The sequence below is a fragment of the Acetobacter sp. DsW_54 genome (assembly GCF_002153575.1).
Classification (GTDB): Bacteria; Pseudomonadota; Alphaproteobacteria; order Acetobacterales; family Acetobacteraceae; genus Acetobacter; species Acetobacter fabarum.
Genome location: NZ_JOPD01000009.1, coordinates 1 through 57,054, shown reverse-complemented (window position 1 = coordinate 57,054; position 57,054 = coordinate 1). Strand labels below are relative to the sequence as shown.

The 57,054-nt window shown below is 60.0% G+C and carries 54 protein-coding genes and 1 tRNA gene (1 of these 55 only partly in view); 41 read left to right on the top strand and 14 right to left on the bottom strand.

Annotation, left to right across the window (positions count from 1 at the left end):
- Together HK20_RS05680 and HK20_RS05675 are read right to left on the bottom strand one after the other, a co-directional pair.
- A protein-coding gene (locus tag HK20_RS05680) for a DEAD/DEAH box helicase (protein WP_086646117.1) crosses the window boundary here: on the bottom strand, positions 1–1,288 show its 5' portion. The gene continues 476 nt to the left of window position 1, outside the view; 1,288 of the gene's 1,764 nt are visible here — the first part of the coding sequence; the start codon lies at positions 1,286–1,288; its stop codon lies off the left edge, out of view.
- Positions 1,289–1,414: 126 nt separating this feature from the next.
- Entirely contained in the window at positions 1,415–3,280 is a 1,866-nt protein-coding gene (locus HK20_RS05675; RefSeq protein ID WP_233129094.1) for a hypothetical protein, read from the bottom strand.
- Positions 3,281–3,500: 220 nt separating this feature from the next.
- Between HK20_RS05675 and HK20_RS05670 the strand changes: the two genes are divergently transcribed.
- The 11 genes from HK20_RS05670 (at position 3,501) to HK20_RS05620 (ending at position 12,176) form a co-directional block, all read left to right on the top strand.
- Entirely contained in the window at positions 3,501–3,902 is a 402-nt protein-coding gene (locus HK20_RS05670) for a VOC family protein (RefSeq protein ID WP_086646116.1), read from the top strand.
- 127 nt (positions 3,903–4,029) lie between these two features.
- A complete protein-coding gene (dapF, locus tag HK20_RS05665; protein WP_086646115.1) occupies positions 4,030–4,845 on the top strand; it encodes a diaminopimelate epimerase in 816 nt (271 codons plus the stop codon).
- Positions 4,842–6,089: a tRNA (N(6)-L-threonylcarbamoyladenosine(37)-C(2))-methylthiotransferase MtaB gene (gene mtaB / locus HK20_RS05660; RefSeq protein ID WP_086646114.1), complete on the top strand. Its 1,248-nt coding sequence runs from the start codon at positions 4,842–4,844 to the stop codon at positions 6,087–6,089. The genes dapF and mtaB overlap by 4 nt, the downstream gene beginning before the upstream one ends.
- A gap of 1 nt (position 6,090) precedes the next feature.
- The gene (gene ftsY, locus HK20_RS05655; protein ID WP_086646113.1) at positions 6,091–7,020 is read left to right on the top strand and encodes a signal recognition particle-docking protein FtsY; all 930 of its coding nucleotides are present in this window, start codon (positions 6,091–6,093) and stop codon (positions 7,018–7,020) included.
- Between the two features lie 120 nt (positions 7,021–7,140).
- Positions 7,141–7,446, top strand: a complete 306-nt coding sequence (locus tag HK20_RS05650) for an AtpZ/AtpI family protein (protein ID WP_086646112.1) — start codon at positions 7,141–7,143, stop codon at positions 7,444–7,446.
- A 50-nt stretch (positions 7,447–7,496) separates the two neighbouring features.
- On the top strand, positions 7,497–8,246 hold the full coding sequence (locus HK20_RS05645; RefSeq protein WP_086646111.1) for a F0F1 ATP synthase subunit A: 750 nt from the start codon (positions 7,497–7,499) through the stop codon (positions 8,244–8,246).
- A 52-nt stretch (positions 8,247–8,298) separates the two neighbouring features.
- Positions 8,299–8,523 carry an ATP synthase subunit C family protein gene (locus tag HK20_RS05640; protein ID WP_025828682.1) on the top strand — a complete coding sequence of 75 codons (225 nt, stop codon included), beginning with the start codon at positions 8,299–8,301 and terminating at the stop codon, positions 8,521–8,523.
- A gap of 28 nt (positions 8,524–8,551) precedes the next feature.
- On the top strand, positions 8,552–9,154 hold the full coding sequence (locus HK20_RS05635; RefSeq protein WP_086646110.1) for a hypothetical protein: 603 nt from the start codon (positions 8,552–8,554) through the stop codon (positions 9,152–9,154).
- A gap of 35 nt (positions 9,155–9,189) precedes the next feature.
- A complete protein-coding gene (gene atpF, locus HK20_RS05630; protein WP_369823033.1) occupies positions 9,190–9,684 on the top strand; it encodes a F0F1 ATP synthase subunit B in 495 nt (164 codons plus the stop codon).
- 27 nt (positions 9,685–9,711) lie between these two features.
- Positions 9,712–10,479: a glycosyltransferase gene (locus HK20_RS05625; protein WP_086646108.1), complete on the top strand. Its 768-nt coding sequence runs from the start codon at positions 9,712–9,714 to the stop codon at positions 10,477–10,479.
- A complete protein-coding gene (locus tag HK20_RS05620; protein ID WP_086646107.1) occupies positions 10,473–12,176 on the top strand; it encodes a glycosyltransferase family 39 protein in 1,704 nt (567 codons plus the stop codon). The genes HK20_RS05625 and HK20_RS05620 overlap by 7 nt, the downstream gene beginning before the upstream one ends.
- On the opposite strand, the gene HK20_RS13295 is transcribed toward HK20_RS05620, so the two are convergent.
- Together HK20_RS13295 and HK20_RS05610 are read right to left on the bottom strand one after the other, a co-directional pair.
- Positions 12,173–12,307, bottom strand: coding sequence for a hypothetical protein (locus tag HK20_RS13295; protein WP_255375216.1), 135 nt, complete (start codon positions 12,305–12,307; stop codon positions 12,173–12,175). The genes HK20_RS05620 and HK20_RS13295 overlap by 4 nt on opposite strands.
- A gap of 74 nt (positions 12,308–12,381) precedes the next feature.
- Positions 12,382–12,457 (bottom strand) — tRNA-Thr (locus HK20_RS05610).
- Between the two features lie 227 nt (positions 12,458–12,684).
- Here HK20_RS05610 and HK20_RS05605 point away from each other — a divergent pair.
- The 4 genes from HK20_RS05605 to HK20_RS05590 all read left to right on the top strand — a co-directional run bounded on the left by HK20_RS05605 (position 12,685) and on the right by HK20_RS05590 (position 17,505).
- The gene (locus HK20_RS05605) at positions 12,685–14,163 is read left to right on the top strand and encodes a paraquat-inducible protein A (RefSeq protein ID WP_086646105.1); all 1,479 of its coding nucleotides are present in this window, start codon (positions 12,685–12,687) and stop codon (positions 14,161–14,163) included.
- On the top strand, positions 14,160–15,866 hold the full coding sequence (locus tag HK20_RS05600) for an intermembrane transport protein PqiB (RefSeq protein WP_086646104.1): 1,707 nt from the start codon (positions 14,160–14,162) through the stop codon (positions 15,864–15,866). The genes HK20_RS05605 and HK20_RS05600 overlap by 4 nt, the downstream gene beginning before the upstream one ends.
- Before the next feature lie 4 nt (positions 15,867–15,870).
- Positions 15,871–16,587 (top strand): membrane integrity-associated transporter subunit PqiC, encoded by a 717-nt coding sequence (locus HK20_RS05595; protein WP_086646103.1) that lies wholly within the window; start codon positions 15,871–15,873, stop codon positions 16,585–16,587.
- A 135-nt stretch (positions 16,588–16,722) separates the two neighbouring features.
- Positions 16,723–17,505, top strand: coding sequence for an acetoin reductase (locus HK20_RS05590; RefSeq protein ID WP_086646179.1), 783 nt, complete (start codon positions 16,723–16,725; stop codon positions 17,503–17,505).
- 89 nt (positions 17,506–17,594) lie between these two features.
- On the opposite strand, the gene purF is transcribed toward HK20_RS05590, so the two are convergent.
- From purF to metH, 4 genes are all read right to left on the bottom strand, one after another.
- Positions 17,595–19,082: an amidophosphoribosyltransferase gene (gene purF / locus HK20_RS05585; protein ID WP_086646102.1), complete on the bottom strand. Its 1,488-nt coding sequence runs from the start codon at positions 19,080–19,082 to the stop codon at positions 17,595–17,597.
- 46 nt (positions 19,083–19,128) lie between these two features.
- Positions 19,129–19,653, bottom strand: a complete 525-nt coding sequence (locus HK20_RS05580; protein ID WP_086646101.1) for a CvpA family protein — start codon at positions 19,651–19,653, stop codon at positions 19,129–19,131.
- Positions 19,654–19,719: 66 nt separating this feature from the next.
- Positions 19,720–20,049 carry a phosphoribosyl-ATP pyrophosphatase gene (locus HK20_RS05575; RefSeq protein ID WP_233129093.1) on the bottom strand — a complete coding sequence of 110 codons (330 nt, stop codon included), beginning with the start codon at positions 20,047–20,049 and terminating at the stop codon, positions 19,720–19,722.
- 47 nt (positions 20,050–20,096) lie between these two features.
- The gene (metH, locus tag HK20_RS05570) at positions 20,097–23,603 is read right to left on the bottom strand and encodes a methionine synthase (RefSeq protein WP_086646100.1); all 3,507 of its coding nucleotides are present in this window, start codon (positions 23,601–23,603) and stop codon (positions 20,097–20,099) included.
- On the opposite strand from metH, the gene HK20_RS05565 reads away from it, so the two are divergent.
- Positions 23,602–24,087, top strand: coding sequence for a hypothetical protein (locus HK20_RS05565; RefSeq protein ID WP_086646099.1), 486 nt, complete (start codon positions 23,602–23,604; stop codon positions 24,085–24,087). The two genes, metH and HK20_RS05565, sit on opposite strands and share 2 nt — an antisense overlap.
- A gap of 65 nt (positions 24,088–24,152) precedes the next feature.
- Here the strand turns inward: HK20_RS05565 and HK20_RS05560 are convergent, their stop codons facing one another.
- The 3 genes from HK20_RS05560 to flgF all read right to left on the bottom strand — a co-directional run bounded on the left by HK20_RS05560 (position 24,153) and on the right by flgF (position 27,734).
- The gene (locus HK20_RS05560; protein ID WP_086646098.1) at positions 24,153–25,250 is read right to left on the bottom strand and encodes a flagellin; all 1,098 of its coding nucleotides are present in this window, start codon (positions 25,248–25,250) and stop codon (positions 24,153–24,155) included.
- Between the two features lie 26 nt (positions 25,251–25,276).
- Complete coding sequence (gene flgK, locus HK20_RS05555; RefSeq protein ID WP_086646097.1) at positions 25,277–26,848, bottom strand: flagellar hook-associated protein FlgK; 1,572 nt, start codon at positions 26,846–26,848, stop codon at positions 25,277–25,279.
- A 142-nt stretch (positions 26,849–26,990) separates the two neighbouring features.
- On the bottom strand, positions 26,991–27,734 hold the full coding sequence (gene flgF, locus HK20_RS05550; protein ID WP_086646177.1) for a flagellar basal-body rod protein FlgF: 744 nt from the start codon (positions 27,732–27,734) through the stop codon (positions 26,991–26,993).
- A gap of 361 nt (positions 27,735–28,095) precedes the next feature.
- Here flgF and flgG point away from each other — a divergent pair, with 361 nt between their 5' ends.
- From flgG to HK20_RS05440, 22 genes are all read left to right on the top strand, one after another.
- The gene (gene flgG / locus HK20_RS05545; RefSeq protein ID WP_179290142.1) at positions 28,096–28,881 is read left to right on the top strand and encodes a flagellar basal-body rod protein FlgG; all 786 of its coding nucleotides are present in this window, start codon (positions 28,096–28,098) and stop codon (positions 28,879–28,881) included.
- A 1-nt stretch (position 28,882) separates the two neighbouring features.
- Positions 28,883–29,905 (top strand): flagellar basal body P-ring formation chaperone FlgA, encoded by a 1,023-nt coding sequence (gene flgA, locus HK20_RS05540; RefSeq protein WP_086646095.1) that lies wholly within the window; start codon positions 28,883–28,885, stop codon positions 29,903–29,905.
- 55 nt (positions 29,906–29,960) lie between these two features.
- Positions 29,961–30,665, top strand: coding sequence for a flagellar basal body L-ring protein FlgH (flgH, locus tag HK20_RS05535; protein WP_233129099.1), 705 nt, complete (start codon positions 29,961–29,963; stop codon positions 30,663–30,665).
- Between the two features lie 251 nt (positions 30,666–30,916).
- Positions 30,917–31,582, top strand: a complete 666-nt coding sequence (locus HK20_RS05530; protein ID WP_086646093.1) for a hypothetical protein — start codon at positions 30,917–30,919, stop codon at positions 31,580–31,582.
- A gap of 183 nt (positions 31,583–31,765) precedes the next feature.
- Entirely contained in the window at positions 31,766–32,653 is an 888-nt protein-coding gene (locus HK20_RS05525) for a MotE family protein (RefSeq protein WP_143296457.1), read from the top strand.
- Positions 32,654–32,863: 210 nt separating this feature from the next.
- Entirely contained in the window at positions 32,864–33,178 is a 315-nt protein-coding gene (locus HK20_RS05520; protein WP_233129092.1) for a hypothetical protein, read from the top strand.
- A gap of 258 nt (positions 33,179–33,436) precedes the next feature.
- Positions 33,437–35,089, top strand: coding sequence for a flagellar basal-body MS-ring/collar protein FliF (gene fliF / locus HK20_RS05515; protein WP_086646090.1), 1,653 nt, complete (start codon positions 33,437–33,439; stop codon positions 35,087–35,089).
- A 3-nt stretch (positions 35,090–35,092) separates the two neighbouring features.
- Entirely contained in the window at positions 35,093–36,160 is a 1,068-nt protein-coding gene (gene fliG / locus HK20_RS05510; RefSeq protein WP_086646089.1) for a flagellar motor switch protein FliG, read from the top strand.
- Positions 36,160–36,915: a hypothetical protein gene (locus HK20_RS05505; RefSeq protein WP_086646088.1), complete on the top strand. Its 756-nt coding sequence runs from the start codon at positions 36,160–36,162 to the stop codon at positions 36,913–36,915. The genes fliG and HK20_RS05505 overlap by 1 nt, the downstream gene beginning before the upstream one ends.
- A gap of 16 nt (positions 36,916–36,931) precedes the next feature.
- Positions 36,932–37,306: a flagellar motor switch protein FliN gene (fliN, locus tag HK20_RS05500; protein WP_086646087.1), complete on the top strand. Its 375-nt coding sequence runs from the start codon at positions 36,932–36,934 to the stop codon at positions 37,304–37,306.
- Positions 37,307–37,311: 5 nt separating this feature from the next.
- The gene (locus HK20_RS13155) at positions 37,312–37,701 is read left to right on the top strand and encodes a flagellar biosynthetic protein FliO (protein WP_086646086.1); all 390 of its coding nucleotides are present in this window, start codon (positions 37,312–37,314) and stop codon (positions 37,699–37,701) included.
- 106 nt (positions 37,702–37,807) lie between these two features.
- Positions 37,808–38,500 (top strand): flagellar type III secretion system pore protein FliP, encoded by a 693-nt coding sequence (fliP, locus tag HK20_RS05490; RefSeq protein ID WP_086646176.1) that lies wholly within the window; start codon positions 37,808–37,810, stop codon positions 38,498–38,500.
- Positions 38,501–39,046: 546 nt separating this feature from the next.
- Positions 39,047–40,576, top strand: a complete 1,530-nt coding sequence (locus tag HK20_RS05485; RefSeq protein WP_086646085.1) for a methyl-accepting chemotaxis protein — start codon at positions 39,047–39,049, stop codon at positions 40,574–40,576.
- Positions 40,577–40,653: 77 nt separating this feature from the next.
- Positions 40,654–40,911 carry an STAS domain-containing protein gene (locus tag HK20_RS05480; protein ID WP_233129091.1) on the top strand — a complete coding sequence of 86 codons (258 nt, stop codon included), beginning with the start codon at positions 40,654–40,656 and terminating at the stop codon, positions 40,909–40,911.
- A gap of 8 nt (positions 40,912–40,919) precedes the next feature.
- Positions 40,920–41,303 (top strand): response regulator, encoded by a 384-nt coding sequence (locus HK20_RS05475; RefSeq protein WP_086646083.1) that lies wholly within the window; start codon positions 40,920–40,922, stop codon positions 41,301–41,303.
- A gap of 15 nt (positions 41,304–41,318) precedes the next feature.
- Positions 41,319–43,571, top strand: a complete 2,253-nt coding sequence (locus HK20_RS05470) for a chemotaxis protein CheA (RefSeq protein WP_086646082.1) — start codon at positions 41,319–41,321, stop codon at positions 43,569–43,571.
- A 47-nt stretch (positions 43,572–43,618) separates the two neighbouring features.
- Positions 43,619–44,074, top strand: coding sequence for a chemotaxis protein CheW (locus HK20_RS05465; RefSeq protein WP_086646175.1), 456 nt, complete (start codon positions 43,619–43,621; stop codon positions 44,072–44,074).
- The gene (locus HK20_RS05460; protein ID WP_086646081.1) at positions 44,074–44,916 is read left to right on the top strand and encodes a protein-glutamate O-methyltransferase CheR; all 843 of its coding nucleotides are present in this window, start codon (positions 44,074–44,076) and stop codon (positions 44,914–44,916) included. The genes HK20_RS05465 and HK20_RS05460 overlap by 1 nt, the downstream gene beginning before the upstream one ends.
- Before the next feature lie 3 nt (positions 44,917–44,919).
- Complete coding sequence (locus tag HK20_RS05455; RefSeq protein WP_086646080.1) at positions 44,920–45,960, top strand: chemotaxis response regulator protein-glutamate methylesterase; 1,041 nt, start codon at positions 44,920–44,922, stop codon at positions 45,958–45,960.
- Positions 45,961–46,048: 88 nt separating this feature from the next.
- Positions 46,049–46,438 carry a response regulator gene (locus HK20_RS05450; RefSeq protein ID WP_025828767.1) on the top strand — a complete coding sequence of 130 codons (390 nt, stop codon included), beginning with the start codon at positions 46,049–46,051 and terminating at the stop codon, positions 46,436–46,438.
- On the top strand, positions 46,435–46,995 hold the full coding sequence (locus tag HK20_RS05445) for a chemotaxis protein CheD (protein ID WP_233129090.1): 561 nt from the start codon (positions 46,435–46,437) through the stop codon (positions 46,993–46,995). The genes HK20_RS05450 and HK20_RS05445 overlap by 4 nt, the downstream gene beginning before the upstream one ends.
- A gap of 26 nt (positions 46,996–47,021) precedes the next feature.
- Positions 47,022–47,408, top strand: a complete 387-nt coding sequence (locus HK20_RS05440; protein ID WP_143221947.1) for a hypothetical protein — start codon at positions 47,022–47,024, stop codon at positions 47,406–47,408.
- A gap of 59 nt (positions 47,409–47,467) precedes the next feature.
- Here the strand turns inward: HK20_RS05440 and HK20_RS05435 are convergent, their stop codons facing one another.
- The 3 genes from HK20_RS05435 to flhA form a co-directional block, all read right to left on the bottom strand.
- On the bottom strand, positions 47,468–48,754 hold the full coding sequence (locus HK20_RS05435) for an O-antigen ligase (protein ID WP_086646078.1): 1,287 nt from the start codon (positions 48,752–48,754) through the stop codon (positions 47,468–47,470).
- A 373-nt stretch (positions 48,755–49,127) separates the two neighbouring features.
- Positions 49,128–49,988 (bottom strand): hypothetical protein, encoded by an 861-nt coding sequence (locus tag HK20_RS05430; RefSeq protein ID WP_086646077.1) that lies wholly within the window; start codon positions 49,986–49,988, stop codon positions 49,128–49,130.
- Between the two features lie 35 nt (positions 49,989–50,023).
- On the bottom strand, positions 50,024–52,219 hold the full coding sequence (flhA, locus tag HK20_RS05425) for a flagellar biosynthesis protein FlhA (protein ID WP_086646173.1): 2,196 nt from the start codon (positions 52,217–52,219) through the stop codon (positions 50,024–50,026).
- 270 nt (positions 52,220–52,489) lie between these two features.
- Here flhA and HK20_RS05420 point away from each other — a divergent pair, with 270 nt between their 5' ends.
- From HK20_RS05420 to HK20_RS05410, 3 genes are all read left to right on the top strand, one after another.
- Positions 52,490–54,064 carry a tetratricopeptide repeat protein gene (locus HK20_RS05420; protein ID WP_143296456.1) on the top strand — a complete coding sequence of 525 codons (1,575 nt, stop codon included), beginning with the start codon at positions 52,490–52,492 and terminating at the stop codon, positions 54,062–54,064.
- Positions 54,065–54,105: 41 nt separating this feature from the next.
- A complete protein-coding gene (locus tag HK20_RS05415) occupies positions 54,106–55,704 on the top strand; it encodes a tetratricopeptide repeat protein (RefSeq protein WP_233129089.1) in 1,599 nt (532 codons plus the stop codon).
- Between the two features lie 376 nt (positions 55,705–56,080).
- Entirely contained in the window at positions 56,081–56,488 is a 408-nt protein-coding gene (locus HK20_RS05410) for a hypothetical protein (RefSeq protein ID WP_143296455.1), read from the top strand.
- Positions 56,489–57,054 lie beyond the last annotated feature (566 nt).

Here is a 57,054-nt window from a genome sequence, read left to right as displayed (position 1 = left end):
GCAGGCTTTTGCGCCACAGGCCCACAAGGGCGGTGGCAAGCTGCTCAGGCGTATGCTCGGCCACAAGGCGTGCGGTGAGCGCCTGAATGTTCTCGTTCTCCGAAGGGGGGAGCGAGAGGAAGTGCGCGCCCAGAAGGCGCTCGGCATCGGCCTCGGCAATGGCCTGCGGGGTGGGGGCACCACTCCATTCCGCCGTAACCTTGGCTGCCTGCAACAGGCGTTCGGCCAGACGGCGGCGTGAAGGCGGAACCAGCAGAACACAGGTGCCCTTTTTGCCCGCACGGCCCGTACGGCCCGAGCGGTGCAGCAAGGTAGCCGGGTTGGACGGCAGGCTGGCATGGATAACCAGCCCGAGGTCCGGAATATCAATGCCGCGTGCAGCCACGTCGGTTGCCACGCAAACGCGTGCCTGACCGTGGCGCAGGCTTTCAATGGCGCGGGTGCGCTCGTTCTGGCCCAGATCGCCCGAAATGGCGACAGAGGCAAAACCGCGCTCGGTCAGAATGCTCTGGAGTTGGCGCACGGCCTCACGCGTGTGGCAGAACACAATGGCAGAGGGCGATTCAATCAGGCGCAGCACGTTAACCACGGCGCGGGCCATATCGCCCTGATCCACCAGTACGCCACGGTAGGTAATGTCGGTATGGGCGGCGTTGGGGCCAACCGTATCCACGCGCAGGGCATCATGCTGGTAGCGCTTGGCAAGGCCTGCGATTTCCCGCGCAATGGTGGCGGAGAACAGCAGGGTGCGGCGGTCCTTGGGGGTGGCGTCCAGCAGGGTTTCCAGCTCATCGCGGAAGCCGAGGTCGAGCATTTCGTCTGCTTCGTCCAGCACGGCGGCCTTGAGCTGCGACAGGTCGAGGTTACCGCGTTTGAGGTGGTCGCACAGGCGGCCGGGCGTGCCTACAACAATGTGGCAGCCAGCGGACAGGTGGCGGGCTTCCGTGCGGGGTTCCATCCCCCCTACGCAGGACACGATCCGTGCGCCGGTTTTGGCATAGAGCCATTCCAGCTCGCTGCGGACCTGAAGAGCCAGCTCGCGCGTGGGGGCAATGACCAGCGCCATTGGTGCGCCAGCAGGGCCGCAGCGGTCCGCGCCGTTAAGGAGTGTATCTGCAAGGGAAAGGCCAAAGGCGACCGTTTTGCCCGAGCCCGTGCGGGCGGAAACCAGAAGGTCGCGGCCTTTGGCATCATCCGCCAGAATGGCGGCCTGAACAGAGGTCGGGGCTTCAAACCCGCGCGCGGCCAGAGCCTGGGCGAGCGGGGCGGGAGCATTTTGGAAAGGCATATAAAGAGGTCCAGACAAACAGGTATGAGAGAGGGAATAAAGCGTCCTGTCCGGAAAGACCTCTCTCTCGTGCCGGGGGGATATACTGCTGACCCGCAGTGCCCCGGCAACCTGTAAAAGACATCCTTACTGGAAGGGTAGGTAACGGAAATCCATAAAGAGTTCGCTCAGGCTGGTGTCTGGCGCGCCACCATTGCCCTCCCACGCATGAATGCGCGAATAGGCAAGCTGCACACCAGCTTCTACCGTACCATAACGGCCTTTAAGGAAACGATACCACGCTCCGATTGTGGCTTCCATAACACTATGGATGTTACTGCCAGCCGCACAATTACCACTCAGCTCGGTATAGCACCCCGTGTTGTTATAGGCAGGGTTGCCGTAACCGTAGGCTTGACCACCTTCCGAGAAGTAGCTGCGACCGGCCTGTTGGTAGCCAAAATAGCCATACACGTCAATGAGCGGGTTGGGGTGGGCGATAATTCCCGCCGTGCCCTGTAGGGAGAACAGGGGCGAGGGCGCACCATTGGCCTTGAGCGTGGCATCGGGCAGCAGCACGGAGCCGTAGCGGCCAATGCCATAACCCGCCAGCCCAGCCAGCCGCACTTCCACCTTGTGCGGAATAACCGGCAGAATCATGGACCCGCCGCCACCACCGCCCACGGCGGTATGGTTTTTGCCCGCCCCAAGGGTGGAAACACGGTCATGCGGGAAGTGGAGAATCCCCTCCACTTCGTAATGGCCCCAGTGCGGGTCCCAGGCGATCTTGCCGATCACATCGGGGGCAATTTCGTTGGGGAACAGGGCGTCGTTGGTCAGGCCTGTGCCGCTGGAGCCCACGGTAACGGTCTGCCCGCCGGGCATGATTACCTGCCCGTCCGATGTGCCGTTGCGGAAGGAATTGGTGCTGTACAGTGTTGCCGAGTTTTCAATCGAAAGGCCGGTCCACAGGCGGTGGCTCAGGAAGTCCTTTACAAAGCGGAACTGGAGCTGCCGCGCCCATGTCTGCCCTGCCAGCATGGAGGATTCTATGGTTTCAGGCAGGCTTTCCTGTCGGGGGATAATCCCTACGCGACCGGGGGTGAGCATGCTCCACGCCTGCCCGGCAAGGAAGTGGAAGTTCTCCTTGCTGTTGTCATACGCAAGGTAGGCCTGACGCATGCGGAAGGCGTAGCTGTTGCTCTCATACGCATCGGTGGTGGCGGCACCCGCGCCAAAGTCCATTTCGAACACGCCGGAAATGGTGGAGTATTTGTCAATATTCCCACGCGCCATAAGCGAGAGGCGGCTGTAACGCGCGCTGCCCTCAAAGTTGTCGGTATGGTAGCGCGGTTCGTTCTTGAACGGTGTGTCCTGCCAGAAGTTGAAGGTGCCGCTGGCGGTGTGGCGGTTGCTCTCCACGGCCGAGGCATCAATAAACCCACCAAGGATCAGGGTAACGGGGCCGATGTGGAATACGCCGTGGTCACCCAGTGCACCTGCCGCCTGTGCGCCCGCCGTTTCGCGCGAGTGGGGGCCAACGCCGTTTTCCGCCAGACGGGAGATCACGTCTTCCGCGCGGTGGCCAACAACGGATTCTACGGTGGGGATGTCATCCGCGCTGCCAAACACGGGCTGGGCGTCCGGGCCGCCGGTATGGAAGTGCCCGCTGCCGCCAAGGTGGTGGACTCCGGGTTCTTCCTCATGGTCGGCGGAGTGTACGGCAATGCCGGCCTCGCGGTCGGCGTCATCCATGCTGGCAATCTGGTGGGTGGCCAGGCCGTGATGGGCCGCGGCACTCCCCGCATGGGCAACCGAGCGGTGCGCGGCAATCTGCTTTTGCACGCTTACCAGAGCTTTCTGCAAAGCCCGCTGTTCGGACTGGATGCGCGTAATCTGCTGTTCCAGCGCATCAAGCGCGGCTTCGTCCCCTGCGGCCATGGCTGGCGTGCCAAGGCACAGCAGCAGCGGGCCGGAGGCCAGCATTGTGCCCATACACAGGCTGGCTTTCATGCAGTGCGCCCAAGAGGCGTGCAGGGACTTAAAGATGCGCATGCTCTCTTCGTTTTCTGGCAAGTGTTACGCGGGAACCTATTTTGATCAGAACCATTTTAGCCCCCCCTTAGTAAAGAGAGACATGCTTAAAAAATAATTTCAGAACAAACGCGCTTGCCGTTAAAGAAGGCGCAATAGAGTTTGAAAAAAACAGAGCATTGGGGAAAAGGAAGTCTTTATGGCCAGAATGATCCACAGCATGCTGCGTGTGCTGGATGAACAGAAATCTGTCGCCTTCTACGCTAATACGCTGGGGCTTGCCCCGGTCGGGCGCTTTGAGTTTGACAGTTTTACACTGGTCTATCTGGCCAATGACGAGCAGAGTTTTGAGCTGGAACTCACCATCAACCACGGCCGCACGGAGCCTTATGCTCTGGGGGATGGCTATGGGCATCTGGCGGTTTCGGTGGCGGATGTGGTGGCCGAGCACGCGCGCATGCACGCAGCGGGCCACCCGGTTACGCCGGTTAAAACCCTGCAGCACGAGGGCACGGTGATCGGGCAGTTCTTCTTCCTGACCGACCCGGACGGCTATAAGATCGAGGTGCTCCAGCGCGGCGCGCCGGGCCGCTTTATCTAACCCCACCTAGCGCATACAGGCCGGGACAGCAGGGGCCGCGCCATGCTATGCCTTACGGGCCAGTACAGCGCCTACCCGTGCGGGTGGGGCATGGCATCCCGGTCTGAATTGGCATATAAGGCGCGCAATGCTGACCTCTTTTTACAAAATGCACGGTCTGGGGAATGATTTTGTCATCCTCGACGAGCGGACGGGCGACCTGCCCCTTACCCCCGGCCGCATTGCAGCTCTGGCGCACCGCCGCCGGGGTATTGGCTGCGACCAGCTTGTAACCCTGCGCGCGCCTACGGCGGATGGGGCAGATGTGCTTGTGCGCTTTTTCAACCCCGACGGGTCAGAGGCCGGGGCTTGCGGCAATGCCTCGCGCTGTGTGGCCGATCTTGTGTGGCGCTGTAGCGGTAATGCAACACCTGTGCTGCAAACCCGCGCAGGCGTGCTGCCCACCAGCAGAACCCCCGACGGGCTGATTACGGTGGACATGGGCGCTCCACGCACCCACTGGCAGGATGTGCCACTGGCCATGGCGGTGGATACACTGCACCTGCCCTTGCCGGGTGACCCGGCGGCGGCTTCCATGGGCAATCCGCACGCCACGTTTTTTGTTTCCGATTTTGGTATGGTGGCGCAGGGGCATGCCTTAGAGCACGACCCCATTTTTCCCGAACGTGCCAATATCGGTTTTGCCCGCATGGACGGGCCGCACCACATGCGCCTGAAGGTGCATGAACGGGGTGCCGGCGTGACCGAGGCCTGCGGGTCCGGTGCATGTGCCGCCGTGGTTAATGCCGTGCGGCGTGGCCTTGCCGCACGGACCTGCACGGTGGAGTTGGATGGCGGCACCCTGCACATTGTCTGGTCCGAGCAGACGGGCCATGTACTCATGACCGGCTCCGCCACCACAGCTTTTGAAGGGACGGTCGATCTGGCCGCCTATCCATCATGACCACCCGGCCAGAAATCCTGACCTTCGGCTGCCGCCTGAACACGTGGGAGAGCGAGGTCATGCGGGACCACGCGCAGGGGCTGGGCAATGTGATCATTGTCAACACCTGCGCGGTTACGGGGGAGGCGGAGCGGCAGGCAAGGCAGGCCATCCGCCGCGCACATCGTGAAAACCCCGATGCCCGCATTGTCGTGACCGGCTGCGCCGCCCAGATCCACCCCGAAAACTGGTCCACCCTGCCCGGCGTGACCCGCGTGCTGGGGAATGAGGAAAAACTGAAGGCCGAAAGCTGGTCCCCCGCGGCACTGGCCGAGCCTGTAGCCGTATCCGACATTATGGCTGCAAGGGAAACGGCCGCCCATCTGGTCACCGAGTTTGCAGGCCGCACCCGTGCGTTTGTGCAGGTACAGCAGGGGTGTGACCACCGTTGTACCTTCTGCATTATTCCCTTTGGGCGCGGGCCTTCGCGCTCCGTGCCGGTTGGGGCCGTGGTGGAGCAGGTGCGCGCACTGGTGGGGGCTGGCTACCGCGAGGTGGTGCTGACCGGGGTGGACATGACTTCCTGGGGCACGGACCTGCCGGGCAAGCCCGTGCTGGGGCAGTTGTGCCGCCGTGTGCTGCGGCTGGTGCCCGAGCTGGAGCGGCTGCGCCTGTCCTCGGTTGATCCGGTGGAAATTGACGAGGACATCTGGCAGCTGCTGGAGGCCGAGCCCCGGTTTATGCCGTATCTGCACCTCTCCCTACAGGCCGGGGCGGACCTTATTCTCAAACGCATGAAGCGCCGCCATCTGGTGGAAGATGCCGCCCATGTTGTGGCGCGCGCCAGAAGCCTGCGGCCCGATATTGGCATTGGTGCCGACCTTATTGCCGGGTTCCCCACCGAGGATGACGCCCTGTTCGAGCAGACGCGTGCCTTTGTGGCAGATATGGCGCTGCCTTACCTGCATGTGTTCCCCTACAGCGAGCGTGAGGGAACCCCGGCTGCGCGCATGCGTGCGGTGCCCGTGCCCCAGCGCAAGGCGCGTGCAGCCGCCCTGCGTGCGGTGGGGGCCGCATCTGCAGCACGGTACTATGCAAGCCTGCTGGGCCAGCCCCAGCGTGTGCTGATGGAAACCCCCACAACAGGACATAGCGAGCAGTTTGCACCCGTCCGCCTGAGCGGGGCCGAAGCCTCGGTCGGGGATATTCTCTCCCTTCTGCCCATCGCGGTGGAAGAGGGCGGACTGGTGGCGGAAAGGATCTAGAATGGCGCTTGGTTTTTTCTCTCGTCTCAAGGAGGGGCTGTCCCGCTCCACCCAGAAGCTGGGTGGCGGGCTTACGGGTATTTTTACCCGCCGCAAACTGGATGACGAGGCGCTGGAGGAACTGGAGGAACTGCTCATTACCGCAGACCTTGGCCCCGGCGTTGCAGAAAAGGTGATTGAGACTTTTCGATCCAGCCGCTTTGGTACCGAAGTCACGGATGAGGAAATCCGGCTGGCTCTGGCCGAAGAAATTGCCCGGATTCTGGAGCCGGTAGCCGTGCCGTTTACCCCCGACCCCGCCCACAAACCGCACGTGGTGCTGGTTGTGGGGGTTAATGGCGTGGGCAAAACAACCACCATTGGCAAAATGGCCCGCTTTTTTTCCGCTCAGGGCAGCAAGGTCATGATGGTGGCGGGCGATACGTTCCGTGCCGCAGCTGTAGAGCAGCTCCAGATCTGGGGCGAGCGCACGGGCTGCCCGGTTATTGCAGGCCCCCCCGGAGCTGATGCCGCAGGCCTTGCATACGAAGCGCTCAAGCGTGGCAAGGCCGAAGGGGCGGACCTTGTGTTTGTGGATACGGCCGGCCGCCTGCACAACAAGTCGGCCCTGATGGAAGAGTTGGCAAAAATTATTCGCGTCATGCGCAAGTTTGATGAAAGTGCGCCCCATTCGGTCCTGCTGGTGCTGGATGCTACAACGGGGCAGAACGCCGTGGAGCAGGTGCGGGTTTTTCGCGAACTTGTGAACGTGAGCGGGCTGGTCGTGACCAAACTGGATGGCTCGGCCCGTGGCGGTATTGTGGTCGCACTGGCCGATGGGTTCGGCCTGCCGGTGCATGCCGTTGGCGTGGGCGAACAGGTAGAGGATCTGCGGCCTTTTTCCGCTATGGACTACGCGCGCGGGCTGGTTGGCCTGCCCGGAACAGAGTGATCGGCGGGGTGGCGCAAATGCTACGGAGCAATATTTTGGCCCATAAGCCTGCTAAGGTTTCTTGACAGGATATGGCAGCCCCGTTAGCAAGCGCCTGCACCCCCTTGGGAGGTGCGAGGTATGTGTAAGGAAAAAGACGATTCCTTCAACGCCAGATTGCAGTCGGCAGAGCGCCGCTACGGTCTGGTCAAGGAGGAAAAACCTCAGGTTGATGCAAACATGGAGGCCGACAGGTCTCTGGCTGCATTGGCGTTCAGAGCCGGGACAGAAATGCTCGCGGGGCTGATTGTAGGGGTTGCCATAGGGTGGGGGCTGGATCACTGGCTCCATACCCGGGCGTTGTTCCTTGTCATCTTCGCACTTTTGGGCGGTAGCGCCGGAATGCTGAATGTTTGGCGTCTGGTCAGGACGATGGACGTAAAGTAAGAAGCTGAAGCCCGGATATTCGATTCGGGGCAAGGTCTAGGAGAGCGGTTGTGGCGGGCGGTTCCAGCATTAACGTACTTGAACAGTTTGAGCTCCACCCCGTTCTTGGTGGGCTGGGCGAGGCCCTGCGCTTCAGCCAGTCTCCGCTGTACATGATCGCGGCAGTCTGCCTTGTTCTTGCGTTCCTGTATTTTGGCATGCGCCCCGCAGCAGTTGTACCCGGCCGGCTTCAGGCCGCAGCCGAGGTCTGCTACGAGTTCATTCATAACATGGCCGTGGATACGATCGGGCCGGAAGGTGCAGCCTTCTTCCCGTTCATCTTCACCCTGTTCTTCTTTATTCTGGCGGGGAACTACATCGGTCTTCTGCCGTTCTCCTTCACCTTTACCAGCCATATTGCTGTCACCTTCGCCATGGCGTTCATGGTGTTCCTGCTGACGGTTGTTGTGTCGCTCAAGGTGCAGGGCCTGCGGTTTTTCGCCCACTTCATGCCGGACGGCGCCAGCCCCTTTCTGGCACCCCTGCTGATCCCGATCGAGATTCTCTCGTTCCTTTCCCGCCCGGTCAGCCTGTCCATCCGACTGTTCGCCAACATGGTTGCCGGGCACGTCATGTTCGATATTTTCGCAAGCTTTGTTGTCATGCTCGCCGGTTTTGGCGTAGTGGGTGACGTGTTTGCGATCGGGCCCATCGCCATTAACGTGGCGCTTATGGCTCTTGAGTTGCTTGTTGGGGTATTGCAGGCCTACGTGTTTGCCATCCTGACGTGCATCTACCTGCGGGAGGCCGTGGCTCACTGAGCTGCTTTGCCCGTTTCGTTTGAAACTGTCTTGAAACAAGGAAGTGACTGATATGGACATCGCTGCAGCCCGGGAAATCGGTGCAGGTATCGCCGTTATCGCCCTCGCCGGCGTTGGTATCGGCCTCGGCAACATCTTCTCCACGCTGGTCAGCAGCATTGCCCGTAACCCGGCGGCTCGCCCGCACGTGTTCGGTCTGGGCATGCTCGGCTTCGCACTGACAGAAGCTATCGCCCTGTTCGCGCTGCTGATCGCATTCCTGATCCTCTTCGTCTGAGATCGGGAAAACAAGAGGAGACATTCCTGTGGGTGTGATTACGAAGACAGTTCGTGCCGGACTGCTTGCAACGGTTTGCGGCGTTTCTTTGCTGGCCGTTTCGGCACCTGGTGCATACGCCACGGGAATGCCTCAGCTTGACTTTGCCAACCCACTCGTGACCGGTCAGGTCATGTGGGGGGCAATTATTTTCTTCGTCTTCTATCTTGTTCTCAGCAAGGCCATGCTGCCGGGTGTTGCCCGCGTTCTGCATGACCGTAGCCAGCGTATTACAGGTGATCTTGAGGTCGCCCGGTCCGCTAAACAGGATGCTGACAAAGCCGTAGCCGAACTCCAGCAGGCCCGCAAAGATGCCATGGCAGAAGCCCAGGCGCATCTTCAGAAGGTTCTGGATGAAGAGCACCGTGCGGCCGAGCAGCAGATGCAGGAAATCAACGCACGTCTGGCTTCCGAAATTGCGGACGCCGAAAAGAATGTTGCGGCAGAAAAAGCGCGGGCCTTGAGCGCGCTTAAAGAAATTGCGGCCGATACCACACAGGCGCTGGTCCAGCGGCTGACAGGTGTTGCGCCAGACGCCCAGCTTGTTGCCCAGAGTGTTGAGAGCGCATCCGCGCATCGCAGCATTATCTGAAATCCGTACTCAGGGGAATTTTGGTCATGACTGACATTTTTCATGTGGCGGGTTTCTGGGTCGCTGTTTCGTTCGTTCTGTTCTTTGTGCTGGCCGGTAAAAAGCTGTGGACGCCTATCGCGTCCATTCTGGACAACCGCGCCAACCTGATCCGTGAGGAACTGGACGAGGCAGCCCGCCTGCGCCGCGAAGCCGAGCAGATGCTCGAAGATGCAACGCGTGAGCGTGAACAGGCTCTGGCGGAAGCCAAGTCCCTTATCGAGCAGTCCCGCATTAAGGCGGACGAAATGGCCAAGCAGGCCCGTGCAGAAGCCGAGGCCGCCGTGCGCCGCCACGAGCAGATGGCGCGTGACCGGATTGCCGCCGTTGAGCGCGCCGCCGTAAAGGAAGTGCGCCAGCTTGCTATTGATGTGGCGGTCAATGCTGCGCACAGCATTATCCCCCAGACCATTGATGAGCAGAAAGCCTCTGCACTGGTTGATCAGGCACTGGCAGACCTGCCCGCTGCGTTCTCCCGTCAGGCAGCTTAAGCCCATCTCCCTTCAGGGTGCATATGTATGACACAAACGGTGCAAACCTCTGTGTCGCAGGCAAACGATGTTCAGCCCGTGCTGAGCATCGTTATTGCTGTTCTGGACGAGCAGGATAACCTGCCACAGGTCTGCCGCGAACTGGCCGAAGCCTGCAAGAGCCTCCCTCCATCGGAAGTCGTGTTTGTAAACGACGGCAGCCGGGATAACACGGTGGCCGTGCTGCGCCAGCTTCGGCAGGACTGCCTGCCTAACCTGCGCATTCTCTCGCACGATCGGTGCTGTGGTAAGTCCGCCGGGTTGCGCACGGGCATTACCGCAGCAAAAGGCGCGTGGATTGCCACGATTGATGGGGACGGGCAGGACGACCCGCGTGAACTGGTGGCACTGGTGGCTCTGGCCCGGGCTGCACAGGGTACGCCCCCGCTTGTGGTTGGGGTGCGCGCCAAACGGAAGGACGGCTGGTCCCGCCGCTTTGCCACGCGCTTTGCCAATGGCCTGCGCCAGAGGCTGCTACAGGACCACTGCCCGGATACGGGTGCCCCGATCAAGATTTTTCAGCGCGCCGATTTTTTGCGCCTGCCCCAGTTTGAGGGCCTGCACCGGTTTATGCCCGCCTTTTTTGCCTCTTATGGGGTGCCTCTGGTGTGCCACCCGGTTTCGCATCGGCCGCGGCTGCATGGGCAGTCCAAATATACCAATTTCAACCGTGCTGTCGTGGGTGTGCGGGACCTGCTGGGTGTTATGTGGCTGCGTAACCGCACCCGGCTGCCCAGAACGGTTGATGAATGCTAGGGCCTGCACGCGGGGCCCGTTCCCTGCCGTGGCGTGTGCTGGTGCTGATCGGTCTGGCGGCTTTTGTGCTGTTTCTGCCCGGCCGCATGACAACTCCCCCGTTTGACCGGGATGAACCACGCTACATGGAAGCATCGGCCCAGATGCTGGAGACGCACAACTACATAGATGTGCGCTTTCAGGACAAGCCGCGCTACCTTCAGCCCGCCGGTATTTACTGGCTGGAATCCATGGCTGTTAAGGCCGTGGGTATGGATTACGCCCGCACGGTGTGGCCGTACCGTATTCCTTCCCTGCTGGCCATGACCGGAGCGGTGGTGCTGACTGCCATAATGGGGGCCAGCCTGTTTGGGGCCATGGCCGGGGTCGGGGCTGCGGTCCTGCTGATGGCCTCGGTGCTGGTGGCGGCGGAAAGCCGTATGGGCACGATTGATTCGTGCCTGTTGCTCAGTGTGCTGGTGGCCCAGTACGCGCTGGTACGGGCACTGGCAGACAGGGAGGCAGCACGCGCCACACCTGCGGGCACGGCGCTGCTGTTCTGGGGGGCAGTGGGCTGCGGGCTTATGCTCAAAGGCCCGGTTGTGCTTATTCCCTCCCTTGCAACGCCGTTGGCGATGGGCTGGGTGGAGCGTAATCTGGACCTGTGGCGCAGGCTGCGCCCGGCATGGGGCTGGCTTGTGGCTGCTGCTGTGGTGCTGCCATGGTGCGTGGCCATTGGGGTGGTCAGCCATGGCGAGTTCTTCCGGCGTGCGGTTGGTGGGAACTTTCTGGGCAAGGTGGCGTCCGGGCAGGAGGCGCACGGCCTGCCGCCGGGCTACCACCTGCTTGTGTTCCTGATCGCATTCTGGCCCGGCTCCTACTTTGCCGCCAGTGTGCTGCCGCAGGCATGGCGGGAGCGGCGCACTCTGCCCGTGCGTTACCTGCTGTGCTGGATTGTGCCGCACTGGGTGGTGTTTGAAAGCATAGCAACCAAGCTGCCCCATTACGTGCTGCCCACATACCCCGCCATTGCCATACTGAGTGCGGGCCTGCTGGCGCAAAGTGGTGTGGTGTGGCGGAACGGCCCGCAAACCCGCTGGGGCCGCCTGCTGCTTGGGGCCTATGCCGTTTTGTGGGGTTTTGCCGGCTGTGCGCTGGCCGCAGCGGGGCCACTTTTACTGTGGACGCTGGAGCGCCAGTTTAGTGTTCCCGCCCTTGTGCTGGCGGGTGGCGTTCTGCCGCTGGTTGGGCTGGCGGTGTGGCAGATCTGGCGGGCGGAACTGTGTTATGCAGCACTGAGCAGCTGTGTTGCGGCGGCCTTGTTATATGTGGGGCTGTTTACGGTTGTGGTGCCGCAGTTGCGCAGTATCTGGCTGGCACCCCGTCTGGTGGCACTGGTGCAGGCGCATAAACCCTGCGCGCAGACACAGGTTTATTCCGTTTCCTTTACCGAGCCCAGTCTGGTGTTCCTGATCGGGGGCAAGGTGGTGCTGGGGAGCCCCGCACAGGCCGCACAGGCCATGCGCGACCACCCGGCCTGCACCGCAGCCCTTGTGGATGTGCGTGAACGCAAGGCGTTTATGGAAGCACTGGGCGCGGAAGCACCAAAGGCGTTCAGCCGTGGTACGGTTGCAGGGTTGAACTATTCCAACGGCCACGCCATGGCGATCAGCCTTTACACGCTGGACACTCCGGCGGTGGATAAAACACCCCACTAAATCTCGCCATCGGGGCGGTGGGGGCGGGCAAAGGCGCCTGTCTGGCTATCTGCCGGAGAGTCTGCTCTCTCCCGCTTTTTGGAGGCACCTGCGGAGCACGCGGGGTGTGCATCGTCTGCTGCTTTGGTCATACGGGCATGTCTGCGTAAGGCTGTAAACGCGCCAGTGGCGTGCAGCAAAGCATATGACAATTTAGGGAAAAAGGTGGTGCCCGCTGACGGATTCGAACCATCGGCCCCATCATTACGAATGATGTGCTCTACCAACTGAGCTAAGCGGGCACAGCAGTGTGTGCGGTAGGCTGACTATCATGATCATTCAGAGCATGCAACATCCATTACGGCAGGAAAGGGGGCTTTTCTCCCCCATATTCCGGTGTGGGCCGGTTTTTTTTATTCTTTGCTTTGGGGGGCGGAGCACAAAAGCGCTGGGCGCAGGTCTGTATGGCAGGGGTGCCATACGGTTTTTTCAGTTACAGGGGGGGCGGTTGGTATTAAGAACAGAAGTGATGAACGCAACGCAAGTCATGGCCCTGCTGCGGGAGGCTCTGTTCCCCGGCCGGGATGTCCCGGTTGATGAGGAACGGCACGTCCGGCTTTTGCGCGGGGTGGTGGAGTGTCCGTGCTGCGGACATTACCAGATTCTGCCAGAGCTTAACCCCGGTACACAGGCGCGCTGCTGCCGGTGTAACCAGTTGCTGGACCGGCGTAACCGCACATCCCCCATAGCAACGCCACTGGCCTTTTGCATCAGCTCGGCTGCGCTCTACCTTGCCATGCTGGCCTCAACCCTGATGATGCTGGACCTGTACGGCCGCCAGCGCACGGTCAATATCCTGACCGGCCCGATTGAACTGCTGCATGAAGGTTGGGGCGAGGTTGGCGTGCTGGTGGCCATTGCCACCATTATTGTGCCCGGTCTGGTTATTGGCATGATGCTGTCCATTCTGGTGGGGGCGTTGCAGCCCCGGCTGCCCTTCTGGGTGCCGCATCTGCTCAAATGGTACGAACGCCTGCGCCCGTGGTCCATGGTGGAGGTGTATATTCTGGGCGTGTTCGTGGCGTACACCAAACTGTCCGATCTGGCTTATGTGCAGATCGGGGCTGCGGTGTTTCTGGTCTCGGGCCTGATGCTGACCATGTCCGCTACGGATGCCACGCTGGATACGGAGCTGATCTGGGAACGCAGGCAGACAGACCACAGCCTGCGCCGCATGGATAACAGGCGCGTCCGCCTGACATGCGAGAGTGTGGCGCGCCACACCCCTCTACCGCCGCCTTCGCACATGGCATCGTGCCTGTCCTGCGGGGCTGTGCTGGCGTTTGATGAGGCCATGCCCACAACCGAGGCTCTGGGCTTTTGCCCCCGCTGTGGCCATGTGGTGCGCCGCCGCAAGTCCAATGGCCGTATGCGCGCGCTGGCACTGCTTATTTCTGCCGTGGTGTTTTACCTGCCAGCCAATATCTACCCGGTCATGACCGTCATCCGCCTGGGTGGGGGCACGGGGCATACCATTATAGCCGGGGCGGTGGAGCTATGGCAGGACGGGATGATCCCGCTCTCGCTGCTGGTGCTGTTTGCGAGTGTAACCGTGCCCGTGCTCAAGATTTTTGGTCTGCTGTTCATGCTCTTTACCACATGGCGGCGCTCGGAGCGCTGGCTGGTGGCACGGACCAAGCTTTACCGGGTGATCGACATTATTGGCCGGTGGTCCATGATTGACGTGTTCATGGTTTCCATTCTGGTGGCCATGGTCCGCTTTAACAGCATGGCCAGCATTACCGCCAATGGGGGCATGGTCTGCTTTGCCGCCGTGGTGGTGCTGACCATTTTTGCGGTGCATGCGTTTGACCCCCGCGTTATGTGGGACGTGGTGGGCGACAATGAGACATCCTCCGATTGCGGCCTTGCCGGGCGGGCAACACCCGCCCCCGCGCCGCAGACAACTGCCGCGTATTTGAACAATATGGAGCCGGACAGGGCGTGAACGACAGGCACAATTCTCCAAAACATGGTGAAAGTGACAATCAGGATGCGCTGGTGCGCAGGATCCGGTTTTCCATTATCTGGGTTATTCCCATTATTTCGGTACTGATCGCGGGCTTTCTGGTCTGGCGTAGCTTTATGGATAACGGGCCGGAAATTTCCGTTATCTTTGATACCGCCGATGGCCTGACCAGTGGGCAGACACAGGTCAAGAACAAGTCCGTGGTGCTGGGAACGGTGCAGAACATCTCCCTCACCCCCGACCTGCGCCATGTTCGTGTGCTTATTCGCATGAACAAGGGCACCAATGACATGCTGACCGACAAGGCACGGTTCTGGGTTGTGCGCCCCCGCATTAACGGGGCCAGTATTACCGGGCTGGAAACGCTGATGTCTGGTGCGTACATAGCCTTTGACCCCGGGCTGGATGAAAGCGGGCATAATTCCGGCCAGCACATGGACCAGTTTGAAGGGCTTGAAGCCCCACCGGGCATGCGCTCGGACCAGCCGGGCCAGACCTATACGCTGGTGGCCAACAATATTGGTTCAATCGGGCAGGGGGCTCCTGTCTTTTTCCGCGATGTGGATGTGGGGGAAGTGCTGGGCTACACCATGCCGCCCGGTGGGCGCGGGCCGGTGCTGATCCAGATTTTTGTCAAGGAACCCTACGACCATTACCTCAATGGGAGCACACGGTTCTGGAACGTCTCGGGCGTTAAGGTGGGCTTTGGGGCCGGTGGGCTCAAGGTTCAGTTGCAGTCCCTTCAGGCGCTGTTCTCCGGTGGGGTGGCGTTTGGCCTGCCCCCGCTGGAGGAGGGCAAACTCCAGCGTGACCTGCCCATGGCTGAGGCCAATACCGTGTTCAAGCTCTATGAGAGCGAGGAAGATGCCCAGAACGCCGGGTACCATGAGCGTGTTCCCGTTGCCACGTACCTGACCTCCTCCGTCAAGGGGCTGGCTCCGGGGGCTGTGGTCAGCATGTTTGGGATTCAGGTGGGCAACGTGACCAGTGTTAAACTGGACATGACCTCCACCCCCGGCCACCCGCGCGTGCGTATTGGCATGGAAATCCAGCCCGAACGGGTGATGACCTCCAAGGAACTCTCGCACGAGGAGGTTACGGCCATGCTGCGGACACTGGTGGCCAACGGCCTGCGGGCCTCCACCGACAGCGCAAGCCTGCTGACGGGGGAAGGGCTGATCTCGCTCAACTTTGTCAAGAACGCAGGCAAGGGCACTACCAGCATGGAGGGCACAACGCTTGTTATCCCCGGTCAGCCGGGGGGGATGAGCGGGATTATGGAATCGCTTTCCACCGTAACCGACCGTCTGGCGGCTATGCCGTTTGAGCAGATTGGCACCAACGCCAACAACCTGCTGGCCCATGCGGACGAAACGCTGACCAGCCCGGATGTTAAGCAGTCTCTGGCCAGCCTGCGTGTGTCCATGCAGCATTTTCAGGCTTTAACGCAGGACCTGCAAAAAGGTCTGGCACCTCTTAGCCAGCGCCTGCCTGCCATGGCCGAGCAACTGGACCAGATGCTCCACAACGCCAACCGCCTGCTGGCCAGCTATGGGGGCAACAGCGACTTCAAGCGCAGCCTTCAGGCCATGGTTATCCAGCTTGGACAAACCGCGCGCTCCCTGCGCTTTTTGTCCGACTTCCTGACCAACCACCCCTCTGCGCTCATATCGGGACGATAAGATCATGGCTCGCGTTAAACCTTACGGACTGGCTGGGGCTGGTCTTTGCCGCCGCAACGTTCTGGTCGGCGGGGCCTCGTTGGGGCTTATGGCGTTTACCCTTGCAGGCTGTGCCAGCGGTGGGGCCTCGCTTTACACGCTGGCAGTTGTGCCGGGGCAGGCACAGGCTGGTGGCCCGCGCTTTGTGGAGGTGCGCCTGCCCAGCATTGCCTCCGGCCTGGACCGTGACCGCATTGTTACGGCCGATAGCGGTTATAGGCTGAGCGTTTCCAGCACCGATGCGTGGAGCGATTCCCTTGCCAGCCAGATCGGCCATGCACTGGCGGGGGATCTGGCCCAGCGCCTGCCCGGTACGGGCGTGTTTGTGGAAAACGATGCCGCTGCTGCGGACCCGCAGGTTTATGTGGAGCTTTCGGTCAGCCGCTTTTCCACCGGGCCGTCTGGTCATGTGGAGCTGGATGCCATGCTCTCGGTCCAGCCTGCGGCGGCGGGGGCACCTTACGGGCAGGGCACGCTCCAGCGCATTAGCCTGAGTGGCCCTGCCGGTGGCAGCACCATGAGCATGGTGCAGGGCCTTAGTCAGCTTCTGGGCCAACTGGCGGATGTGGCAGCCGGGCAGATCCGCCTGCTCCCGCCCGATGCCCCCAATGCCACGGCCGCCGCTGCGGCGCAGGATGCAGCCCAGTCTGCTCCCTCCTCCGCGCAGGGGCACCGCAAATAAGGGGTGCTCCGGCCCCTGTCTGGTGTTTTATGCCAGCCCCCGCATGTGCCGTGCGGGGGCTGTTTTTTTGGTGATGGCTTTTTTTTGTGATTGCACTACGCTCGCCTCGTTTCTCATCACATGCGAGAGGTTCTCATGGCGGACATTACAGGAAAAGTGGCGCTGGTTACCGGCGGCGGGCAAGGCATTGGCCGTGGCATAGCCCTACGGTTGGCCAAGGACGGTGCGGACATAGCCCTGGTGGACATCCGCGAGGATCGTCTGGCAGGTGTGGTTAAGGAAATCGAGGCACTGGGCCGCAAGGCCACCAGCTTTATTGCCGATATTGGCGACCGCGCGCAGGTAGCGGCAGCGATTGACCATGCCGAGACTACGCTGGGCAGTTTTGATATTATGGTCAACAACGCAGGCATTGCCCAGATCAAGCCGCTGGCGGATGTAACGCCTGAGGAAATCCAGCGCATTTACCGCATTAACGTGGAAGGCACTCTGTGGGGCATCCAGCTTGCTGCGGCCAAGTTTATTGCGCGCAAAAGCCGCGGCAAAATTATTAACGCCTGTTCCATTGCCGGGCACGAAGGGTACGCCATGCTGGGCGTTTACTCCTCCACCAAGTTTGCGGTGCGCGGGCTTACGCAGGCTGCGGCCAAGGAATATGCCTGCCATGGCATTAACGTAAACGCCTACTGCCCCGGTGTGGTGGGGACGGATATGTGGGTGGAAATCGACAAGGAATTCGCCAAGCTGACCGGTGCTCCTGTGGGTGAGACGTACAAGAAGTTCGTGGACGGCATAGCCCTTGGCCGGGCCGAAACACCGGATGATGTGGCCGGTCTTGTGTCCTGGTTTGCTGGCCCCGATTCCGATTACGTAACCGGCCAGTCGATCCTGATTGATGGGGGTATGGTGTACCGCTAAGGGGCACAGCCTGCGCGCACTGCCTAACAAAAACCCCGCCAGAGCGTGCCTCTGGCGGGGTTTTTCATAACAGGGCGGCAGGCCGTGGCTCAGGCTGAGTCGGGGCCAAATTCCGCATCATGGTCAACCAGCGCAATGGGGTATTCGCCGGTAAAGCAGGCATCGCAGTAGGTGGAGCGGCTGGCCTTGCGGCTTTCATGCCCCATGGCGCGGTACAGCCCATCGAGCGAGATAAAGGCCAGACTGTCCACACCAATCAGTTCAGCCATTTTCTGCAGGTCGTTCTGGGCGGCCAGCAGCTTGCTGCGTTCTGGCGTGTCGATCCCGTAGAAGCAGGAATGCTTGGTGGGGGGGGAGGAAATGCGCATATGCACTTCCCGTGCCCCGGCCGCACGCACCATGTCCACGATCTTGCGGGATGTGGTGCCGCGCACAATGGAGTCGTCCACCAGCACAACGCGCTTGCCGTCCAGAATCGGGCGGTTGGGCGAGTGCTTCATTTTCACGCCCAGATGCCGGATCTGGTCGGTGGGTTCAATAAAGGTGCGGCCCACATAGTGGTTGCGGATGATGCCCAGCTCGAACGGAATGCCGCTGGCCTCCGCATAGCCAATGGCGGAAGGCACGCCGGAGTCGGGTACGGGCACGACCACATCGGCCTCAACCCCGCTTTCCTGCGCCAGTTCACGCCCGATTTCCTTGCGCACGTTATAGACCGGCAGGCCTTCAAGCACGGAGTCCGGGCGCGCAAAGTAGATGTATTCAAACACGCAGAAATGGGGTTGCGTGTCCCCGAACGGGCGCAGGGAGCGAATACCGTCATCATTGATGACAATCAGCTCGCCCGGTTCCACGTCGCGTACAAATTCCGCGCCAATAATGTCCAGCCCGCAGGTTTCGGATGCCAGAACCCATGCGCCGTCCTTGCTGCCTTCGCCGGGTAGCTTGCCCAGCACCAGCGGGCGCACACCCATGGGGTCACGCACGCCGATCAGCGCATCCTGCGAAAGAACAACAAGGGAGTATGCACCAGTGACCCGCTTGAGCGCGTCAATCAGCCTGTCTTCCACCGTGGCGTAAAGCGAGATGGCAATCAGGTGCACGAACACTTCCGTATCCGTGGTGGACTGGAACAGGCAGCCACGGCGGATCAGCTCGCGGCGCAGGGTGTCAGCGTTGGTCAGGTTGCCGTTATGGGCCACCGCCAGACCGCCAAAGGCGAATTCGGCAAACAGGGGCTGCACGTTGCGCAGCAGGGTAGCCCCTGTTGTGGCGTAACGGTTATGGCCAATGGCGCGTGTGCCAGCCAGTGTGGCCATAACGCGCGAATCACTGAACACATCGCCCACAAGGCCCAATCCACGGTGGGAATTGAAGCGGTGATGAGCCGGATCGAAGGAGACAATGCCGGCTGCTTCCTGCCCACGGTGCTGGAGGGCGTGCAGTCCAAGGGTTGTCAGGGTTGCTGCGTCCTTGGCGTTCCATATGCCAAAGACGGCACATTCCTCTTGCAGGTGGTCCTCGTCCGCACGGACAGGATCGGGGAGGGAAACGGACGGCGTGGAGTGGGGGTGCATAAGCGCGCAGGGCCTCCGCAAATGGCTGGTACTGGCCGTATGGGGATTACAAGGTGGCGTCATGACCTGTTGAACGCTTTGGCGCAACCCCTTTTGCGTCAAATTCAGCCAGATAAGGTTGGATATAGGTTGTCGCGGAGCGAATATAAGGGGTCAGCCGCCCGTTGGCCTCTATGGCTTCCATGTCCTCGGGCTGCAAAAGCCATTGCCCGGCCATGAACAGCAGCACAACCACGCACACACCCCGCGCAAGCCCGAACAGCCCACCCAGCGTGCGGTCCAGCCCATCCAGCGGGGTGGCGCGCACCAGCCGCACAATGGCGGCGGCCAGCAGGTAACCTGCCACCAGAAAAAACAGCAGCACCAGCGCAAAGCTGGCCAGTTGCAGCCCTATGGGGGAGTGAATGAACCGCGCCAGCCAGGGCGTGGGCACAGTATGGAAGCGAAAAGCCAGCACAAATGCCAAAGCCCAGCTCAGCAGGCCCAGGGCAAGCTGCGTAACCCCCCGCCACATCCCATGCAGGGTGGAAAGGGCCACAATGATCAGGGATAGTGCATCTATGGCTGCCATGAGCGCAGGCTTACAGCCCCCAGTGGGGTGGGGGAAAGAGGGAAAAACGCATAAAGCCCGCGCCGCCTATGGCAGCTTGCTTGTGGTAACGCGCCATGGCCTGCTGGGGCTGCCGTTTTTCTTTTTACGGTGGGGGGGCTGGTTGAGCTTGTGCAGCAGCTCAGACACTTCCACCCGGCGCAGGAGTTCGGTCCAGACATCGGCCTCATCCACTCCGTCCAGCACCCACATATGGCTCAGGGTTTGCAGGAACAGGGCACTCTCACGCACAAGGTCTGCGCGTCTGGCAGCAATAAAGGCAGTTGTGCACCCGGTCGCGTGTAGCCCCACCTGCATGTACAGGTCCTTGCGTTCCTGGGTAAGCGGAGGCGGCAGATGCGGGCGGGAATAGACCATTATGGGATGATGCGCTGCACCATCCCAACTGGTCAATGCCCGGCTGATCAGATCGTGAAATATTTGGCGTGTTTATTCAGCACCACCAGAGCAGAGGTGGACTGCTCGGGGTGGAGCTGGTCCCCATCGGTCAGGGAAACGCCAATACGCCCGGCGTCCAGCAGGTTAAGGATGCTGCTCTGCTCTTCCAGTCGGGGGCAGGCCGGGTAGCCGAACGAGTAGCGCGAGCCACGATAGCCCTGCTGGAGCAGGTCTTCCATGTTCCGCGGGTCTTCGGCGGCAAAGCCCAGTTCGGCGCGGATACGCTTGTGCGTGTATTCGGCCATGGCTTCTGCCATCTCCACCGAAAGGCCGTGCAGGTAGAGGTAGTCCTGGTAGCGGTTTTCCTCAAACCAGTCGCGGGCAATGTCGGAGGCTTTCTGCCCTACGGTCACAACCTGCAGGCCCACCACATCACGCTCGGGGTCGTTTATGTCACGCACAAAGTCGGCAATGCATTCCCCATCCGCGCGGGGCTGGCGGGGCAGGGCAAAGCGGGCGGCCTCGGTTGTGCCATCGGGTTCAAACAGAACAAGGTCGTTCCCATCGCCCGCGGCTTTCCAGTAGCCATAGCAGGCCTGTGGTTTGAGAATCTGCTCATCCGCTGCCAGCTTGAGCATGCGTTGCAGAATGGGGCGCAGCTCCTGCCGTGCCCAGACCAGAAACTCGTCTAAAGAACGCCCCTGTTTACGGAAGCCCCACTGGAACTGGTAAAGGGCGCGCTCGTTCAGGAAGGGCAGAACGGCCTCGGGGGTGGCCTGCAACACCTTGGCACCCCAGAAGGGGGGCGTCAGGCGGGGTTCATCCGCCGTCAGGCGTGCACGGCGGGTAGCAACCTCGGCCTTGTCCACCGGGCCGTAGCCGCGTGTTTCCGCCACTTCTGGCGAACGGGCGTTTTTGCGGGTGGCCTTGCCCTCACGCCGTTTCTGAATGGCGGCCAGATACCCGTCAAACCCGCTCTGGGCGATCTGGTCCATCAGGGTCAGGCCATCAAACGCATCACGCGCATAGGCTACGCGGCCGGTGGCGCCGTAAGCGGCCACGCAGTCCTCTTCCACGTAGTTGCGGGTCAGGGCCGCCCCGCCGAGCAGCACGGGGGTATCCAGCCCCGCGCGGGCGATTTCTTCCAGATTTTCGCGCATGATCACGGTGGACTTCACCAGCAGGCCGGACATGCCAATAGCGTCCGCTTTTTCCTTGCGGGCGGCGTCGATCATGTCGGCCACAGGCACCTTGATGCCAAGGTTGACCACACGGTAGCCGTTGTTGGTCAGGATGATGTCCACAAGGTTTTTGCCAATGTCGTGCACATCGCCTTTGACGGTGGCCAGAACAATGGTGCCACGCTGCTGGCCTTCGGCACGTTCCATGTGCGGTTCAAGCCATGCCACGGCGGCCTTCATGGTTTCAGCGGACTGAAGCACGAAGGGGAGCTGCATTTTACCCGCGCCAAACAGTTCGCCCACCACCTTCATGCCATCGAGCAGCACGGTGTTGATGATGTCCAGCGGGGCCATGGTCTGCATGGCTTCAGCAAGGTCGGCTTCCAGCCCCTTGCGGTCGCCATCCACAATGCGGTCCTTTAAGCGTTCTTCGGCGGTTTCGGCCTGTTTGCGCTTGACCGCCTCGGAGGCCTTGCGGTCCGCGAACATGGCCAGCAGGGCCTGCAGGGGGTCGTAGTCCTCGGTCCGGCGGTCAAAGATCAGGTCTTCGGCAACCTTGACTTCCTCCGGGGCGATCAGGTGCAGCGGGCGGATTTTGGAGACATGCACAATAGCCGCCGTCATGCCCGCCTTGACCGCGAGATCAAGGTAAACCGAGTTCAGCACCGCGCGGGCCGCCGGGTTAAGCCCGAAGGAGATGTTGGACAGGCCCAGCACGATCTGGATATCGGGGAAGGCCTCGCGGATCATGCGAATACCCTCCAGCGTCCACTGGCCGAGCTTGCGGTCGTCCTCCGCACCGGTGGCGATGGTAAAGGTGAGCGGGTCGATCATCAGATCGGACTGGGGCAGGCCGTATTTGTTGCAGGCAAACTCCACCAGACGGCTGGCAATGCGCAGCTTGTCCTCGGGTTTGCGGGCCATGCCCACTTCATCAATGGTCAGGGCGACAACGGCTGCACCAAACTTGCGCGCCAGCGCCATACGGTCGGCGGCCGGTCCTTCCCCATCTTCGAAGTTGATGGAGTTGATGATCGGCTTGCCACCATGCAGCTTGAGGGCTGCCTCGATTACCGGGGTTTCGGTCGAGTCAATGACCAGTGGCGCGTTGACCGAGGAGGTGAAGCGCTTGATCACCTCATCCATTTCCTCGCGTTCGTTGCGGCCGACAAAGGCGGTGCAGACATCCAGCGCGTTGGAGCCTTCGCGCAGCTGTTCGCGGCCTACGGTTACGCAGCCATCCCAGTCATGCGCTTCCTGGAGTTCGCGCCATTTTTTGGAACCGTTGGCGTTGCAGCGCTCGCCGATGGAAAAATAGGCGTTTTCCTGCCGCAGGGGCACCTGCGAGTACAGGCTGGCAACGGAGGGTACCCACACGGCCGTACGGGCAACAGGGGCCGGGCGGTGGCGGCCCGTGGCTTCTGCCCGGCGGCGCAGCATGGCGTCCAGCGCTGCAATGTGTGGGGTGGAGGTGCCACAGCACCCGCCGGTCATGTTAATGCCGTCTTCGTGCACAAAGCGTTCGACCCATGTGGCCATGTCTTCGGGGCTGAGCGGGTAGTGTGTTTTGCCGTCCACCAGTTCGGGCAGGCCCGCATTGGGCAGGACGGAAATCAGGCGGGGCCAGTTTTCGGCCAGCCAGCGCACATGTTCGGCCATTTCCTGCGGGCCGGTGGCGCAGTTCAGGCCGATCAGGTCCACATCCAGCGCGTTAATGACCGTGGCGGCGGCGGCAATGTCTGGCCCAACCAGCAAGGTGCCGGTGGTTTCTACCGTAACCTGCACAAAAATGGGGAGTTTGACGCCCGCTTCGGCCCGCGCGATCTTGACGCCATTGACGGCTGCCTTGATCTGGAGCGTGTCCTGGCAGGTTTCAATCAGCACCGCATCAACCCCGCCTTCAATCAGGCCACGGGTCTGTTCGGCAAGGGCGGCTTCCAGGGTGTCGTAATCAATATTGCCAAGGGAGGGCAGCTTGGTGCCCGGCCCCATGGAGCCAAGCACGTAACGGTGGCGGCCATCGGCAAAGCTGTCCGCGGCCTCACGCGCCAGAATGGCGGAGGCGCGGTTAATCTCACGCGTGCGGTCTGTCAGCCCGAACTCGCCCAGTGTAATGGGGGAGGCACCAAACGTGTTGGTCTCCACCATGTCGGCCCCGGCCTCAAAATACCCGCGGTGGATTTCGCGGATCAGTTCAGGGCGTGACAGGGTCAGGACTTCGGTGCAGTTTTCCTGTCCCCAGTAATCACGTTGCACATCAAGGTCGAGCATCTGGATGCGGGACCCCATCCCTCCATCACAGAGCAGAACCTGTTCACGCAGGGCATCAAGAAGCGGCAGACGAGAAGACATGACAGCACAAGACCGGAATAGTGGGGAGGATACGCCTCAGCCGCAGGAACGGGCCAAAGCCACATCCTTATTCCAGACAGAGGCTACCCTGTCCACCGCCATGCGTGCCCCACCGCAAATGCGCGGCGGGCGCATGCCGCTTTTTGTGCTGGAGGACGCCCCACAGGGGCTGGCATGGCGGGGCAAAGGTGGTGTGGTGTTTGCCGGTATAGCCCCTACACCTGCGCAAATTCAGGGGTGGCGGTGTGTGCTGGAATGGTCCGGGCCGGAAGGGGGGGCTACCCATGGCGGGCACTGCCTGTGCTGCGTGGGGCGGGGCGGGCTGGACCAGTTTTTGCTGGCGCAGGCGCAAAGCCGGGTGCGCGGTGTGGGGGAGCTGCTTGAGGTTATGGTGGTGGTGTGCGCCCCCCAACTGGTGGCCGCGTATAAGACCCAGCTTAAAACCTCGGTTTTCCTGTCCGCTTTTTATGCCCTGCAAGCATAAAAAAACAGCCTGATGGTGCGGACCATCAGGCTGCTGCGGATATGTGTAAAAGCTGCGCTGGCGGTTTAGAGGTAGTTGGCCAGCGACATGTCCTTCATGTCCGCGATCAGCATGAACGACGCCTTCAGGCTGGTCTGCACGTTGGCGGACTGGATGGCCACCTGCCCGATATCGGTCGTACGGGCGTTGTCGAGCTGGGTTTGCAGCGCTGTTGTCGTGTTGGTCAGCAGGGTGGAGCGTGCGGTCAGGGCGTTCTGCTGTGCCCCTACGGCTGTTTCCATGCTGATCAGCTGGTTGGTCGTGTTCACCAGCGAGGTATGGAGCTGGGTGATCATGTCGGAATAGCCAGCACTGGTGGAGGACATGCCCTGCATGCCCGAAACCAGCATCATGTCCCGCATCAGGTCCTTGATGGGCGACCCGGTGGAGGTGCTGCTTACATCGCTTGTGTTGCCCTGTGTGGCCACAACCCCGTAGCTGCTGGAGGTGCTGTCCCCCGTAACAATGCTGGTCTGCTGGCTTTTGGCCTGGCTGAGCGAATCCGTGGCACTGGTGGCGCTGGAAATGGTGCTCGAAAAAATGGAGCTGTCCGCATTGATCAGCGAGGTGGCCTGTTGCAGGACAGAGTCCATGCTCGACCCCGATGCCAGAAGGCTGAGCGTATCTGCAACCTGAGTGCTGGTGGTGCCGCTGGCAACGCTGGACGGGTCCTTGACCGGCGCTTCAGTCGCGGACTGCCCGGCAAAAACATAGCCCGTACCATTGGAGGTGTTCAGGATGGTTGCCAGCTGGCTGAGGCTGCTTGTTGCCTCGGTCGAGACAGAGTTGACCGTGGAGGTGGAGCTGGACCCGCCAATGCTCAGCAGGTTTGTGGCCATGCTCTGGGCGAGCGAGACAATCTGCTTGAGTGCGCTGGCCGTAACGGTCAGGCTGTTCTGGGCATTGGTAATGTTGGTCTGCCAGGCTTTAACCTGCGTGATCTTTGGCGTCAGCTCAAAAACATTGGAGCGCGAAGAGCCCAGACCGGCAAAGGTTTCTGCCGTAATGCCGTTGCTGGAGGTCTGCCACGCCAGAGTGGTCTGGGCGTTGGTGAGTTCCTGCACAGCGGAAGAAAGAACAAGGTTTGCAGCGCTCGCGCCATACTGCCCGATAGAAGTGCTCATAATAAAGTATCTCCCTCTCTCAAGGCTTAGTTGATGGCGTTAAGAAGAGCGCTGAACATGGTCTGGACGGAAGAAATGATCTTGGCATTGGCCGTATAGGCATTTTGCAGCGCCACGATCTTGGACATTTCGTTATTCACGTTCACGCCCGATACGTTGGTCACCTTGGTATTGATGGTGGTCTGCACGGCGGTTGCGTAGGTCAGGTTGGTGCTGGCCGTGCCAATGACCGCGCCCTGAGCGGAGGTCAGGGAGGTGGCAAGGGCAACCAGCCCCTGCGTGCCGCTATATCCGGTCTGGAGTGTCCCGCTTGGCCCCAGGCCCGTGGTGGGGGCAGAGAGCGTACCGCCATCGTCCACATCATCGCTGGAGGTGCCGAAGGTGGTGCTCAGCACTTTGGTAATGGTGCTGATGCTGCCATCCGGGGCAAGCTGGGATGGGGTGGTGGAGTAGCTGTCGCTCACGCTGATGGCGGAGGACAGGCCAACAATACCGTCAGGCGTGGTTTTGGTCGTGTCGTAGGACTGCGCGGTATTCGTACCGTTGGTGAACAGGGACATACCCGCGTTGTTGAAGCGGTTGATCAGCGTTGCGGAGAACGAATCAAGCTGCGCCTGCATGGTGGGGTAGGTCGTGTCGCGCAGGGTAATGTTGGCACCCAGCGTGCCACTGGTCAGGTGGGACGTAATATCCGTGGTGGAGGTGTTGGTCGTGCCATCCGCAACCGTAATGCCCGCAATGGGGGAATTGGCCGGGTCACCCGCCTTGTAATACATGGAATCGGTAATGGTGGTGCTGGCTGTGCCACCGTTGGTTGCCGAGAGCGGCCAGGTATTGCTGGGCAGGGTCTGGGTGTTGTTGCTCAGGCCGATCTGGTCCGGGCGGGTTGGCAGCTGGGTGCCATCCTCGGTCGTGACGATCATATCGCCCTTGGACGTTTCGGTGAACTTTACCCCCAGTTCGGAGGAGAGGTCGTTCATGACCTCAAGACGGCTGTTTTCCAGGCTGGACGTGTCGGACCCAACGGCCTGCAAACCCATGATCTGCTTGGAAAGCTGACCGATCTGGGTGAGGTTCTGGTTGATGGTGGACACGGTGGAAACAATGGTGTTTTCCGCCGTCTGCCGCTGCTGGGTGTAGGTGGATGCCAGCGTGTGGATCGTGTCGGTCAGGGATGTGGCGGCCGTAATGACCGCAGTCTGTGCCGAACTGTCCAGCGGGGTGGAGGTCAGGGAGGTGAGGGCGCTCTGCACATTGCCCAGCTCGTCCGACAGGGTCTGGGTATCGCCCGATGTGGCGGAGGTGGAGCCCTGAACGGATTCTACCGCTGCCAGCGAATTGGAGGAGGATGTCAGGGCCGAAACCTTGGCATTCTGCGTGTACAGCGAAGATTGCAGGAAGGGGCTGACATTGACCACCGTTTTGCCAATGCGCACGCCCGTACCCTGATTGCCCGCAACGGCCGAGGTCACGCTGGCCGATTCGGAGGCATAGCCGGTGGTGCTGGAGTTGGCGACGTTCTGGGAAACGACGGAGTACTGGTATTCAATCCCGTTCAGCCCGCTGGAGGCTATTGATAGAGCTGATCCTAGATCCATTGTGTTCCTCGTCCGTCCATCACGGCGTTTTTAAAAATCTGGTCACGAATAGCAGCCATTTGGCAGCAGTTAAAGAAGTCTTACGGCGCAATGGTTTTTAGAAGGTTAACGCGCTGCGCAAAACACCCCGTCAGGCAGCTGCCTAGCTGCTGGAATCCTGCGTGATCTTGTCGATCGCGTTGGTCCGGCGGGTGGATTCGGTCTGCACAAGCTGGAAGTTCAGGTCGTAATCGCGCTGGATTTCCACCATGCGGGTGGTTTCCGTAATGGCGTTGACATTGCTGCTTTCCAGCATGCCCTGCCGGATTTCCTTGTGGGGCAGAACCCGCGTGCGGGTGGTGGGCTTGAGCAGGTAGCTGCCCTCGGGCTGGAGGGTGTTCAGGTTGTCCACCGTCATCAGGTCCAGCGTGCCAATGGCCCCATCCTGCGTGGAGATTGTCCCGTCGGAGGCAACGGAGAGAACATCGTCCTCACGCGGGATAACAATGGGGCGCTGGAAACGGTTGAGGATCGGGTTGCCGTTAATATCCACAATCGTCCCGTCAGAGCGGCGCTGGAACTGGCCGTTGCGCGTCAGCCGCACGCCCTGCGTGGTCTGCACGGCAAAAAACCCTTCCCCGTTAATGGCAAAATCGGTGGGGTTGCCGGTCTGGCGCAACTGGCCCTGCCCGTGGTCCTGATAGGTGGCGCGGTCCTGCGTGTAAGCTTCCGTGCGTTCACCGGGGATGCCGTGAATGTCTTTTTGCTTGACGATATAATCCGAAAACAGCTCGCGGGAGGACTTGAAGCCCGTTGTATTGGCGTTGGCCAGATTGTTGGACGTGACTTCAAGGTCATGCGTTAGCGCATTGATGCGGGACAAGGCGATGTAGGTCGTGTTGTCCATGGCTTCTGACTCCGGCGGGTGATTTGGGTGGTTTGGGCTGCTTACGCACGGCAGGCCCCGAATCATGCGGGGCATAATATGGTTTTCCGTGCAGGAAATCTATTGGATTGACCATAATACAGCAACAGAGGATGTGTGGCATATACAACAAAACGTGGCTTAATGTATAAGTGGTAAGGAATTGGCCAGACAAAACCTCTTGCAATGGCCATGCTGTCGTCTTACCTCTTGCTGGCAATACATGGTGTGGCAGCTAGCGGCTGTGCGTATGGCCATGTAAGTTCCCGCCCATGCTCCCATCATCGTGCTGTTGCTGGGGTGAGCGTGGTGCAAGGCACACCCGGAGGCTTGTCATCCTATGATGCGTTCCCTTGATATCGCCGGTACGGGCATGCAGGCCCAGACGACGAACGTCGAGACAATTTCCCACAACATCGCCAACATGACGACCACTGGCTACAAGCGGCGTCGGGCGGAGTTCCAGGATCTTATCTACCAGGATCTGCGCCGCGCGGGGACCATGAGCTCGGATACGGGTGACCTTGTGCCATCCGGCGCGCAGGTTGGTCTGGGCGTGCGTACCGCAGGCATTTACCGTATTAACGAGCAGGGCACTCTGGAGCAGACCGGCAATGCGCTGGATATGGCCATTGAAGGGCGCGGCTACTTCCGCGTTACCCTGCCATCGGGCGAATACGCCTATACGCGCGACGGCACGTTCTCCCTCTCCAACGACGGGACGATCGTAACGGCAGACGGCTACCCGCTCAGCCCCGATATTTCGCTGCCAAACAACGCTGAAAACATTACCGTCGATCAGAGCGGGCAGGTGCAGTACACCCTGTCCGGGCAGACCACGGCGCAGGTTGCCGGGCAGATTCAGCTCGTCACCTTCCAGAACGAAAACGGTCTGGCCGCCATGGGGCAGAACCTGTTTACCTCCACCACCTCTTCGGGTGACCCCATTACGGGCACACCGCAGAGCACGGGCTTTGGGGACATCCGGCAGGGCTTTGTGGAAGAATCGGCCGTGAACGTCGTGACCGAAATTACCGACCTCATTACTGCGCAGCGTGCGTATGAAATGAACAGTAAGGTCATCACCGCTTCTGATGAAATGCTTCAGACACTTACGAATCTGAAATAACATGTCCCTGCGGGCAGCCATACTGCCGCTGCTGGCTGCGGTTTTTGCGGTTCTGCCGCCCGCAGCCTGCCTTGCCGCAACCCTGCGCACGGCAACCACGGTTACATCGGATACGGTGCGGCTGTCGGACCTGTTCATGGACCTCGAGCCCGGGCAGGACCGTGTTCTTGGGCCAGCCCCCCTGCCGGGCAGCAGTTTTGTTGTGGGCGGGCGGCAGCTTCTGGCCATAGCCGACCAGTATGGCGTGGACTGGATGGACCAGTCCGCAACGGCGCAGACCACCGTTACACGCGCTGGCCGTGTGCTGGACCGTGATTTTTTTATCCATATGATCAAGCAGAATCTGCCTGATCTGGGCGAAGGCCCTGTAACGGTTGAGCTGGGGGATTTTCACCCCATGACCGTTGCGGCGGATGACCCCAAACCTGTTGTCATGTCCGATCTGGACTGGGACCAGAAGAGTGGCCGTTTTTCCGCCACCGTGTACCGCACTCACCCGCTGGGCGATATTACGCAGGATTCGTTTTTGCTGACCGGGGTGGTCCATGCGGCGCAGCGTGTGCTGGTTTACACCCATGCGCTCTCGGCCGGTACGGTGCTGGCCGCAGCAGACGTGCGGGTGGACGACTCCTACACGGGGCGGAGTGGCTCCAAGGCCTATACGGCGGATGCGGATGTTGCGGGCATGACCCTCCTGCACAGCGTTATGGTGGACGAACCCGTGCTGGAGCGGGACCTGCGGCGGACGATTGTCATGCACAAGGGGGACCCCATCATGCTCTCCTATATTGCGCCGGGCCTGCGGCTGTCGGCCACGGGGCGCGCGCTGGAAGATGGGGGCGTGGGCCAGTATGTGCATGCGCTCAACCTCGCCAGCAAAATGATTCTGACGGGGCGGGTGGTCAACGGGTCAGAAATGGAGGTGGACACCACATCGGGCGCCGTGCCATCGGATGGGAACGCCCTGCGTCGCCTCAGTTCGTCCTCCCGCTCCGGTGGGCAGGGCGGCATATACCCCCGGTAGTAGCTGAATGACTTGGAGAGACTTATTGACCCAACACCGTCTGTCTGGCGCCATTATGGTCGGATTGCTGGGCCTTGCCTCCTGCTCCGGGCTGGCGGATACGAGCGAGCTGGGGCACCCCCCGCGCATGACCCGTACATCGGACCCCACGCAAACGCCTGATTACCGGCCGGTCACCATGCCCATGCCGCCCTTGCAGGCACCGCCAACCGAGGTGGGCAGCCTGTGGCGGCCGGGTAGCCGTGCCTTCTTCAAGGACCAGCGTGCTTCTCAGGTAGGAGACCTGCTGACCATCAAGGTCGAGATTGCGGATAACGCGGATGTCACGAATGACACGTCCGCCTCGTCCAGCGGGTCGGAAGATTTTGGTATTCCCAGCCTGTTCGGGCTCAAGGGCAAGGCCCTGTCGCACCTGACCCAGTCCGATGCGCTGAACACGAGCAGCGCAAGTGCTAACGCCGGTACCGGCACCATCCGCCGGACAGAAGCGGTCACCCTTACACTGGCAGGCACCATTACGCAGGTGCTGCCTAACGGTAACTTTGTGGTGGTAGCCCGCCAGGAAGTGCGCATTAACGGGGAGTTGCGCCAGCTTATGGTCAGCGGTGTTGTGCGCCCGCAGGACATTCTGGAAGACAACACCGTAACCCACGACCGCATTGCGGAAGCCCGTATTTCCTACGGTGGGCGTGGTCAGCTGACCAAGCAGCAGACGCCGCGTTACGGCCAGCAGATTCTGGACAATGTCCTGCCGTTCTAATCGGGCGGACACCGCGTTTATGTTGCGTTGGGATGAAGGTTCCAAAAAGGTGGGGCATTCCCCAACGCATAACTTGACATAAGGGTTCAATTCACCCCATTCAACAAGTTGTGCAATGCCTGTTTTCTGTGTGTTGCATGGCCATCAATGCCGGGGCGGGGTGCTGCGGCCAGAAGGAACCTGGCGGTAGCCGGATCGCGCATGGATGGCGATGCTGGCATTATCGGCAGGTAACACCACGGGAGATAAGCATGAATAACGGTGACAACGCATTCGGCACCCTAGCCGAGCCTAACCAGACCATACTTGTACAGGGGCTGAATGTTGCCAGCCTGAAGTGTGAAACCGACGCCCCGATCGCTATTGGTGGCACGGTACGCAGCGCGCATCTGCAGGCCCCGATTGTGGATGTTCTGGAAAGCGGTGTGGTCTCGGGCGAACTGGTGGCCGAGGAAGTGGTTATTCGTGGCACGGCGGAAAACGTGGTTGTCCGCGCCAAGCGCTTTTTTGCAACCGGCACCGCCAAGATTCAGAACTGCACGCTGTTCCTTGAAGGCGTGAGCGGGTGCAGCATCCAGCAGGGTGCGGAACTGACGGGTGACTTCAAAATCACCACGGCAGCCCTTGGCGCAGCCCCGGCTGCTCCGGCAGCGCCTGTAACACCTGCTGCCGCCCCTGCAAGCTTTACCCCGGCCGCCGCTGCTCCCGCATCTGCCAAGCCCGTCAAGGTTGAGGTCAAGCCCTCCCCGGCTGCTGCCGTGTCTTCCAAGTCCACCACCACGGAATCCTCCAAGTCTGCACCGGCCAGCACGGATAACGGTTCGGTCTGGGGGGATGTGGATCAGGTCATCCGCTCCACGGCGGAAACGGAAGATGGCCATGCGTCCCTGATGGGTATGTCCGATACGCAGCCGTAAGTCTGTGTCTGGTCTGGGGTCAGGCTTGTGGGTGGGGTGTGTGGCTGGCTGCACTCCCCTTTATGTGGCCGGTTCTGCCGCCATGCCCGACCGCCAGAGTGTTTTTATGAAGAGATGTCGTAGGTTGTGATGCTGATACCCCGTTTGTCGTTCGGGAAACTTGTGCATATTTCATCAAGCCTGATGACTCTTCTTCTGGCGATGAATATCCACACCATCGCCGGACACATGAAGGATGATAGTGCGGAGACGGCTGCGCAGCCTCTGGTTTCTGTCGCGCAGGCGGCAGCGGCCGAGAACATGCCTTCCGTCAACGATTCCAGCAGCAAGACCAAAAGCGACAAGGACGCGCTGGAGGGCTGGGTTTCCGTGCTGGACGCCAACGAAGCGGCGGAAATGTCCCCCGATGTGGGCGATGCGGCAGGTGGCGGCAAAAAAAAGGTGTCTGTTGCGGCAGATGACTGCGCCAAGGGTATTTCCTGCGCACAGGTCAAAACCGGAACGGCGGGGCTTGGCCCCGACCCCGACCCGGAGGTCAGCAAGGCTGAGGCCGATCTGGTCAAGGATATTCTGGCCCGCCAGTCCACCATTGAGGGCGAGCAGCAGCAGCTTGACCAGCAGAAGCATGTGCTGAACGCCGCCCGTGCCGTGCTGGACCAGAAAATGAACACGCTGGATGCCTCCATGGCCACGCTGGAGCAGAAGCAGGCCGCCCACCGTGAGGTGATGGACGCCGAGACAGACCGGCTGGTCAAGATTTACGAGGACATGCCCCCCAAAGAGGCAGCGGCGGTCTTCAATATCATGGACATCCACGTGCTTATTGCCGTGGCCAGCAAAATGAACACCCGCAAGGTGTCAGCCATTATGGGCAACATGTCGCCCGAACGTGTGAACCTTATCTCCCAGTTCATGGCAGGGGTCCGGAGCTTCCGGGCACCGTCCGATGGGGGAGATGGTGGGGACCGGGTCGCGCAGAACGTAGGCACGGCAACATGGTGGGCCAAGCCCAGTGTTAGTGCCACCCCTGCGGCAGGTAACCGTGCGGGAGGGGCGCAGTCTTCCCAGTAGCCACTGGCCTATTCGGGTTTTTTGGCGCAAGGGCGGCTCTTATCTCGCATTTGCATGGGAAATGGCTTAAAATAACACGTCATCTGGCAGCCATGGCCCGCTTGCCGGGCTTGGCGGCATCAGGCACCCAGATCGACCAGGTCGGACGCAGGGTGCGCGTGTGGGCTTGAAGGACGGGAACAAAAAGGCATGATGATCAGGCGCGGAATAATGGTGGCCCTGGTTCTGGCGGTTGCGGGGTGTTCACCCGACCATATTGCCAGCAAAATAACGGGACGTGAGTGCAGCGCCGGTTATATTCAGGAAGGGGAGGACTGGTGTGCTCCCCCCGAGCGTCCGCCTGCGCCGCAGCCGTACTGCACACAAAGCTGGAATGGTGTGGACTGCTGGGCCCGCCCGGACCTGATGCCCAATGTGGCGCGTGAGGTGGCAGAAGGCCCAACAGGGCTGACGCAGGACCAGAACGCACAGCGGTTGAACATGTCGATCAAAAAAATTCCGCCGACAAACGCGTATTATCCATAAAACGGGGTTCGTTTGGTGCACCGGACCGGGTTACAATACAAGCTGGAGTGGGTCTGGTGTTGCAAGGCTGTTCTTTTACTGTGGCACAACGTGCCCATGATGTGTTTATGGCTATACAGCAGCCAGTTTGCCTTGACGGGCATGATAAGGCGATGGCAAGGCCATGGTTTGGCGGAGCGCGGAGTGTTTGGATGCTGAAACGTCTGGAGAGTTGTGTGGTTCCCCATTTTTCCATCGTGACAGCGTAGCCATTCCCGCATGAAAAATTTTCTTACAAGTCTCAAGGCTCTGGGCCGCACGCAGCAGATCGCACTTGGTGTTGCGGGGGCTGCCCTGCTGGGTGCTCTAGCCTATTTTTCTTTTTATGCCGGAGCCGGGGCCAGCGCCCTGCTGTATGGTGAGCTGGACCTGACCGAAGCGGCCGAAATGGCCGATGACCTCGCCAAGGCCCATATCTCCTTTACCACCAGCCAGGACGGTACCCGCATTTTTGTGGCCAAGGACAAGGTCGCCAGTGCGCGCCTGCTGCTGGCCAAGGATGGCCTGCCCAGCGGTGGTGCCGTCGGGTATGAGCTGTTTGACAAAAGCGGCACCCTGACCAGCACCCAGTTTGAGCAGTCGATCAACGAGACCCGCGCCATGGAAGGCGAGCTGGAACGCTCCATCCGCCTGCTGCATGGGGTGCGGAATGTGCGTGTGCATCTGGTTCTGCCGCACCGGGACCTGTTCTCGACCGAGACAAATCCCTCGCAGGCCAGTGTGGTGCTGGATATTGGCCGTGCTGGCCGTATGGCGCCCGATGGTATTCAGGCGATCCAGAACCTTGTTGCTGCCGCCGTGCCGGGCCTGCGCCCGCAGAATATTTCCATCGTGGATACGCGCGGTGATGTGCTGGTCAAACCGGGTGACCCGGATAGCCTGGCCGGGCAGGAATCGCAGATGGAAAAAATCCGTCATGCGGAAGAGCAGCGCCTTGCTCAGGCGGTGGAGGACATGCTGGTGCCCACACTGGGTGCAGGCCATGTGCGTGCCCGTGCCGCCGTGACCATGTCCACCGAGGAAGTGCACGAAACGGAGGAAAGCTACGACCCCAACCAGCAGGTTTTGCGGTCGCAGCAGACAAGCTCGGACAAGAGCGTTAACACCGAATCCAGCCCCAGCACCACGGTGGGCAACAACCTGCCCAATGCCAATGCCAATCAGGACAACAAAACCGGCTCGACCAACGACCGCGAGGAAGAAACCAATAACTACGAAATTGGTAAGCGCGTGCGGGTTGTTAGCCAGTCGCGCCCCCGCATTGCACGGGTGAGCATGGCGGTGCTGGTTGATGGCACCATGACCAAGGACAAAAGCGGCAAGGAAGTCTGGACCCCGCTGGACGACTCCGAGCTGGAGCGGATTACCACCCTCGCCCAGACCGCCGTAGGCTTTGACAAGGCCCGTGGGGACGAAGTGCGCGTTGTGTCCATGCGGTTCATGCCCGATGGCGGGTTTGATTTTGCTGGCGGCAGCATCGACTACTTCAGCCGCGAAATGCTCATTTACATGGCGGAGTGGGTTATTCCCATCCTGCTGGTACTGGGTGCCCTGTTTATTGGCCTGCGCCCCATGCTGCGCCGCACCGGGCTGGTTACCCTTATTTCCAAGGAACTGCACGGGCAGGAAAAACTGCTCGAAGGTGTGGAGGGTGGCTCCATTGTTATGGGTGCTAACGGCCAGATGCTCCATGCCAGCAGTGGCCTGCCTGTGGGCGAAGATGGCCATGGGGTCGATCTGGATGGTGTTCAGGGCAAGCTGCGGCGGGAAGCGCTGGATAGGGTGGCCGATCGCTTTGAAAACAACCTTGATGAAACCATACTGATTATCCGGAGCTGGCTGTCCGCCCCGGATCCGAAGAAGGGAGCCTAGGCCATGTCCGAGACCGCAGCAGCCCCCGAGGCACGGCCGCCGGAAGCCCCTTCTCCCGTTGTGCATGATGAAACCAGACACCTGACCGGCAAGCAGCGTGTTGCCATTCTTCTGCTTGCTGCAGGGCGTGAGCGCGCGGTTAAGGTGCTCAAGCAGTTGCAGGAAGATGAAGTCCGCGATGTATCGGTCGCCATGGCCGGGCTGGGGCTGATCAGCGCCTCCGTGGTGGAGGAAGTGTGCGCGCAGTTCACCAAGAACTTCGAATCTTCCGAAGGGCTGGTGGGCACGTACGAAACTACCGAGGAACTGCTGCGCAAGGCGCTGTCGGGCGAACAGGTCGACAAGATCATGGAAGAAATCCGTGGTCCGGCCGGGCGCACCATGTGGGACAAGCTGGGCAATGTGCAGGAAATGGTTCTGGCCAACTACCTGCGCAACGAATACCCGCAGACCGCCGCTGTTATTCTCAGCCGCCTGCAACCCGCCCACGCGGCGCGTGTGCTGACCCTGCTGCCAGAAGACTACGCAACCGAAGTGATGATGCGTGTGCTGCACATGGAAACGGTGCAGCGCGAGGTGCTGGACAGCGTGGAGGCCACCTTGCGGTCCGAGTTTATTTCCTCCCTTGGGCGTTCGTCCAAGCGCGACAGTTACGAGCTGCTGGCCGAAGTGTTCAACAACTTCGACCGCAAGACCGAAACGCGCCTTATGGCGTCCATGGACAAGCGCAACCACGCCGATATGGAAAAGGTCAAGGCGCTTATGTTCACCTTCGAGGACATCAAGCGTCTGCCGCACGAAGCCCTCATGCGTATTGTGGCGCAGGTGGACCGCGAAAAACTGCCGCTCGCCCTCAAAGGCGCGTCCGAAACCGTGCGCAAGATGTTCCTGCAATGCATGTCCAAGCGTGCAGGCAGCATTCTGCTCGAAGAAATTTCCGCCCTTGGCCCTGTGCGCGTGAAGGATGCTGATGCGGCACAGGTTGATATTGTGACCATCATCAAGAACATGGCCAATGCGGGTGAAATCGACCTGACCGAAAACGGCGGTAACGACGAGATCATTCCATAATGCTGGAGCGGGCACTCTTCCGGTCTGGTCTGTGCCGTATGGCGGATGGTGCCTCCTCTGGCGGGGTGCCGGATGCGCCTGTGCGCACATACCCACGGGTGATGGATCTGGAGGATTTTGGCCTCCCGGAAGTGGAACCCACCCCCGAAAAAGACCCGGAGGAGGAAGCTCCTCCCGAGCCACCTCCACCCGACCCCAACCTGCTCAGCATCACGCGTGACGAGCTGGCCGCCGTGCAGCAGCAGGCGCGGGACGAGGGCTACGCAGCCGGTGCTGCCGAAAAAGATGCGGAGCTACAGGCCTTTTACACCGGGTGCCTGGCCGAGCTGACCAATGCCTTCAAGGCGGAAAACGCCCGGCGGGATCAGGCATTGGCCAAGGCATCGCAGGTTTTTGTGGCAACGGTAATAGACATTGTACGGAGCCTGACGGCGCTGGATGGCACCGTACTGCAAGGCATGCAGCGCGACCTGCTGGCCGATGCCGCGAGCTTTGCCCGCGAGTGCGAGGGCGACGTAACCGTGCAGTGCAGCCCGGCCGATATACAGCGCCTGCAAGCTGCCTTACAGAATGAGGGCGGCGTGCAGGTCGAATCCATGTCCGACCTTACGCCGGGCATCATACGGATTTCCACGGCAGCCAATACCATTGTCATTGACCCAGTGCAGTGGCGCAAAAACATGGCTGAAAAAATAGTTGCCAGTGTAACGGCCCTTGCGCGCCAGCGCATGCAGCACAACACTGGGCAGGCATAAGCAGGCGGAGACAACCATGACAACAGAGAACACCGATATCGGGCTTGAGGATTTCGCCACCAGCGCGCCAGCGCCGGATGCCTCCGCCACGGCTGCCCCCGGTGCAGCCCCTGCTGCTGATGGCAAGGATGTGGACGACGTCCAGAAGGAAGCCGTTTACGATATTCCGGTCAAGATAACGGCCGTTATTGGTACGGCCACCATGCCGGTCAACCAGTTGCTGCGCCTTGGGCGTGGGGCTGTGGTCGAGCTGGACCGCAAGCTGGGCGAGGCTGTGGACATTTACGCCAACAACCGCCTGATCGCCCGTGGCGAAGTGGTGGTGGTGGACGATAACCATATTGGCGTGACCATGACGGAAATCCTGTCCTCCTCCGCGACCAACGGTTAAAATCCTTGCCTGCACCCGGTACAGCCGCCGCAAGCATTGCCCAGCCCGCTGCCGGGTTGGGGGCAGGGGCGTTTGTTGTGCCGGTTTTGACCTGCATTGTGGCGTTTGTACTTGTTATCGGGCTTATTTTTCTGGCCCGTTACGGGCTCAAGTTCATGGAGCCGTATCTGCTTAAAGGGCGGCAGACGCCCAATCTGGCGGTTATGGAAAGTGTGGCCGTGGACCAGCGCAGGCGGGTAAGCGTTATCCGTTACGGGCAGAAAAAAGGGCTGGTCCTGACCGGCGGCGGCAATGACGTGTTTATGGGCTGGGTAGATGATGGCAATGCCGTGCCCCCCCCCGCTCCCCCTTTGCCCGGCGGGCAGCCTGCGCCCGGTCCGGCCCCCCATATCTGATGCACAAGCGGAGCCCCAAGCCTTGACAGTTCCTGCCTTTACAAGACGTGGCGTGTGGTTTGCGAGCCTTGCGCTATGTACTCTGGCGGTAGGCGTGCTGGCTGGCATGCCGGTTGTGGCCCATGCCCAGTCCATAGCACTGGATCTGGGCAAAGGTGGGGACCCGGGTACGACCAGCCGCATTATCCAGTTGACCGCCCTGCTGACGGTGCTTTCGCTTGCGCCCAGCCTGCTGGTTATGGTTACGGCTTTTACCCGTATTATTGTGGTGCTCTCGCTGCTGCGCGGGGCTATTGGCTCGCAGGGGACACCGCCCAACACGGTGCTGATCGGGCTTGCTCTGTTCCTCACCTTTTTTGTCATGCAGCCCACGTTCCAGCAGTCATGGGATCAGGGGATTGCCCCCATGATGGACGGACAGGTGGAGGAGATGGAAGGGCTGAAGGCAGCAGCGGAGCCTTTTCGCACGTTCATGCTCTCCCATGTCCGGTCGGCTGATCTGGCTACGTTTGAGCGTCTGGCCAACGTAACCCCCGCTGCAAACGTGGCAGATACGCCGTGGCGTGTGCTGATGCCCGCTTTTATGGTGGGTGAACTCAGCCGCGGGTTTGAGATGGGGTTCCTGCTGTACCTGCCGTTTCTGGTGATTGATATTGTCACATCCAGCGTGCTGATGAGCCTTGGGATGATGATGTTGCCACCTGCAACCATATCCCTGCCATTCAAGCTGATTTTCTTTGTGCTGGTTGATGGCTGGCAGATGGTGGCCGGGGGGCTTGTCCGCAGTTTTGGCGGCTGAGCAGGGGCACTGCGCTGCCCCTGTGTTCCGGCACGGTGTGGAGTCTGCCGGTTTTGTTTCTCCATAATAATAAATAGTCGCAAGTAGAGCGTTTGAGCCTTTAATATTGCAAGGTTTTTAGAAACCGCAATGCGGTTACAGGCTTGCTCATTGTCAAGAAAAAGCTATCATTTCTCGCAGGGCAGGCACCTGTTCCGTCCGGCTTTATGGCCGGAACGGGGGTGGTGGCTGCTATGGTATTGTTTTTAGGTATTTTATCTATCAGGAGCGCAAAGCCGATTGTCTGCGGATCATACGATCTTCTGTAAAGACATCTAGTCACGAACGCGGTATGTAGACCCTTGTTTGTCTGGTCCGTGTGTCTGGATGAGAACAGATTATCTGCTTTTTATCTCAAGGGGCGTCCACTGGCGTTTCCTGGTTTTTGTAAATGTGCAAGGGGGGCCATTAAGGCCACGGCTGGCTGGCGTTTTTTCCATGTGCGGGAAGAATGATCAGGAGTTGCCGCGCAAGGTGCCCCAATAATATGAAGGAAGTTGCACTGATATGCTGCAATGGCTGAACAAGGACGCTCCGTTCCGCGAGAAGATTCGGGTTGTTATGCTGTGTCTGGAAGCATACTTCATGTTCCAGATCATTGTGGAGACAGTTGGCTTTTTCTGGCACGCGCCAGCGCATTACACGTATATCATCAACATGGCGGCTCTTGTTTTCGGGCAGCTGGTTGTTCTGCAGATTTGGCGGTGGTTCACAAGCCTGATCACCGAGCCGGTTGAAAAACTGGCCACGATGGGCGAAGAACTCGGCGACGGTGTCGCCCACAACAACATTCCCTTCCTCAAAAACAAAGACTGCGTTGGCCGCCTTGCCCGCATTATGGCGCGCTTCTCCCGTATGGTGGAAGAGCAGGCCACAGCCCGCCAGCGGCAGGAAAAAATGGCGTCCGAAATTCAGGGTGCCCTGACCGGCAGCCAGGAACGCGACAAGCACACCCATCTGGTTATCGAGCGTCTGGGTCAGGCACTGGCCGACATGGCGCAAGGTGACCTGCGCGCACGCATTGAAGACCCGATTTTTGATGGCGAGTTCGCCCCCCTGCGTGATGCGTTCAACCATTCCGCTTCCCGCCTGAACGAAGCGCTGAGTGCCGTTGCCTCCAACTCGGACCTGATCTCCACCGGTGCGGCAGAAATTTCCACCGCGTCGGACGATCTTGCCAAACGGACAGAAAAGCAGGCTGCCAACCTTGGGCAGGCCGCCTCCTCCGTGCGGACCATTACCGAAGGTGTGCAGAGCAACGCCAAAGCCTGTGCCGATGCCAATGCCGAAAGCCAGCAGGCGCTGGAAAAGGTCAAGGCCGCAACAACGGTCATGACCGAGACCACCAAGGCCATGGACGGGATCAAAAGCTCCTCCGATGCGATTGGTGAAATTATTTCGGTCATAGACGGCATTGCCTTCCAGACCAACGTTCTGGCCCTCAACGCAGGTGTGGAAGCCGCCCGTGCGGGTGAAGCCGGACGCGGGTTTGCCGTGGTTGCGCAGGAAGTGCGCTCGCTGGCCGAACAGTCCGCTACATCCGCCAGCGAGATCAAGCGTCTGATCTCTGTTGCTGCCGAGCAGGTGGCCAAGGGTGTGGATCTGGTGCAGCAGACCGGGCGTTACCTGAGCGACTTTGCCGGCAGCACCCAGAACATTGCCATCCGTGTTGAGGAAATTTCCTCCTCCACACAGGATCAGGCCCAGCGCCTGTCCGAAGTAACCGCCTCCATTGGCGGCATGGATCAGGTGACCCAGCAGAACGCCGCCATGGTGGAAGAAACCACGGCAGCCAGCCACAACCTGACCGCCGAAACCCGGACACTGGCAGCAACCCTCAGCCGCTTTAAAATGGATACGTCCGGTGTGCGCGCAAGCCGCCCGTCCCGTCCGGCCCTTGCCGCACCGCGCTCTGCCGCCCCTCGGCCCAAACCCGCGAGCCCGGCCCGTGTGGCGGCTCCGGCGCCTCAGGCCCCGGCTGCCCCCGCGCTGTCCATGCCCACCACATCTTCCGATGCAGGCTGGGAAGAATTTTAATGGCCATTATTCCAGCATGTCAGGGGCCGCTCGGCCCCTGCCTGTGCGGCTGACAAGGGAGCGGACCGTTGGCTAGTGTGACCTTACCTGAACGTCTGGACACCTCTGCGGCGTTTGCCCTGAAGAGTGAGATCGAACAGGCTGTTAAAAATGCGGGAGGCGAGCAGGTTTCTCTGGATGCCTCTGGCGTGACGTACCTCGGAGGTCTGTGCTTGCAGGTTCTCCTCGCCAGCAGATGCCCCCTTGTGGCGCCTTCGGAGCCAGTCGTGGAGGCGTACGGCCTTTTTGGCGTAAGTGCGTATCTGACTGAGCCGCTGGCGCCATTGAAGGAGTAATGAGGACTATGGTGGAAAAAGTGGGCATTCGTGTCCTGACTGTTGATGACTCGCGCACCATGCAGGGTATGCTCCGCAAAGCCCTGGAAGGGGCGGGGTACGACGTTATTCAGGGTGGGGATGGCGTGGAAGGGCTGGAAGTCCTTCAGGCTGCTGACCCCACGCCCAATGCGATCATTACGGATATTAACATGCCCCGCATGGATGGCTTTGAGTTTATCGAGGCAGTCCGGGCGCTGGAGCAGTACAAACATCTGCCAATGATCGTTCTGACAACGGAAAGCGATCCCGAGAAAAAAGCCCGTGCCCGTGCCGTTGGCGCGACAGGGTGGATTGTCAAACCGTTCAGCACAGACAGCCTTGTGGCGGCTATCCGCCGGGTGACCGCCTGAAGGAGAGAGACCAGCATGAGTGGTGACATGGACGATATCCTTCTGGTTTTTTTCCAGGAGTGTGAAGAGCAGCTTCAGGAACTGGAGCGTGGTCTGTCGGCCCTTTCGGATGGTGAATCCGGGAAGGAGACAATCAACGCCGTTTTTCGTGCCGTGCATTCGGTCAAGGGTGGGGCCGCGTCGTTCGGTCTGGAAAACCTTGTCCGCTTTGCGCATGTGTTCGAAAGTTCCCTTGACGGCCTGCGCTCCGGCCGTGTTGCCCCAACGCCAGAGATCGTCAAAACCTTTCTCAAGGCCATGGACGTTCTGAGCGATCTGGTTGCCGAGGCCCAAGGTGGGGCTACGGTTGATACGGCCCGCATAGACGAAAGCCGCGCTGAACTTCAGGCCATTATTGGCGAAGGCAGCGGCACTGCAGGGCAGAAGGAAGAAGAAACCGTCCCGGCTGATTTTACGCCTGTTCCGGTGGATTTTGAGCCGGTCATGGCCGATTTTGACTTCGGCGATTTTGGCTTTGAGGAAGAAGCTCCGGCAGAAGCGGCATCGCTTGTCGTGACCTTCAGCCCCCATACCGCCATGTATGACCGTGGGGATGACGCGCGTAACCTGCTGATCGGTCTGGCCGATGTGGCCGTGGCCCACGGTGGGGCAAGCACGGTCACCTGCGAAACCGCCGCCCTGCCTGTGCTGGACGCTCTGGAAACCGAAAAATCCTACCTGTCATGGCGTGTGGTTCTGCCCGCCGCCGTGCCGGAGGAAAGCGTGCACACGGTCTTCGACTGGGTGAGCGATGTGTGTGATGTCACCATCACGCGCGACGGTGGCCCCGGCCCCAGCGGCGGGGAACAGCCCGCCGAGGAACAGGCCGCCCCGGCCGAGCCCGAACAGCCCGCCCCCGTGGCAGAAGCCCCCGCACCGGCCCCTGTGGCGGCCAGCCCTGCGCCCAGCACGGTTGCGGAAAAAATTATGGCGGAAATGCCGCCCGCGCCAACCCCCGCCACTACGGCGCCTATTGCCGCTGGCAATGCTGCGGCCACACGCCGCCCGGTAGAACAGGCGACCATCCGCGTGGACCTGCACCGCGTGGACGACCTGATGGACCTTGTGGGCGAACTGGTGATTGCACAGGCCGCTCTGGAATCCATTGGCCAGCGCGAAGACGATGCCCAGCAGGAAATGATCAAGCGCATCGCCAGCATGAAGGCCCTGACGCGAGATATTCAGGACGCCGTCATGGCCGTGCGTGCCCAGCCTGTGCGCAGCGTGTTCCAGCGCATGCAGCGCGTTGTGCGCGAGGCCTGCTCCATGACCAGCAAGGACGTGGTGCTGACGCTGGAGGGTGAGGACACGGAAGTGGACCGCACTCTGGTTGAAAAACTGTCCGACCCGCTGACCCACATGCTGCGTAACGCCGTGGACCACGGGATTGAAAGTGCCGAGGCCCGGATTGCCGCTGGCAAATCCCCCACGGGGCAGATCCTGCTTTCCGCCGGGCATCGCTCTGGCCGTATTCTCATCACCATCAAGGATGATGGGGGCGGGATCAACCGCGAGCGCGTTCTGGCCACTGCGGTCAAGCGCGGTATTATTGCCCCCGATGCCGTGCTGACGGATGATGAGATCAATAACCTGATCTTTGCTCCGGGCTTTTCCACCGCCGCGACCGTGTCCGACCTTTCGGGCCGTGGGGTGGGGATGGACGTGGTCAAGCAGGCCATTCTGGGCCTTGGCGGGCGTGTGACAATCAGCAGTGTGGAAGGGCAGGGTACAACCTTCTGCCTGAGCCTGCCGCTCACACTGGCCGTGCTTGATGGCATGCTGATTGTAGCGGCCGGGTCCACCATGGTTGTTCCCGTGTCCTCCGTGGTGGAAACCATGATGGTCAACCACAAGGACATTTACATGCTGCCCGATGGCGCCAATGTGGTGTCTATCCGCGGGGCATGTATGCCGCTTATTCCGCTTGCCTCCGAGCTGGGGCTTGGCGGCGGCGGCACGGCCAGCCTGTCCGAGGAGGACGTGATCCTGGTTGTGGAAAACGAGTCCGGCGCACGCGCGGCCCTGATTGTGGAGGATATTCGCGATCAGGCACAGGTGGTGATCAAGAGCATCGAGAAAAACTACCGGCAGATGGCCGGTGTTTCCGCTGCCACCATTCTGGGCGATGGGAGCGTCTCCCTTATTCTGGATGTTCCCGCACTGGTTGCGAATGCTCTGGGGCGGATTGACACACGACCGTCGGATGTTCGCACAGGGCTTGCGGCATAAAACCCAACACCACATCAGCCGATCTGTATTTGAGTAGGAAAATGGATATGACGGACGAAGCCGGCGCGGACGCCAAACTTGTCAAGATGATCGTGTTTGCGGTGGGTGATCAGGAATATTGTATTCCTATCCTGAGCGTGCGCGAAATTCGTGGGTTTGAAAAAACAACAGCCCTGCCGTTTGCCCCGCATTATGTGTGCGGTGCAATCAACCTGCGCGGCATTATCCTGACCGTGATCGACCTTGCGGTGTACCTGAACGTGGAACCGCAGCCCGACAACCCGCGCCGCGTGGTGATTATTGTGGAATCCCGCAATGGCACCGTGTGTGGCCTGCTGGTGGACCGGGTGATCGACATGGCTGACGTTAATCTGGCCGATATTCAGGCCGTGGCGGAGGAAGATAGCAGCCTGAGCGGTCTGGTCATGATTGCGGACCGCATGATTGGCGTGCTCCGGCTGGAAGTTGTGGTCGGCCAGTTGGTAGGCGGGATGACGTCCTGATGGTTGACGCGCGTTCTACTGCCGAACCGGAGTATACGGACGCCGACTTCCAGATGGTGCGGCGGATTGCCAAGCAGGAAGCCGGGATTTTTATACCCGATTCCAAAAGTACGCTGGTGTATTCACGCGTTTCCCGCCGTGTGCGCGAAAGCGGGATGGAGAGCTTCCACGCTTACCTTAACTATGTGCAAAGCCCTTCTGGCCGGGCGGAAATGGAAAAGCTGGTCTGTGCGTTAACAACCAACGTCACCAGCTTTTTCCGTGAGCGGCCGCATTTTGTGCATATGGAGCAGAATGTCATGCCAGCACTTGCAGCCAAGCTGCGTAGTGGCGGGCGTGGGCGCATATGGTCTGCCGCATGTTCCACTGGCCCGGAGCCGTGGAGCATCGCCATGTCTGTTCTGTCGGCTTTTCCAGAGGCCGCATCGTATGACATGCGTATTCTGGCAACGGACATCAATTCCAACGTGGTGGCGCAGGCTGCTGCGGGAACCTACGTTGCCAGCGAGACGGATGGGATTTCCACGACCCAGAAAAACCAGTTCATGCAGGCCGATGACCGGGGAAACCTGACCTTTGTCGGCAATATCCGCTCGCTTCCGGTGTTCAAGGTGCTCAACCTGAATGCCGACTGGCCGATGCGGGGGCAATTTTCGGTTATTTTCTGCCGGAACGTCGTGATTTATTTTGATGAACCCACGCGGGAGCGCCTGTGGGGCCGTCTGGCCGACAAGCTGGAAAGCGGTGGGTTCCTGTATGTTGGTCATTCCGAAAAAGTGGCCAATCCCCGCCAGTGCGGCCTGGAGCAGGTGGCTCCGACCATTTACCGGAAAGCAAGCTGATTAATGGCCCAGCCAGTAAAAGTTCTGATTGTTGATGATTCACGCACGATCCGCGCGCTGATCAAGCGTTCCTTTGCACAGAACCCTGATATTGAAGTCTGTGGTGAAGCGGCAAACCCGCTGGAAGCCCGCGACCTGATTATTAAAGACCAGCCGGACGTGATTACCCTGGACGTGGAAATGCCGGGGATGAACGGCCTGCAGTTTCTGGAAAAAATCATGCGGATGCGCCCCATCCCCGTTGTCATGGTGTCCAGCCTGACAGCCAAGGGAGCGGATACGGCCATTACGGCGCTCCAGATGGGGGCGTTTGACTGCTACCCCAAACACAACGTGGCACCGGGGGAAGATGCATTTGCAGGCCTTGGGCGGCTGGTTGTGCTGGCGGCCCGCTCTCAGCCGGTTTCACGCATTCAGCGGCGCACACCTTCGGCCCCGGTCAGCCACGCGCAGACCACGTGGGGCAACTCGGTGGACCTTGTGGCCATTGGCTCATCCACCGGTGGGGTAGAAGCGCTGGAAGAAGTGCTTTCGGGGTTCCCGCAAAAGAGCCCGCCGGTTGTTATCTGCCAGCATATGCCCCCGCTGTTTACGGCCAGCTTTGCAAACCGGCTTAACCAGTCCATGCCCGCGCTCTCCATTGCCGAGGCGCAGGATGGAGAGGTGCTGCAACCCGGCATGGTCCGGATTGCCCCCGGCGGGGACCGGCACCTTGTGATTGATAACAGCGGCGGCAAATACATAACGCGGCTGATCAGCGGTGCACCCGTTAGCGGGCACTGCCCGTCGGTGGATGTGCTGTTCAAGTCTGTTGCCAAACATGCCGGGCGCAATGCGCTGGGGATCATCCTGACCGGCATGGGGCGGGATGGGGCCGAAGGGCTGCTGAACATGCGGCAGGCCGGGGCCTATACAATCGCGCAGGACAAAACGTCCGCAGTTGTTTATGGAATGCCACGGGTTGCGGCGGAAATTGGCGCGGCCTGTCAGGTTGTGCCATTGCGCCAGATCAGCTCTGCCGCCATGGCCATTCACGCGCGCTAACTTCAAAAAGGGCGGCTCTTAACCGCCCTGTTTATCCGCTGCCGGTCTTTGATGGCTGGAATTGAGACTAGGAATAAGGGGGAGACAAATGCCTGCCGCTTCACAAATCAAGGCCCTGATCGTAGATGACCAGGCCTCTATCCGTCAGGTTCTGGCTAACAGCATGGCCGAAATCGGCTTTACCAACATTGCCCAGCGCAAGGATGGTAAGGAAGCTTTGGAATATCTGGACCAGAACCCCACGCATCTGGTGATTTCCGACTTTAACATGCCGGTTATGGATGGTCTGGCCCTGCTGCGCGCCGTGCGGAGCAACCCGAAAATCCAGAAAGTGGCGTTCATCATCCTGACCGGCGAGGCCAGCAAGGATCTGGTGCAGGAAGCGGTCAAGGCTGGTGTTAACAACTTCCTTGCCAAACCTTACACCGTAGCCAAGCTGCGTGAGGTTCTGGAAAAGGTGTTCGGGCCTATCAAGTGAACGACCACTCCGTAGTTAAAACGGTTATTCAGGGAGAAGTAGAAATTTCTGGCGATCCGTCAGTGGTTTTTGCAACACTGCTTGGCTCCTGTGTTTCGGTCTGCATGTTTGACCCGCTTGCACGTGTTGGTGGCATTAATCATTTTTTGCTGCCAGAGGGGGGAGCGAGTGAATCCGGCACCGCCATGCGGTTTGGCGTGAACTCCATGGAAATGCTGGTCAACGGTCTGCTCAAGGCCGGGGGGCAGCGTAGCCGGCTGGTGTGCAAGGTTTTTGGCGGTGCGGCCGTAGTGCCTAGTCTGGGCCGCATCGGGCAGGAAAATATTCGTTTTGTAACCCATTATCTGGTGGATGAAGGTATCCGCTGCGTGTCCCAGAGCTTGGGCGGCACATTGGCCCGGCGTATTCGGTTCTGGCCAACAACGGGCCGTGCACAGCAGAATCTGGTGCAGGACGTACAGGGTATTGGCAAGCAGGAAGTCGCCTACAGCCGGCGTGAGGCTGAAGCAGAGCGGAAATGGGCTAGAGAAGCCAGTTCCGAGGTCGAGCTGTTTTAAAAGCCGGGCCGGAGAGGATGAAGAACATGGATGTGGTGCCCCCTTTGCCCCATGGTGCAGCCGGGACCGAACGCAGTATGCGCGATGTGATGGACCATCTGGTAGAACTGCTGGATGAGACTTATCAGGATTTTACGGGTGTGCAGCGCGTGGTAGGCGAAAACATGGCCGCCGCCCCGCTGAGTGATGCGGATGTGCAGGCCCTGCAACGGCTGGATTCCGCCACACAAACGGTAGAGGCCGTCTCCACCGTGCTCAAAAATCTGGTGGCCTCTTACGGGCAGACCGAAACACAGCCGCTGGATGTTGGTGTTCTGAGCCAGGGCGTTAAGCTCTGCCATGTTATTCAGGTGCTCCGTCATGGTGTGCAGGCGGAAACGGACAGCCATTCGGGCGAAGTGGACCTGTTTTAACGCTCATACTGCCCGTGCTGGCGTAAGCCCTGCTTACGCCACGTAGCGGGTTGTGCGGTTTATGCCCCGGCTTGTGGGGCGTGTGCACGGCCAAGGAGCCGCGCACGGGCCAGCCCCCACCCGACCATTAAAAAGACCCACCCTGCCGTGCGTTCCGTAAACAGGGAACTGGTCGAAGCAAGCGGCCAGAACAGCATGCATACCGTAATAAAAAGCATGGCCTGCATAAGGTCCCGGCTTGCAAGGGCTGCCAGCAGCAGTTTTTTCAACCACAGCAGCACCACACATACAAACAGGAACAGCCCGGAAAGCCCCGCTGTGGTGGCGATTTCCAGATAGGTGTTGTGTGGATGAATGGTGCACCCCGCGCCTATGTCCTGCCCGGCAACCATGTGAGCAAATTGCGGGATACCGTATACATAGGTTGTCTCGCCGCAATGGGCTCGAAAACCGTTATACCCCAGCCCCAGCAACGGGTGTGCATGAACCATGTTGAGCGCACGAATATAAAGCTGGCCGTAGGGGGACTGCGAAAAATGCCCGAGCTGCTCAAAAAAGCGCAGAACCAGCTTGTCGTAGGACGGAGGGGAGATAAACGGCAGAAGGGCCAGTGCCACAAAACCGGATAGTGTTGCCAGCAGCACCATGACCCGTGTGGTTTTAATGAGCATGGCGCACAGGAAAAATCCAAAAAACACCAGCAGTGCAGGCATTCTTTGCCCGATCATGACCATGGTCAGCAGTAAAAAGGACATAAGGGCCAGCCCTGCCAGCTTCTGGGCCAGTTCCTTTTTCTGCACCATACGCATGGGGTAGATCATCAAGCCGGGAAACATGATGATGGCGAGCGGTGGCCCGGCCCGTGGCTTAAAAAATGGCCCTGTAAGAGCACCATCCTGCCAGCGCGGGTAGCCCCACGGGTTCACCCCAACCAGATACTGCTCCCAGCACAGGCAGATAATCCACACCCCGGCCAGTGTTACGCACAGGCCCAGTAATTGCTGTTTTTGCGTGCTGTCCAGCAGCCATTCTTCCAGCGCTTTGGCAAAAACAAAATAACGCAGGAGCGCTATGGCCTCCAGAACGGCATGTGTGGACCCGTTGATTGCGGAGGAGGCAACAATAACTCCCCACAGGCCCAGAGCGTAAGGGAACCACCCACGCAGGAGGCAGCGGTAATGTTTTTCAAAAATGCAGTATAGCAAAAAGCTTATTGCAATAAACAGGATGCTCAGATCCGCTATGGCGCGGCCGCGTAATTGAAAAAAGGGAAGTAAAACGCAGAGCGCCAGAGAGATTTTTTTTAAATAAATATCACAGGACGTAAGGATTTTTTTTAAGGTCATGCCGGGGCTCTCCAATTGCACCGGATATTAAAAGACTCTGTGCGCAAAAGCCATTCTTAAACCACCTGCATGGAGCGCCGGTGTATGGGGGAGCAGGTGTGGTGGCCTGATGATGAAGGATTGTAAAAGAGGCTGGAACGATCAGGATTTTTCCAGGAAGGTTCCGCCGCCCATGCAGTTATTGTGCCTGCGTGCCTGCGTGCAGCGTAAGGGGGATGGGCTGCGGGTGTGCGGAAAAACCTGTTGTGGCTGGCTACGGTTTTGCCTGCAAACGGCCCGGAGTTGCACAGGCAGGGGAGGCGGAGCGGGGAGGCCACACAGTATGTAGCGGCCTGTGCCCGGTGGTTCTGCCCCGTGGTCTGCCCTCCGGTGTTCAGGAGGGCAGGGTGAGCAGGCGGTTTGCCAGAATGGGCGCGTTAAGGGGCACCAGCCCCCCCACAATGCTGGAGGAGCAACTGCCATAGGTCAGGGTTAAGCCACAGGCGGCTGCGGCAATAATGCCCCCCACCCGGCCAGCCTGATCCATTTTGCTGGCAACCATGGTGGTGGCGCCCTGCTGGGCAAAGGCGTAGCCAATATCGGCCGATTCCTCGGCATCCAGCCCGGCAGGCAATACCAGGCTGAGCGTTGCGCCAACGCGTTCGACCATCTGCATCATTCTGCCCATGCTGACGGGGGAATAGACGCAAATGCCCGGAAGATCGACCAGAATAGGCTGCCCCGGCTCCTTGTGGAGCACGGCATCGGCCAGTATTTCGGGCGAGTTACCCTGAATGATGGGAATATTATACGGCTGGAGCAGGGCCGAGAGCTTGGCAAAGCTGCCCGCTGTATGGTCGCACGCAATAATCAGCGGCGGCGGGCGGTCCTTGTGCTCTTCGGCCAGAATGTAGCGTGCGGCCAGCTTGGCCAGCACCAGTGTTTTGCCCGACCCCGATGCCCCGCCAAAGGCAAGGGGGGTCTGTGTGGCATCGGGCAGGGTGCCAAAGGAGAGCACATTGCTCAGCCCGTCGGCCAGTGTTTTGCCGGCAAGAGCCTGAATGAGTGGCTGCGGCACGGAATGCCAGCGCAGAATGTCCTCTACCGTCAGGTGGCTGACCGGCAGGGCCACGCCATTGGTCGCGGTTGTGCTGTCATCCGTGGCCTGTTCCGGCACGGCTGATTCCTCCCGCGTGTTTCCCTGACGGCGCTCCGCAACCTTCTGGCTTGCGGTGTCGGAGGGACTATCCTGCATATTCTACTCCCATGGTGCGGTCTTCTGGCGGACTGTCACGATATGGTCGCAACCGTCTTGATCCGGGCACGTGGGTATATCTCAGCTTGTGACAGAACGGAAATGGAAGGACGTACCCGTTCGACAATGGCGTGCATGGAATCTCTTACAGGGGAGGCGACAACAATAACCGGAATTTCGCCGTTTGTGGAAAGGGCGTTAAATGTATCGCGCAGTTTTCCCACAAAAACATTGAGCATGGAAGGCGGCATGGCCAGCTTACGGTCTTCTGCCGGGCCGGTAATATGCGCCATAAAATCCGATTCCCATTTGGGGGAAAGGGTTACAATGGGAATATACCCCCCCGGCCCGACCAGCGCGTTGCAGATCTGGCGGGACAGGCGCATGCGCACATGGTTGGCCAGCGGACCAATGCCGCGCAGGCCCATGCCGCAGGCTTCCTGAATGCTTTCCAGAATGGTGGGCAGGTCACGGATGGAAACACGCTCGGCCAGCAGGGCCTGCAACACGCGCTGCACGGTGCTGAGCGGCACCTGCGAGGGAATAAGGTCGTTGACCAGCTTCTGCTGTTCACGCGGCATGTCGTCCAGCAGGGCCTGTGTGGCCACATAGGTCAGCAGGTCCGGCAGGTTGCTGCGCACCATCTCGCTCAGATGGGTGACAATCACGCTGGCCGGGTCCACCACGGTGCAGTTCATGGCCATGGCTTTGGTCTTTTGCGCAGGGTCTATCCACACTGCGGGCAGGCCAAAGGCGGGTTCGGTTGTTTTTTCGCCCGCCACGGGGGGCGCGCCACCAGATGGGGTCATGGCCAGCAGCTTGTGGGGCCGGACCTCGCCCGAGGCGATCTCGATCTCCTTGAGCTTGATGACGTATTTTTCCGATGGCAGGTGGATGTTGTCCTGAATGCGCACAGGCGGGGTGACAAAGCCCATTTCGGTTGCAACCGAGCGGCGCAGCGCCTTGATCTGCTCGGCAAGCTGGGGGGTGTCGCCCCCTGTCAGGGGCAGCAGGCCAAAGCCCAGTTCAAGGCGGAGCAGGTCGAGCTTGAGAATGTCGGAAATGGGGGTGGCGGCAGCCTGTGGGGCAATTTCGGTCACGTCCCCATCGCTGTCGGCGGCGGGGGCGCGGCTGCGCAGCCAGGCACCCGTGCCAGCCGCCACTGCAATGGCCAGAAAGGGGAAGGCGGGCAGGCCGGGCATAAGGGCAAACAGGGCAGACAGCGCGGCCGCCACACCAAGCGGCTTGGCGTTGCCACTGAGCTGGCGGGCCAGAATAACGTCCGCCGTGCCATCCGTGCCGCCTTTGGTCACCACAATACCGGCGGCGGTGGAGACCAGCAGCGCCGGAATCTGGGAGACAAGGCCATCACCCACAGTCAGCATGGTAAAGGTGCTTGCGGCTTCGCTGAGCGGCATGCCGTGGCGGAGCACACCAATGGTCAGCCCCCCCACAATGTTGATGGCGGTGATGATGATGCTGGCAATGGCATCCCCGCGCACAAACTTGGCGGCACCATCCATGGAGCCGTAAAACGCGCTTTCTTCCTCCAGCTCCTTGCGCTTGGCACGGGCGGAGCGCTCGTTGATCGCGCCGGAGGCCAGATCCGCGTCAATGGCCATCTGCTTGCCGGGAATGGAGTCGAGGAAGAAGCGGGCCGCCACTTCCGCAATGCGCCCGGACCCTTTGGTAATGACCATGAAGTTCACGACCAGCAGGATACAGAAGATGATCCCCCCGATCACCACATCTCCGCCCATAAGGAACCCGCCAAAGGCCGCCACAACATGGCCTGCGGCATAGGGGCCTTCGCTGCCATGGCTGAGGATCAGGCGCGTGGTCGCAATTTCCAGCGAGAGGCGCAAAAGGGTGGTGAGCAGCAAAAGGGTGGGGAAGGAGGTAAAATCCAGCGGGCGTTCAAGGAACAGCGCCACCATCAGCACCAGCACCGAGGAGGTGATGGAGATGGACAACCCCATATCCAGAATAAAGGTGGGCAGCGGCAGGATAAGGATGGACAGCAAAAGCACCACGCCCAGTGCCAGCCCGATATCGGTCCCCGGAACGGCGGCACGCCAGGGCAGGGCTTTCCACCCGCCATTGCGCAGGGTGCCTGCCGCATGGGTCAGCAGGCGCGAGCCCGATGCAAACCTCAGGCGCGCGGCTGCGGTCTTGTCCGCCAGTTTACCTGCGGCGGCTTTTTTGACCGAGTTGCCATCGGCAGTATCCAAGAACCACGTTTCCTTTTGTGTTTCGGGCAGCACGGCCTGCGGCGGAGTGTGTGACGGTCCATCCTGCTGCGCACCTGAACCGGACAGCGCCCTGCAAAGCCATGCCTGTGCCCTGCCATTACAGTTATCATCAAGTGTAATTCAAGGCCAGAAAATGGTTCTGCCCGTACGGCCCCTTCCACCATGGGTATTGCGGCGGGTTGGGTATGGTTAAGTCGGGGCGGTATGGTAAGATCACCGACCATGACCACAGGATGCAGATAAGGCGACATGAAAGCGACTTGGGAACCTGAAAAAGCCAATATGCAAAAACTGGTGGCCCGCAAAGATGCCGTTTTGCAAAATCCCACGCCCATGAGTGTCGGCCAGCTCTGCGAGGAGCTGTGCCGGGCCGAACTGGCGGGGGAGGCGGTTAAACTGTCGCTGGAAATGGTGCGGCGTGAGCCCGATAACGTCGCTTACCTGCTGGTTGCCGCCTTTGTGCTGAGCACCCATGTTTTCCGTTACGATATTGCCGTGGCGCTGCTGCGCAAGGCCATGCTGCTTGAGCCTGATAACCCCGCCATCAAGATCATGCTCGCGCAGGCCCTGATTGTGAACGGGGACCTCGCGGGGGGCACGGCGCTGTTTTCGGACATCATCAAGCTCTATCCCAGCCAGCGTGTGGCAGCCACGGTGCAGATTGCGCAGGTTTTCCTGCGCATGGGCTACCCGATGGAAGCGTTGAACATCCTTTTGTTTGCCGTGCAGCAGGAGCCCGGGCAACCCGCACTGTATAATGCCGTGGGGTGTGCGCTGGGCTGCCTCAACCGCGCGGGGGAAGCCCTGCCATGGTACGAGCAGGCCCTGCGTCTGGCCCCGCATGATGAGGGCATCCAGCTTGGTGCGGCCATTGCCACGCTCAAGGCAGGCCATTACGCCAAAGGGTGGGAGCTGTTTGCCCAGCGCGCTCATAAGCTGACATCGGTTACAAAATGGTTTGCCCAGTTCCCCCGCCTGCAACCCGATAACGATGTGGCGGGCAAAACGGTTGTGCTGTTTCAGGAACAGGGGCTGGGTGATACGCTCCAGTTCATCCGCTTTGCCCCGGCTCTGGTCGCGCGCGGCGCACGGGTGACTGTGGCTGTGGGGAGCGCCCTTGTGCGGCTGATCAGCCAGTCCTACCCGGACCTGATCGTGCGTGACGCGGTGCAGTTCGGGCTGGATGAGCGGTATGATTACGCCCTGCCCATCCCTAACCTGCCCTATGTCACCCGGATGCAGAGCACGGCGGATATTCCCGATACAATGCCCTATCTGCGCGCGGACCCGCAGGACGTGGCGCGCTTTGCCGCCCTGCTGCCAGCAGCCGGGCCGCGTATTGGTCTGGTCTGGTCGGGGGACAGGCGGACATCCGCGCAGGATGTCATGGCCAACCAGCTCCGCTCCAGCACGCTGCCTGTTATGGCAGGCGCCCTGACCCCGGTGAATGCAACGCTGGTCAGCCTCCAGCTTGGCAGCCCGCGGGAGGATATGGCGGAATGGCATGGCCAGCCGGTCTGTGACCTGATGGACAGCGTAACGGACATGGCCGATACCGCCGCGATCATAGCCAGTCTGGACCTTGTAATTTCGGTTGATACGTCTGTCCTGCATCTGGCGGGCGCACTGGGCAAGCCGGTGTGGCTGCTCAGCCGGTGGGATGCCTGCTGGCGGTGGCTGGATAGTGGGGAAACCACGGCATGGTACCCCACCATGCGTATTTTCCGCCCGCAGGAGCGCTCCTTTGCTCCCGTGCTGCGCCAGATGGGTGAGGCCCTGCAAACATGGGTGGCCACATGGCACGCCACCCACCCCACGCCCTAGACGCACTGGCGACGCCCGTGGAGAAAACAAAGGACCAGCCAATGGAACAGCCAGCACAAGCCCCCGCCATAAGGTTGCCCAAAGGCATGACCGTGGAAGGGCTGTGGGAGGCCAGACAGGCCCTGTTGCAGAACCCCACCCCCGAAGGGCTTAAAAGTCTGGCAACGCTGATCTTTGATGTGCAGCAGTATGTTGCGGGCGAACGCCTTGTGCTGGACGTTATTGCCGCGCATCAGGACAACCTGCCCCTGCTGCTGGCTGCAGCCGATGTGCTGGCCACCTACACCATGCGCTACGATATTATTGTGGCCATTCTGGGCAAGGTGCTGATTGCCCTGCCCCATATGGCCCAGCTCAAGGTCTTTTTAGCCACGGCGCTGGTCACCAAAGGGGATGTTGCCGCTGGCCTGCGCATTTTTGCCGAGATCATGCAGCAGCACCCAGAACTGCATCAGGATGCATGCGAGCATCTGGTGGTGGCCCTGCTGGATGCGGGCTACGCGCAGGAAGGGTTTATGGTGCTGGACGCGTGGTTCAGGGATAAAAAACCGGTCACGACCGCGCTGCTCAACAATATGGGCTGTGTGCTGCAACGCCTGAACCGGTCGGAAGAAGCACTGGGCTGGTACAGAAAAGCGCTGGAAGCCGACCCCCATAATGCCAGCACGGGCATGGGGTATGCGGTGGCCCTGTTCAAAACCGGGCATTTTAAAGAAGGCGCACCCTATTACTTTGCCCGTGCCGGACTGGTGCAGGATACGGTCAGTTGGTACCTGTCCCTGCCACGCCTGCAAAAAGGGGACCCCCTGCAGGGCAGAAACCTGATTTTCTATCAGGAGCAGGGGCTGGGCGATACGCTCCAGTTCATCCGTTACCTGCCCATGGTTGTGGCGCAGGGGGCGCGGGTTACGCTGGTGGTGCCCACAACACTTACCCGCTTGCTCAGCCTTGCCTTCCCGCAGGTCCGGGTAGTGACGGAGCAGGCTTTTGCTCCGCAGGATGGGTACGATGCCATTCTGCCCATTCCCGACCTGCCCTTTGTCATGGGGCTGGAAACACTGGCCGATATTCCCGCGCAGGTGCCTTACCTAGGCACGGTGCCAGCCGATTGTGCGCGTCTGGCGGAACTGCTGCCTGCGCGGCGGCCCCGTATTGGCCTTGTGTGGTCCGGAGGGCGGCGCACAAAAGCCATGGATGTGCTAACCGACCAGCGCCGCTCCACAACAGCGGGGCAGATGCTGGCCGCCATTACCCCGGTGGACGCCACACTGGTCAACCTCCAGCTTGGCCCCCGCCGGGAGGACCTTGCTGCTTGGCACGGCCAGCCGGTGTGCGACGTTATGGACCATGCGCACGACATGGCCGACACCGCCGCCCTGATTGAAAATCTGGACCTTGTGATTTCGGTCGATACATCGGTCGTGCATCTGGCGGGCGCACTGGGCAAACCGGTGTGGCTGCTCAGCCGGTGGGATGGATGCTGGCGGTGGGGAGATGCGGGGGAAACCTCCCCCTGGTACCCCACCATGCGCATTTTTCGCGCGCAGGAGCGCACGCTTGGCCCGGTGCTGGAGCAGATGGGGGCGGCCCTGCGCACATGGGCTGCAACATGGCAGCCGGGTAAGGGTGCGCTGGACTAGGTCGGTCATCTCAGGTTTGGTTTTGTATGAGGCCGTTTGAGTGTGGCACTCTGGCGCGCAACGGAACGGCCCTTATCCACAGCGCGCGGGCTGGTGCAGGCATGCGCTGGATACGTGCAGACTGCCCGTTAAGGGCCCGCGTGCTGTAAGGTGCTTTGCGGGTTGCCTCTCTTACACGTCAAACCGTAAGAGCTAGACAACATAGCATGTTGCTGCTACTGGCCGAGGCTATTATCAATATAAAATATTGATTGGAATTAAAATGCCATTTAGAAAAACGCTTTATTTTTTCACGGCCTATTGTGCCGCGTTAGTCTTTTCTTATTTAATATTAATGAGATGTGAAAGTTATTTGTTTGGTTTGAGCATCTTTTTTGTGTCCACTGTTTTGTCTGCCCTGATTCCGATCGGGATGGTTTATTTTGTCAAAAAATATTCTTTTATTAAATCATCATTTGAAAATTTTCTTGTGGCCGTGATCGGCTTTTTTGTCCTGTTTACGTTTTCGGTTTTTGGGCCGGTCTTTATCGACAGGTCCATCTCCTACCATCTGGTGTTTTACGCCGTAGAGAATGGCGCAATTCAGGAAGATGTTTTTCAGAAACAGTTTGCAGATTCTGTTTTCCAAAAGCGGATCCACGATGCACAGATGGCCAAATTTCTCGAAAAAACGCCAGAAGGCACGTATGTCCCGACAAAAAAAGCATTCATTTTTTCTGGTATCATGAAGCTTATTGGAAAGCTGTCTGGATCAATGGATAATTACGATAAAACAAAGGTATAATATTGTGCAGAATTATATGCAAAGAAATGTAACTGTTTTAACATTTCTGTATTTTTTATTATTATGCGTGTTTTATAGATTCCATTATTATGTTCCGGACTTTGAGTTGTATTCCGGGTTCCAGCATAATTTTGGGCATTTTAGCAAAGACGGGTTTTCGACCTTATTTGTCAAAATCTCATCGCTTATTGCGCATTACCCAGCCAGCTCATTTATTATAGCCAGCATGCTCTTTATGGCATCCGGTTTTTTTGCAGTTAACTCTCTGGCATTCAAGTATATTGGTAAAAACGTTAATTCCGTAATTGTCTGTATATTCGTATCATCCTGCGGGATCTGGTACTATTTGAGCGGCAAGGTATATTACGATTTTCCGTTTACTGTGTTTTCTCTCGCCATTACCATTTACATTCTGCTCAAAGCATATTTTTCAGAGACCCATAAGCCCGTTCTTTTTTATCTTTTTGGCATGGCCTGCGGCTTTATGCTGTCTTGGAAGCCGTATAACATCTGGAGGGATCGAAGAACCGTTGATTGATGTGCTTGGCGGGTAATTTCTGGCTTTT

What these genes read in the sequence shown, in the direction of transcription:
- HK20_RS05675 (WP_233129094.1), bottom strand. Translation starts at nt 3,280, where the DNA reads ATGAAAGCCAGCCTGTGTATGGGCACAATGCTGGCCTCCGGCCCGCTG.
- HK20_RS05670 (WP_086646116.1), top strand. Translation starts at nt 3,501, where the DNA reads ATGGCCAGAATGATCCACAGCATGCTGCGTGTGCTGGATGAACAGAAA.
- dapF (WP_086646115.1), top strand. Translation starts at nt 4,030, where the DNA reads ATGCTGACCTCTTTTTACAAAATGCACGGTCTGGGGAATGATTTTGTC.
- mtaB (WP_086646114.1), top strand. Translation starts at nt 4,842, where the DNA reads ATGACCACCCGGCCAGAAATCCTGACCTTCGGCTGCCGCCTGAACACG.
- ftsY (WP_086646113.1), top strand. Translation starts at nt 6,091, where the DNA reads ATGGCGCTTGGTTTTTTCTCTCGTCTCAAGGAGGGGCTGTCCCGCTCC.
- HK20_RS05650 (WP_086646112.1), top strand. Translation starts at nt 7,141, where the DNA reads ATGTGTAAGGAAAAAGACGATTCCTTCAACGCCAGATTGCAGTCGGCA.
- HK20_RS05640 (WP_025828682.1), top strand. Translation starts at nt 8,299, where the DNA reads ATGGACATCGCTGCAGCCCGGGAAATCGGTGCAGGTATCGCCGTTATC.
- HK20_RS05625 (WP_086646108.1), top strand. Translation starts at nt 9,712, where the DNA reads ATGACACAAACGGTGCAAACCTCTGTGTCGCAGGCAAACGATGTTCAG.
- HK20_RS05620 (WP_086646107.1), top strand. Translation starts at nt 10,473, where the DNA reads ATGCTAGGGCCTGCACGCGGGGCCCGTTCCCTGCCGTGGCGTGTGCTG.
- HK20_RS13295 (WP_255375216.1), bottom strand. Translation starts at nt 12,307, where the DNA reads ATGACCAAAGCAGCAGACGATGCACACCCCGCGTGCTCCGCAGGTGCC.
- HK20_RS05605 (WP_086646105.1), top strand. Translation starts at nt 12,685, where the DNA reads ATGAACGCAACGCAAGTCATGGCCCTGCTGCGGGAGGCTCTGTTCCCC.
- HK20_RS05595 (WP_086646103.1), top strand. Translation starts at nt 15,871, where the DNA reads ATGGCTCGCGTTAAACCTTACGGACTGGCTGGGGCTGGTCTTTGCCGC.
- HK20_RS05590 (WP_086646179.1), top strand. Translation starts at nt 16,723, where the DNA reads ATGGCGGACATTACAGGAAAAGTGGCGCTGGTTACCGGCGGCGGGCAA.
- purF (WP_086646102.1), bottom strand. Translation starts at nt 19,082, where the DNA reads ATGCACCCCCACTCCACGCCGTCCGTTTCCCTCCCCGATCCTGTCCGT.
- HK20_RS05580 (WP_086646101.1), bottom strand. Translation starts at nt 19,653, where the DNA reads ATGGCAGCCATAGATGCACTATCCCTGATCATTGTGGCCCTTTCCACC.
- HK20_RS05575 (WP_233129093.1), bottom strand. Translation starts at nt 20,049, where the DNA reads ATGGTCTATTCCCGCCCGCATCTGCCGCCTCCGCTTACCCAGGAACGC.
- HK20_RS05565 (WP_086646099.1), top strand. Translation starts at nt 23,602, where the DNA reads ATGACAGCACAAGACCGGAATAGTGGGGAGGATACGCCTCAGCCGCAG.
- metH (WP_086646100.1), bottom strand. Translation starts at nt 23,603, where the DNA reads ATGTCTTCTCGTCTGCCGCTTCTTGATGCCCTGCGTGAACAGGTTCTG.
- HK20_RS05560 (WP_086646098.1), bottom strand. Translation starts at nt 25,250, where the DNA reads ATGAGCACTTCTATCGGGCAGTATGGCGCGAGCGCTGCAAACCTTGTT.
- flgK (WP_086646097.1), bottom strand. Translation starts at nt 26,848, where the DNA reads ATGGATCTAGGATCAGCTCTATCAATAGCCTCCAGCGGGCTGAACGGG.
- flgF (WP_086646177.1), bottom strand. Translation starts at nt 27,734, where the DNA reads ATGGACAACACGACCTACATCGCCTTGTCCCGCATCAATGCGCTAACG.
- flgG (WP_179290142.1), top strand. Translation starts at nt 28,096, where the DNA reads ATGCGTTCCCTTGATATCGCCGGTACGGGCATGCAGGCCCAGACGACG.
- flgA (WP_086646095.1), top strand. Translation starts at nt 28,883, where the DNA reads ATGTCCCTGCGGGCAGCCATACTGCCGCTGCTGGCTGCGGTTTTTGCG.
- flgH (WP_233129099.1), top strand. Translation starts at nt 29,961, where the DNA reads ATGGTCGGATTGCTGGGCCTTGCCTCCTGCTCCGGGCTGGCGGATACG.
- HK20_RS05530 (WP_086646093.1), top strand. Translation starts at nt 30,917, where the DNA reads ATGAATAACGGTGACAACGCATTCGGCACCCTAGCCGAGCCTAACCAG.
- HK20_RS05525 (WP_143296457.1), top strand. Translation starts at nt 31,766, where the DNA reads ATGACTCTTCTTCTGGCGATGAATATCCACACCATCGCCGGACACATG.
- HK20_RS05520 (WP_233129092.1), top strand. Translation starts at nt 32,864, where the DNA reads ATGGTGGCCCTGGTTCTGGCGGTTGCGGGGTGTTCACCCGACCATATT.
- fliF (WP_086646090.1), top strand. Translation starts at nt 33,437, where the DNA reads ATGAAAAATTTTCTTACAAGTCTCAAGGCTCTGGGCCGCACGCAGCAG.
- fliG (WP_086646089.1), top strand. Translation starts at nt 35,093, where the DNA reads ATGTCCGAGACCGCAGCAGCCCCCGAGGCACGGCCGCCGGAAGCCCCT.
- HK20_RS05505 (WP_086646088.1), top strand. Translation starts at nt 36,160, where the DNA reads ATGCTGGAGCGGGCACTCTTCCGGTCTGGTCTGTGCCGTATGGCGGAT.
- fliN (WP_086646087.1), top strand. Translation starts at nt 36,932, where the DNA reads ATGACAACAGAGAACACCGATATCGGGCTTGAGGATTTCGCCACCAGC.
- fliP (WP_086646176.1), top strand. Translation starts at nt 37,808, where the DNA reads ATGCCGGTTGTGGCCCATGCCCAGTCCATAGCACTGGATCTGGGCAAA.
- HK20_RS05485 (WP_086646085.1), top strand. Translation starts at nt 39,047, where the DNA reads ATGCTGCAATGGCTGAACAAGGACGCTCCGTTCCGCGAGAAGATTCGG.
- HK20_RS05475 (WP_086646083.1), top strand. Translation starts at nt 40,920, where the DNA reads ATGGTGGAAAAAGTGGGCATTCGTGTCCTGACTGTTGATGACTCGCGC.
- HK20_RS05470 (WP_086646082.1), top strand. Translation starts at nt 41,319, where the DNA reads ATGAGTGGTGACATGGACGATATCCTTCTGGTTTTTTTCCAGGAGTGT.
- HK20_RS05465 (WP_086646175.1), top strand. Translation starts at nt 43,619, where the DNA reads ATGACGGACGAAGCCGGCGCGGACGCCAAACTTGTCAAGATGATCGTG.
- HK20_RS05460 (WP_086646081.1), top strand. Translation starts at nt 44,074, where the DNA reads ATGGTTGACGCGCGTTCTACTGCCGAACCGGAGTATACGGACGCCGAC.
- HK20_RS05455 (WP_086646080.1), top strand. Translation starts at nt 44,920, where the DNA reads ATGGCCCAGCCAGTAAAAGTTCTGATTGTTGATGATTCACGCACGATC.
- HK20_RS05450 (WP_025828767.1), top strand. Translation starts at nt 46,049, where the DNA reads ATGCCTGCCGCTTCACAAATCAAGGCCCTGATCGTAGATGACCAGGCC.
- HK20_RS05440 (WP_143221947.1), top strand. Translation starts at nt 47,022, where the DNA reads ATGGATGTGGTGCCCCCTTTGCCCCATGGTGCAGCCGGGACCGAACGC.
- HK20_RS05435 (WP_086646078.1), bottom strand. Translation starts at nt 48,754, where the DNA reads ATGACCTTAAAAAAAATCCTTACGTCCTGTGATATTTATTTAAAAAAA.
- HK20_RS05430 (WP_086646077.1), bottom strand. Translation starts at nt 49,988, where the DNA reads ATGCAGGATAGTCCCTCCGACACCGCAAGCCAGAAGGTTGCGGAGCGC.
- HK20_RS05420 (WP_143296456.1), top strand. Translation starts at nt 52,490, where the DNA reads ATGAAAGCGACTTGGGAACCTGAAAAAGCCAATATGCAAAAACTGGTG.
- HK20_RS05415 (WP_233129089.1), top strand. Translation starts at nt 54,106, where the DNA reads ATGGAACAGCCAGCACAAGCCCCCGCCATAAGGTTGCCCAAAGGCATG.